The sequence below is a fragment of the Paracandidimonas soli genome, from assembly GCF_004342005.1.
In the GTDB taxonomy this organism is placed as follows: domain Bacteria; phylum Pseudomonadota; class Gammaproteobacteria; order Burkholderiales; family Burkholderiaceae_B; genus Paracandidimonas; species Paracandidimonas soli.
This window is the reverse complement of record NZ_SMBX01000001.1, coordinates 742940-797749: the sequence shown is the minus strand read 5'-3', so window position 1 is coordinate 797749 and position 54810 is coordinate 742940. Positions and strand designations below refer to the sequence as shown.

The 54810-nt window shown below is 62.8% G+C and carries 50 protein-coding genes and 1 pseudogene (1 of these 51 running past the window's edge); 26 read left to right on the top strand and 25 right to left on the bottom strand.

Translation table 11 applies throughout. The features are described from left to right. The first annotated feature begins 249 nt into the window (after nucleotides 1-249). Together EV686_RS03705 and EV686_RS03700 are read left to right on the top strand one after the other, a co-directional pair. Entirely contained in the window at nucleotides 250-582 is a 333-nt protein-coding gene (locus tag EV686_RS03705) for a helix-turn-helix domain-containing protein (RefSeq protein ID WP_132473580.1), read from the top strand. After that, entirely contained in the window at nucleotides 572-1834 is a 1263-nt protein-coding gene (locus EV686_RS03700; protein WP_132473578.1) for a type II toxin-antitoxin system HipA family toxin, read from the top strand. The genes EV686_RS03705 and EV686_RS03700 overlap by 11 nt, the downstream gene beginning before the upstream one ends. A gap of 104 nt (nucleotides 1835-1938) precedes the next feature. Here the strand turns inward: EV686_RS03700 and EV686_RS03695 are convergent, their stop codons facing one another. The 5 genes from EV686_RS03695 to EV686_RS03675 form a co-directional block, all read right to left on the bottom strand. After that, nucleotides 1939-2658, bottom strand: coding sequence for a DUF2894 domain-containing protein (locus tag EV686_RS03695; RefSeq protein WP_132473576.1), 720 nt, complete (start codon nucleotides 2656-2658; stop codon nucleotides 1939-1941). Further along, a complete protein-coding gene (locus EV686_RS03690; RefSeq protein ID WP_132473574.1) occupies nucleotides 2648-3298 on the bottom strand; it encodes an OmpA family protein in 651 nt (216 codons plus the stop codon). Before EV686_RS03690 ends, EV686_RS03695 begins: the two co-directional genes overlap by 11 nt. After that, nucleotides 3295-5628 carry a DUF802 domain-containing protein gene (locus EV686_RS03685; protein WP_132473572.1) on the bottom strand — a complete coding sequence of 778 codons (2334 nt, stop codon included), beginning with the start codon at nucleotides 5626-5628 and terminating at the stop codon, nucleotides 3295-3297. Before EV686_RS03685 ends, EV686_RS03690 begins: the two co-directional genes overlap by 4 nt. A 56-nt stretch (nucleotides 5629-5684) precedes the next feature. Continuing rightward, complete coding sequence (locus EV686_RS03680) at nucleotides 5685-6404, bottom strand: DUF3348 domain-containing protein (RefSeq protein WP_132473570.1); 720 nt, start codon at nucleotides 6402-6404, stop codon at nucleotides 5685-5687. A 105-nt stretch (nucleotides 6405-6509) separates the two neighbouring features. Next, entirely contained in the window at nucleotides 6510-7445 is a 936-nt protein-coding gene (locus tag EV686_RS03675; protein WP_132473568.1) for a LysR family transcriptional regulator, read from the bottom strand. A gap of 183 nt (nucleotides 7446-7628) precedes the next feature. Between EV686_RS03675 and EV686_RS03670 the strand changes: the two genes are divergently transcribed. From EV686_RS03670 to gcvA, 16 genes are all read left to right on the top strand, one after another. After that, entirely contained in the window at nucleotides 7629-8669 is a 1041-nt protein-coding gene (locus EV686_RS03670) for a ketopantoate reductase family protein (RefSeq protein WP_132473566.1), read from the top strand. Further along, nucleotides 8663-9439 carry an SDR family NAD(P)-dependent oxidoreductase gene (locus EV686_RS03665; protein ID WP_132473564.1) on the top strand — a complete coding sequence of 259 codons (777 nt, stop codon included), beginning with the start codon at nucleotides 8663-8665 and terminating at the stop codon, nucleotides 9437-9439. The genes EV686_RS03670 and EV686_RS03665 overlap by 7 nt, the downstream gene beginning before the upstream one ends. Before the next feature lie 5 nt (nucleotides 9440-9444). Further along, complete coding sequence (locus EV686_RS03660; protein WP_132473562.1) at nucleotides 9445-10338, top strand: polysaccharide deacetylase family protein; 894 nt, start codon at nucleotides 9445-9447, stop codon at nucleotides 10336-10338. 77 nt (nucleotides 10339-10415) lie between these two features. After that, nucleotides 10416-11414: a Bug family tripartite tricarboxylate transporter substrate binding protein gene (locus tag EV686_RS03655; protein ID WP_132473560.1), complete on the top strand. Its 999-nt coding sequence runs from the start codon at nucleotides 10416-10418 to the stop codon at nucleotides 11412-11414. Between the two features lies 1 nt (nucleotide 11415). Beyond that, nucleotides 11416-12804: an MmgE/PrpD family protein gene (locus tag EV686_RS03650; RefSeq protein WP_132473558.1), complete on the top strand. Its 1389-nt coding sequence runs from the start codon at nucleotides 11416-11418 to the stop codon at nucleotides 12802-12804. A 77-nt stretch (nucleotides 12805-12881) separates the two neighbouring features. Then, entirely contained in the window at nucleotides 12882-13985 is a 1104-nt protein-coding gene (locus tag EV686_RS03645; protein ID WP_132473556.1) for an NADH:flavin oxidoreductase/NADH oxidase, read from the top strand. A 40-nt stretch (nucleotides 13986-14025) separates the two neighbouring features. After that, nucleotides 14026-15210 carry a M20 aminoacylase family protein gene (locus EV686_RS03640; RefSeq protein ID WP_132473554.1) on the top strand — a complete coding sequence of 395 codons (1185 nt, stop codon included), beginning with the start codon at nucleotides 14026-14028 and terminating at the stop codon, nucleotides 15208-15210. 215 nt (nucleotides 15211-15425) lie between these two features. Beyond that, entirely contained in the window at nucleotides 15426-16787 is a 1362-nt protein-coding gene (locus EV686_RS03635; protein WP_132473696.1) for a CmpA/NrtA family ABC transporter substrate-binding protein, read from the top strand. A gap of 3 nt (nucleotides 16788-16790) precedes the next feature. Then, nucleotides 16791-17633, top strand: a complete 843-nt coding sequence (gene ntrB, locus EV686_RS03630; protein WP_132473552.1) for a nitrate ABC transporter permease — start codon at nucleotides 16791-16793, stop codon at nucleotides 17631-17633. Between the two features lie 6 nt (nucleotides 17634-17639). Then, nucleotides 17640-18458: an ABC transporter ATP-binding protein gene (locus tag EV686_RS03625; RefSeq protein ID WP_132473550.1), complete on the top strand. Its 819-nt coding sequence runs from the start codon at nucleotides 17640-17642 to the stop codon at nucleotides 18456-18458. Between the two features lie 10 nt (nucleotides 18459-18468). Then, entirely contained in the window at nucleotides 18469-18912 is a 444-nt protein-coding gene (gene cynS, locus EV686_RS03620; RefSeq protein WP_132473548.1) for a cyanase, read from the top strand. A gap of 87 nt (nucleotides 18913-18999) precedes the next feature. Beyond that, nucleotides 19000-19902, top strand: coding sequence for an AEC family transporter (locus EV686_RS03615; protein ID WP_132473546.1), 903 nt, complete (start codon nucleotides 19000-19002; stop codon nucleotides 19900-19902). Between the two features lie 52 nt (nucleotides 19903-19954). Further along, entirely contained in the window at nucleotides 19955-20479 is a 525-nt protein-coding gene (gene tsaE / locus EV686_RS03610) for a tRNA (adenosine(37)-N6)-threonylcarbamoyltransferase complex ATPase subunit type 1 TsaE (RefSeq protein WP_132473544.1), read from the top strand. Beyond that, entirely contained in the window at nucleotides 20431-21807 is a 1377-nt protein-coding gene (locus EV686_RS03605) for an N-acetylmuramoyl-L-alanine amidase (protein ID WP_132473542.1), read from the top strand. The genes tsaE and EV686_RS03605 overlap by 49 nt, the downstream gene beginning before the upstream one ends. Nucleotides 21808-21965: 158 nt before the next feature. Beyond that, the gene (locus EV686_RS03600) at nucleotides 21966-22391 is read left to right on the top strand and encodes a PaaI family thioesterase (protein ID WP_132473540.1); all 426 of its coding nucleotides are present in this window, start codon (nucleotides 21966-21968) and stop codon (nucleotides 22389-22391) included. Between the two features lie 155 nt (nucleotides 22392-22546). Continuing rightward, entirely contained in the window at nucleotides 22547-23428 is an 882-nt protein-coding gene (gene gcvA, locus EV686_RS03595; RefSeq protein ID WP_132473538.1) for a transcriptional regulator GcvA, read from the top strand. A 29-nt stretch (nucleotides 23429-23457) separates the two neighbouring features. Here gcvA and EV686_RS03590 read toward each other — a convergent pair whose 3' ends face one another. From EV686_RS03590 to EV686_RS03560, 7 genes are read right to left on the bottom strand one after another with little or no spacing between them, the layout of a single operon-like run. Continuing rightward, nucleotides 23458-24492: a Bug family tripartite tricarboxylate transporter substrate binding protein gene (locus EV686_RS03590; RefSeq protein ID WP_132473536.1), complete on the bottom strand. Its 1035-nt coding sequence runs from the start codon at nucleotides 24490-24492 to the stop codon at nucleotides 23458-23460. Nucleotides 24493-24532: 40 nt separating this feature from the next. Further along, nucleotides 24533-25258, bottom strand: coding sequence for a nitroreductase (locus EV686_RS03585; protein ID WP_132473534.1), 726 nt, complete (start codon nucleotides 25256-25258; stop codon nucleotides 24533-24535). A 7-nt stretch (nucleotides 25259-25265) separates the two neighbouring features. Then, entirely contained in the window at nucleotides 25266-26495 is a 1230-nt protein-coding gene (locus tag EV686_RS03580; RefSeq protein WP_132473532.1) for a CaiB/BaiF CoA transferase family protein, read from the bottom strand. Between the two features lie 32 nt (nucleotides 26496-26527). Next, on the bottom strand, nucleotides 26528-27331 hold the full coding sequence (locus EV686_RS03575) for an enoyl-CoA hydratase/isomerase family protein (RefSeq protein WP_132473530.1): 804 nt from the start codon (nucleotides 27329-27331) through the stop codon (nucleotides 26528-26530). Nucleotides 27332-27341: 10 nt separating this feature from the next. Continuing rightward, nucleotides 27342-28133, bottom strand: a complete 792-nt coding sequence (locus tag EV686_RS03570; RefSeq protein WP_243650723.1) for an SDR family oxidoreductase — start codon at nucleotides 28131-28133, stop codon at nucleotides 27342-27344. Beyond that, on the bottom strand, nucleotides 28099-29244 hold the full coding sequence (locus EV686_RS03565) for a thiolase family protein (RefSeq protein ID WP_132473692.1): 1146 nt from the start codon (nucleotides 29242-29244) through the stop codon (nucleotides 28099-28101). The genes EV686_RS03570 and EV686_RS03565 overlap by 35 nt, the downstream gene beginning before the upstream one ends. An 11-nt stretch (nucleotides 29245-29255) precedes the next feature. Then, nucleotides 29256-29609 carry a Zn-ribbon domain-containing OB-fold protein gene (locus tag EV686_RS03560; protein ID WP_132473528.1) on the bottom strand — a complete coding sequence of 118 codons (354 nt, stop codon included), beginning with the start codon at nucleotides 29607-29609 and terminating at the stop codon, nucleotides 29256-29258. Nucleotides 29610-29828: 219 nt separating this feature from the next. On the opposite strand from EV686_RS03560, the gene mutL reads away from it, so the two are divergent. The 3 genes from mutL to EV686_RS03545 are packed head-to-tail and all read left to right on the top strand — an operon-like array spanning nucleotide 29829 to nucleotide 33600. Then, on the top strand, nucleotides 29829-31754 hold the full coding sequence (mutL, locus tag EV686_RS03555; protein ID WP_132473526.1) for a DNA mismatch repair endonuclease MutL: 1926 nt from the start codon (nucleotides 29829-29831) through the stop codon (nucleotides 31752-31754). Next, on the top strand, nucleotides 31751-32689 hold the full coding sequence (gene miaA, locus EV686_RS03550; protein WP_132473524.1) for a tRNA (adenosine(37)-N6)-dimethylallyltransferase MiaA: 939 nt from the start codon (nucleotides 31751-31753) through the stop codon (nucleotides 32687-32689). Before mutL ends, miaA begins: the two co-directional genes overlap by 4 nt. A gap of 38 nt (nucleotides 32690-32727) precedes the next feature. Beyond that, nucleotides 32728-33600 carry an NAD-dependent epimerase/dehydratase family protein gene (locus EV686_RS03545; RefSeq protein WP_243650722.1) on the top strand — a complete coding sequence of 291 codons (873 nt, stop codon included), beginning with the start codon at nucleotides 32728-32730 and terminating at the stop codon, nucleotides 33598-33600. Here the strand turns inward: EV686_RS03545 and EV686_RS03540 are convergent. From EV686_RS03540 to tkt, 4 genes are all read right to left on the bottom strand, one after another. Further along, a complete protein-coding gene (locus EV686_RS03540) occupies nucleotides 33567-34076 on the bottom strand; it encodes an acyl-CoA thioesterase (RefSeq protein WP_132473522.1) in 510 nt (169 codons plus the stop codon). The two genes, EV686_RS03545 and EV686_RS03540, sit on opposite strands and share 34 nt — an antisense overlap. A 74-nt stretch (nucleotides 34077-34150) precedes the next feature. After that, nucleotides 34151-35344, bottom strand: coding sequence for a phosphoglycerate kinase (locus EV686_RS03535; RefSeq protein ID WP_132473519.1), 1194 nt, complete (start codon nucleotides 35342-35344; stop codon nucleotides 34151-34153). A gap of 4 nt (nucleotides 35345-35348) precedes the next feature. Next, nucleotides 35349-36359 carry a type I glyceraldehyde-3-phosphate dehydrogenase gene (gap, locus tag EV686_RS03530; protein ID WP_132473517.1) on the bottom strand — a complete coding sequence of 337 codons (1011 nt, stop codon included), beginning with the start codon at nucleotides 36357-36359 and terminating at the stop codon, nucleotides 35349-35351. 22 nt (nucleotides 36360-36381) lie between these two features. After that, nucleotides 36382-38430, bottom strand: a complete 2049-nt coding sequence (gene tkt / locus EV686_RS03525) for a transketolase (RefSeq protein ID WP_132473515.1) — start codon at nucleotides 38428-38430, stop codon at nucleotides 36382-36384. A 299-nt stretch (nucleotides 38431-38729) separates the two neighbouring features. Here tkt and EV686_RS03520 point away from each other — a divergent pair, with 299 nt between their 5' ends. After that, nucleotides 38730-40121 carry a phosphomannomutase/phosphoglucomutase gene (locus tag EV686_RS03520; RefSeq protein WP_243650721.1) on the top strand — a complete coding sequence of 464 codons (1392 nt, stop codon included), beginning with the start codon at nucleotides 38730-38732 and terminating at the stop codon, nucleotides 40119-40121. Nucleotides 40122-40128: 7 nt separating this feature from the next. Here the strand turns inward: EV686_RS03520 and EV686_RS19045 are convergent, their stop codons facing one another. The 8 genes and pseudogenes from EV686_RS19045 to EV686_RS03485 form a co-directional block, all read right to left on the bottom strand. Continuing rightward, nucleotides 40129-41235 carry a glycosyltransferase family 4 protein gene (locus EV686_RS19045; protein WP_341539326.1) on the bottom strand — a complete coding sequence of 369 codons (1107 nt, stop codon included), beginning with the start codon at nucleotides 41233-41235 and terminating at the stop codon, nucleotides 40129-40131. A gap of 276 nt (nucleotides 41236-41511) precedes the next feature. Further along, nucleotides 41512-42585 (bottom strand): annotated as a pseudogene (locus tag EV686_RS19040) (glycosyltransferase); the annotation flags it as partial. Continuing rightward, nucleotides 42582-43703 carry a glycosyltransferase family 4 protein gene (locus EV686_RS03510; RefSeq protein WP_132473509.1) on the bottom strand — a complete coding sequence of 374 codons (1122 nt, stop codon included), beginning with the start codon at nucleotides 43701-43703 and terminating at the stop codon, nucleotides 42582-42584. The gene EV686_RS03510 and the pseudogene EV686_RS19040, both read right to left, overlap by 4 nt. A gap of 50 nt (nucleotides 43704-43753) precedes the next feature. Then, entirely contained in the window at nucleotides 43754-44887 is a 1134-nt protein-coding gene (locus tag EV686_RS03505; RefSeq protein WP_132473507.1) for a glycosyltransferase family 4 protein, read from the bottom strand. Nucleotides 44888-44891: 4 nt separating this feature from the next. Next, nucleotides 44892-46235, bottom strand: coding sequence for a murein biosynthesis integral membrane protein MurJ (gene murJ / locus EV686_RS03500; protein ID WP_132473688.1), 1344 nt, complete (start codon nucleotides 46233-46235; stop codon nucleotides 44892-44894). A 145-nt stretch (nucleotides 46236-46380) separates the two neighbouring features. Next, nucleotides 46381-47406 (bottom strand): SDR family oxidoreductase, encoded by a 1026-nt coding sequence (locus EV686_RS03495; RefSeq protein WP_132473505.1) that lies wholly within the window; start codon nucleotides 47404-47406, stop codon nucleotides 46381-46383. Nucleotides 47407-47428: 22 nt separating this feature from the next. Beyond that, nucleotides 47429-48703 (bottom strand): Vi polysaccharide biosynthesis UDP-N-acetylglucosamine C-6 dehydrogenase TviB, encoded by a 1275-nt coding sequence (gene tviB / locus EV686_RS03490; protein ID WP_132473503.1) that lies wholly within the window; start codon nucleotides 48701-48703, stop codon nucleotides 47429-47431. A gap of 37 nt (nucleotides 48704-48740) precedes the next feature. After that, nucleotides 48741-49877, bottom strand: a complete 1137-nt coding sequence (locus EV686_RS03485; protein ID WP_377748282.1) for an MraY family glycosyltransferase — start codon at nucleotides 49875-49877, stop codon at nucleotides 48741-48743. 847 nt (nucleotides 49878-50724) lie between these two features. Here EV686_RS03485 and pyk point away from each other — a divergent pair. Continuing rightward, the gene (gene pyk / locus EV686_RS03480) at nucleotides 50725-52137 is read left to right on the top strand and encodes a pyruvate kinase (RefSeq protein WP_132473499.1); all 1413 of its coding nucleotides are present in this window, start codon (nucleotides 50725-50727) and stop codon (nucleotides 52135-52137) included. A 109-nt stretch (nucleotides 52138-52246) separates the two neighbouring features. Here pyk and coq7 read toward each other — a convergent pair whose 3' ends face one another. Then, entirely contained in the window at nucleotides 52247-52927 is a 681-nt protein-coding gene (gene coq7, locus EV686_RS03475; RefSeq protein WP_132473497.1) for a 2-polyprenyl-3-methyl-6-methoxy-1,4-benzoquinone monooxygenase, read from the bottom strand. A 156-nt stretch (nucleotides 52928-53083) separates the two neighbouring features. Between coq7 and EV686_RS03470 the strand changes: the two genes are divergently transcribed. The 3 genes in view from EV686_RS03470 to EV686_RS03460 are tightly spaced (at most 9 nt apart) and all read left to right on the top strand, a layout consistent with a single transcriptional unit that may run on beyond the window. After that, a complete protein-coding gene (locus EV686_RS03470) occupies nucleotides 53084-53506 on the top strand; it encodes an OsmC family protein (protein ID WP_132473495.1) in 423 nt (140 codons plus the stop codon). A 3-nt stretch (nucleotides 53507-53509) separates the two neighbouring features. After that, nucleotides 53510-54304 carry a thymidylate synthase gene (locus EV686_RS03465; protein ID WP_132473493.1) on the top strand — a complete coding sequence of 265 codons (795 nt, stop codon included), beginning with the start codon at nucleotides 53510-53512 and terminating at the stop codon, nucleotides 54302-54304. Nucleotides 54305-54313: 9 nt separating this feature from the next. Then, nucleotides 54314-54810: the 5' portion of a dihydrofolate reductase gene (locus EV686_RS03460; protein WP_132473491.1), read on the top strand. Its footprint extends 40 nt past the window's final position; the window shows 497 of its 537 coding nt (coding positions 1-497); its start codon is at nucleotides 54314-54316; its stop codon lies off the right edge, out of view.

The window sequence follows — 54810 nt, the reverse complement described above, 5'->3', positions numbered from 1 at the left end:
GCGTTCACGGACTTCGGGGGAAAACTTGTTCTGCTTGCTCATAGTGGCTCCATTCTCTCAAAGGTTGGAGCCTCCGCAAAACCCGGGGCGATTCAGTGAATCTATCGACATGCCTGCGTTTTAGCATGTCGAGCACAGACCTGGCCGCAAGGCGGATGAGACGCACTTTGACATGCCGTCAAAACCATTTGTAAAGCCCAACTTATTAGCCTAATATATTAGGCATTAAATATTTAAATAACTATTTAAATGGGCAAATTTGACACCCCCACCCAAGTCGTTGAGCAGGTAGCGCAACTCGGCCAGCGAATTCGGATCGCACGCATCCGGCGCGGCTGGTCCGTGGCCGATCTGGCGAGCAAGGCGGGCATCAATCGCAACACACTGACCGCGCTGGAACTTGGCCGACCAGGCACGGCGGTCGGAGTGTGCTTCACCGTTCTGTGGGCGCTGGGATTGGAACAGACGCTGAATAGCATAGCCGATCCTGATTCCGATCTGCACGGCAAATCACTGGAAGCCGCGCGACGCCCAATGCGAGCCAGCAAGCCGCGCAAGACTGCTGAAGACTATGACTTCTGAACGAGAAGCCTACATTTACATTCAGTTGCCCGGCTTGCTGGAGACGGTTCCAGCGGCGTTGCTGCGCGTGCAGACCTTGCCGGACGGCACTCAGATCGGACGCTTCCGATACGGCGATCGTTATCTGGCGAGACCTGAAGCGGTAGCGCTCGATCCGTTCCGGCTGCCGCTGGCCAGGCAGGTCTTCGAGTTCACGCAACTCAAAGGTATCCCGGGCTCAGTTCGCGACGCCGCGCCGGATGCCTGGGGCCGTAGAGTAATCGAGCACAAACTGGAGCGAAGTCCGTCGGATCTTCAGGAAATCGACTATCTGCTTCATGGCCCGCAAGACGGAGCCGGGCACCTGAGCTTTGGCCTGAAGGTTGAACCGCCCGCCCCCAAACGCAACTATAACCGGACGCATCAACTGCACGAGCTGATTGCCGCCTCGCAGGCCATCGAGGAAGGCAAGCGCGTAGCCACGCATCTGCTGGAACGGCTCGACCCTGGAACCAGCATGGGTGGCGCGCGTCCAAAGGCGACAATCGAAGACGGCCACTGCCTGTGGCTTGGCAAGTTCCCGGCCAAGGACGACCGTTTCAATCTCCAGCGCGTGGAGTTTGCGACACTCGATCTGGCACGACGCTGCGGCCTGAACGTCACCCAGGCTCGGCTGCAATCCGTTGGCAACAGCGATGTATTGATGCTGCAGCGTTTCGACCGGGAATACACAGAGGGTGGATACCTGCGATATGGTCTGGTCAGCGGCCTGACCGTACTCGACTGCGGTGACAGCCATTTGGACAGAGGCCATTGGTCTTATCCTCTGCTGGCGGACAACTTGCGGAGATGGTCCGACAAACCCGAGGCGGATTGCGCCGAGTTGTTCCGTCGGATGGTCTTCAATGCAGCGGTAACCAATAACGACGATCACCCGCGCAATCATGCCTTGCTGCGCCGGCAGAAAGGCTGGCGGCTTTCACCTGCCTACGATCTGGTCCCTGCCCCCATGCTCAGCCTCGAACGACGCGATCTCGCGTTGACCGTGGGTAGCTACGGGCGCACCGCCAGCATCTACAACCTCTTGTCCCAGGCTGCGCGATTCGGTCTGTCCACAGAAGAAGCTCGTCATGAGATTGACCGGATCATCGAAATCGTTCTGCAGTGGCGGAACAGTTTTATCGCTTGTGGCGTATCTGCAAAAGACATTGAATATATTGCACCGGCTATCTTGCCGGAGTGTTTTTTCCTGGAGCAGAGGCCAGGCTACTGATGCAGTCGAACGTCACACCGGTTACGCTTCAGCCTTGTCGACAGGCCTGAAATTTCAACAGGGAGAACGCAAGCCTGGTGCCAAAGCAAGCCGAAATCCCATCTTCAGCGCTTGCGGCCGCGACCTGGCTTCTTCTGGGTGCCCGCGCGCGGCGCGGCCTCCGGCGATGCGGCATTGCCGTCCGTCATCTGCTCCATCCAGGCCAGCGCATTCACATAGGAAAGGAATTGCCTCAAGTATTCGGGCGACATTTCTTTCATCAACATCAGGGCGCGATGCACCAGTTGGCTGGAATTCAGCGGCCCGGCGTTGTCGGGAATGCGCTTTTCCGAATCCCGCAACTGCCGGTCCGTGCTAAGCCGCAGCCAGGTCGCCTGGGCGGCGTCCAGCATGCCGAGCTCGGGATAATCCGCTCGCGGCGCCAGGCCTGCGGCGATTCTGGCATCTTCCCGCCCCGCATGCCGCTCTGACAGGAAAGCCAGCAGCATGGCCAGCGGTCCCTGTCCAGACACATTGGCATCAGACGCGGAAGGCATCTCCGGATCCCGCGATGCATCGCGGGATGTCTCCTGCGGCGTGCACGGCTCCGGATGTGATCGGGACTCGCCAGCCTGTCCTGTCCCGCGCTCCTGCAGCACCTGCTCGTAGGCGTCCAGCAAAGCGCCCATCTTCGCATCCAGCACCCGGCGAGCCTCGCCGTCATAGCCTTCCGCCCTGCGGGCCATCGCCTGCAGAAAACGGAAACGCACAGGATCCGCACGGCCGGCATCCCGCTCGGCCAAAGCCTGCAGCCTCACGAACGCCGATTGCGCCTCAAGCTCCATCCGTGCCTTCCGTTTCCGCCGAAGGACGCGGGACCGTGGTAATTTCCACGCGCCGGTTGCGCGCGCGGCCGGCCTCGTCCTCATTCGACGCCACCGGCTGCTCCGAGCCGAATGCCGCGGCAAACACGGAAGACGAAGGTATGCCCGCCTGGATGAGCGTGCGCGTCACTGTCAGGGCGCGCTTGGCCGACAGATCCCAATTGTCCTCGAACTTCAGATTGCCTTCCCAGATGGGACGATCATCGGTAAAGCCGCTGACCATCAGGATCTCATCGTGAGTCCGCAGGTATGCCGTCAGGGGTTCGACCAGGCTTTGCAGCACATCCAGGCCTTCGGGCTGCAGCTCGTCGGAGTTCAAGGCGAACAGCACGCTGCCGCTGATGCCGATGCGACCATTGACCAGCGTGACCCTGCCGGCCGCTAGCGGCCCCGCCAGGGCCTGTTCCAGTTCCTGCCTGCGCTGCGTTTCCTGCTGGTGCTGCTCGACCTCGTCCTCCAGCATGGAGGAAAGCTCGAGCTGCATGCCGATGACGCCCATCAGGACCAGCACGAACGCCCCCAACAGGACCGACATCAGGTCTCCGAATACGGCCCATGGCGTAGACATGGGCTCGAGGCCGGTATCCTGATCCGTGCTCATGACTGCGCGGCCTCTGTCTCTTCGCTGCCGGACGCGACGCGCTGCAGTTCATCCAGGATCTGCTTCTGCGACATCAGCGTGAGGTCGACGACCTCGCGCGCCTGGGCAACGTAATAGGCCAGTTGCTCGTCGCTGCGCGTCCCGGCCTTCTCCAGCGCCGCTTCGATACGCTGCAGGCTCGCTCCCAGGGCTTCGTTGGAATCGCTGAAGCGCTGCACCGCGGTACCCAGCGCTTCGCCGAGGCTGGCGACTTCCACCGCGCTGCCCGTCACCTGCGACGCCACGTGCACCAGCTTGCCGGCTTCTTCGTCCACTTTCTGCGCGAACTGCGTTCCGACGCGCTCGAGCAGCTCCGATGAGGTCGTCACCAGCGCATCGATGGCCGAGCGCTGCTGCGTGGATGCGTGGTTGACCGAATCCAGCAGCGTCTCGAGTGTTTCCAGCATGCGGCTGCGCTCTTCCAGCATGGCATTGTCCCGCGCCATCCCGTCGGATATCTGGGCGCGCAATTGCCCGATGACGTCCGCCGCGGCCTTGGGCGCTTCCGCCGCAGCCTGCACCAGTTGCCGGATCTCGGCCATGGTCTGCTGCGACTGCTCCGCCGCATGCGTGGATATATCCGTGGCGACCTGCTCCAGCGTGGCGCATATCTGCTGCTGGCGCGCCTCCGATGCCGCCGCAGCCTGCTCCCACTGCGCCTGCAGCGAGGCCGTGATGCTTCCCGTCTGCTCGCTCCATGCCGCCAGCCGCGCTTCGTCGCCGGACTGCAATGCCTCGCGCAACTCCGCATTTGCCTGTCCGACGGTATCGACGAGCTTCATGGCATGCTGCTCGAATGCCTCGGCCGCCTGCGCCAGCGCCTTGCGATTATCCTCGGCCAGCGCCTGGCTGGTGCTCGCATGGCTGGACAGGGCGCTGTCCCAGGCCTGGGATACCGTCGCGCTGACATTGTCCAGACGCTGCGAGACCGAGGCCAGCAGCTCGGACACCTGCTGTCCCGCCGCCTGCGCAAATTGCGCCTGCGACGCCTGCAGGGCCTGCACGCTCTCCTGGCTTGCCGCCCTGTGCTCTTCCAGAGCCCGGTTCCAGATGCCGGATACGGCATCGGCGGAAGAATCCAGCTTGCCCGCAACGTCCGCCAGCTGCTGGCGCACCGCGGCCGACAAGGCATCCTGCCAGGCGCTGGTTTCGCGGGCCAGGGCCGCCATGGCTGCTTCGACCGCAGGCTGGATGGCCTCGCCCGCCGCCTGGGCGCTTTCCGCTGCGCCGGCCTTGAGCTGACGCTCCAGCGATTCCGCCAGACGCGTTTGCAGCGCCTCCGTCCTTGCGTGGAAATCATCCTGTCCGGACTGTAATTGCTGCCGGTATTCCTGGCCCTGGCGCTCCAGCGCCGCCATCATTTCCGCCAGCCGATCCGTGAGCGCCGGCATTGCCGCAGTCTGCCCCTGCAAGGCCTCGACCGCCGGCGCAATAGCGGCTCCGGCCGCCTTGGCGCTATCTTCCAGGCCCGTACGCAGGGACTGTTCCACGGAGGCGGTCAACTGCGCATAAGCGGCTTCCGTCCTGGCATGGAATGTCTGCTGGCTGTCAACCAGCCGCTGGCCGGTTTCCTGCCCATGACGATCCAGGGACTGCGCCACATCCTGAAGGCGATCCACCAGCGCAGGCATCATGGAGGCCTGCTGCTGAAGCAGCCGGAAGGCTTCTTCGCGCTGCCATGCCTGCGAATAAGGGCGCAGCACCGTGGCGGCGGCCGCGTCCAGGCCTTGCGAGGCCAATTGCCGTTCGCGCCTGCACAGGGCCGAGAGCAGGCCCAGCATGGCGGATGCCGCCACGCCGGCGATGGACGTGCCGAATGCGAAGCCCAGGCCCTGGACCGGCGCGGCCAGCGATGCCCTGATGGCCTGCAGATCGGTCGCATGTTCCAGCGCGACACCCGTGCCCCGCAGCGTGACGACCATGCCCAGGAACGTCCCCAGCATGCCGAGCAGCACCAGCAATCCAGCCAGATAAGGCGTCAGGGCCGGCCCGGGCAATCCGGCCCGCTCGCCCTCGATCCGCAGCCGGACCGCCTGGCGCAAGGAGACGGGAACCTGGCCGAGCCAATCTCCCAGGCTCTCCGGCGTTTCAGTCTGACCGTCCAGCAGGCGCCGCATCGCAATGGTGTCCTGATGGTAGCGATACAGCTCCCACGCCCCCAGCAGGTAAAACGCGCCGATCAGCAGCGTCATGGAAAGCGCCAGCGGATTGCTGCCGACATATCCCGCGCCTATCCAGCCAATGGCGGCAAGCCCGGCCAGGAAAACGACAATATGAATAAATCTGTTCATCTCATGTTCTGTTCAAAATTTTCCAGGCGGCCGATGTCATGACCACCCCTGTGATTTCATTCCCGCAGCGCAGCCTGCAGTCCCTCCGCAGGCTGCATGCGGATATCCAGTTCAGCCAAGAGCACGCGCTGCATGTCCTTGCGGAAACTATCCAGCCATGCACGGGCTTGCTGAGTCGCCGTCCGAGGCGCATCCTCCCTGGACGCCTCGCCCGCCTGCGCGTTCTCGCGCAACTGCTTGAAATGCGCTTCCAGCCGGGAGGGAATCGGCAGCAAAAGGATGTACTCCTTCTCTGCCAGCGCCTGCTCCATGACCGCATCCACCGACGCCAGCTTCGCCATTTCCGGCGATCCGGCGGCAAGCCTGGCCCGCAGGTTCGCACGCAAAGCGCCGATGGCCGTTTCCATACGCTGCTGCAGCGCCAGGTAGCACTGCCGGTACAGCACATAATCAGGATCGTCGTTGCGCGCGACCGCACGCCGCGCCAGCATCCTGCCCTTGGGCGGCGGCCTTACTGCCAGCAGTTCGTCGTCCAGTATCGCTTGCGTCAGTTCGGCACGCACTTCGGTGCACGACACGCTCCCGTCCACAGGCGCGGGCGCGACGGCGCGCTTGCCGCCCTTCAGCGCGGCGGCAAGCGCGATAGCGTCGGCCCAGCCCAGCCATTGGCTCAGTCTGTCCGGCAATGACTGCTCAGACTCGCGAACCTCGGCATTCGCCAGACGCGCAAGAAGGCGCACCAGGGGCGGTCCACCCAAGCCAGTATGTCCCGGCATCTCTCCTTATCCCAGCGTACAAAAACCCTGAAGTTTACACTCTGCAGCCGTCCTACCGCCCCGTGCGATGCAACCAAATGCACCAATGCCGTCCGCTGCGGACGACTACACTTCCCGCGGCGCCTGCTGCATGCGCAGCGCCTCGTTCAATGCCGCCAGTTTTTCCTTCAGCACCTGCCTGATCACGCCCTCGAAAAACAGGCTGGTTTCACTGCGGTCCTGGGTGACCGGAAAGGCCAGTCCGTAGTTCAGCGGGATGCGCGGCAGGAAGCGGCGAATGACAAGTCCGCGATGACGGTGCGCCAGCGCAGCCAGGGGGTCCGCCACCGCTACGCCGCAACCGCCCGCCACCAGATGGCAGGTCATGGAAGCGAACGAAGCTTCGAACTTGTAGTAGGGCCGGTTGCGAAGAATATTGAGCGCCTGGTCCGAGCGGCCCCGCAGCAGGCTGCGCGGCGGCAGGGACACATAGGGTTCCGACTCGAAATCGGCGGCTTCGACAGCATCCATTCCGGCGAAGCGGTGATCCGCCGGCGCGATGGCCACCATGTCCAGCGTCAGCAGCTCCACCGTGTCCAGCGAGGGGTGATCGATCGGCAACTGGGCAAGCACCACGTCGAAGGCTTCTCCACCCAATGTGGACTGAGGCATCAGCGGCATGCGCGCATTGATGCTGACCGACAGTTCCGGGCGCTGCGCATGCGCGCGAATGATCGCATCCAGAAGGAACGCCTCCACCATGTGATTGGCTGCCATGATGTGCAAGCGGTGCGCCCGCTTCAGGCGGATATTCTCCGAAAACACCTGCAAGGCGTCCTTATGCTCCAGCAGCCCCATCATGCGCCGATAGAATTCCGACCCATCCTGGGTCAGGATCAGGCGCCTGCCTTCCTTGCGCAGCAGAGGAAATCCGACATCATCCTCCAATTGCGCCAGTATGCGGCTGACCTGCGGCTGCGTGCGGTGCACCTGCTTGGCCGCCGCTGCGATACCTCCGCCCTGCACCAGTGCGTGCAAGGCCTCGAGCCCGCGGATATTCATCTTTTTCCCCTTCAGCAAACGCCCTGTTCCGGCGCAATTTTCGTGCACCGCAATGGTTCTCTATTGCTTGCATTTTATGCAAGTGTTTAACCTATTTTCGAAATTGACATATATATACAGGAATTCCATCATAGAAAACAACAGGCGCAAGCCAACCGCTGTTTTGCAAGGAATGACTGCACAATGAACACATCGGTCCGTGAAACGATCATCTGGGGAGGCGGCGCCATCGGCGGCGTCATTGCATGCGAGCTGGCCCGCGCAGGTCAGCAGGTAACGCTGGTCGATATCGTCGAGGCGCATGTGGCGCGCATACGCGAGTCAGGCCTGGAACTGGTGGCGCCCGACGGATCCTCCCGCGCCACGGCGATCAGCGCCTGCACGCCTCAAGAGCTGAGCGGACAATATGCACGCATCATCCTGTGCGTGAAGGGGCAGCACACCACGGCGGCAACGCAAATGCTGACGCCTCACCTGCGCGAGGACGGCTGGGTGCTTTCCATGCAGAACGGACTGACCGAACACCGTGTCGCCGCTCTCGCGGGCGCGAGCCGCACAGTCGGCGCACACGTCAATTTTGCCGCGGATTATCTGGAACCGGGCCGCATCCAGTACGGCGGCAAAGGCAGCATGCTGATCGGCGCATTCGCGCCCGATGCCTCCCGCCATGCCATGGATGCAACCGCATTGCTGTCCACCGCATTCCAGGACGTACGCCTCACAGACAACCTGCAAGGCTACAAGTGGAGCAAAGTCTGCCTGGGCGCCATGCTGTTCGTCACTGCCATGAGCAATGAAACCATGGCGGAGCAGTTTGAAAACCCTGCACTCGAACCCTTGTGGCACGCTCTTGCCGCCGAGGTCCTGCGCGTCGCCGATGCTGCAGGCGTTCAACCGGAGCCGTTCGATGGCTTCGAGCCAGCCTGCCTGACGGCAACCGCCAATCCCGCGCAAGTCCGCCACGCGCTGGACGGCATCGCCCACCACTGCCGCACGGCCTGGGTCGCCAAGCCGCGCAGCGGCATCTGGCGCGACCTGCACGTGCGCCATCGTCCGACAGAGGTCGATCCGCAAATCACCGATGTCGTCCTGCATGCGCAGCGCTTGGGCCTGCAGGCCCCCATCGTCCAGCAACTGGTCGGCCTGATCCGGGAAATAGAAAACGGAAAACGCGCAGCCAGTCCCGACAACGCGCTTGAACTGCTGGGAGCCCTTGCATGCTGAACACATCCTTCGCGGGAAAACGCGTTTTCGTCACCGGCGCCACCGGACTGCTGGGCATGGAAATTTCCCAGGCGTTCGCACACGCCGGCGCTACGCTCATGCTGACTGACTGCGTCGCCATGACGGACAGGCTCAAGGCTTTGCTGCCTGAAAGCGCCGCCGTCTCCTTCCACGTCATGGATCTGTCGGACAGCGCAGCCATCCATCGCTGGGTCGAGTCGCTGTCAGATGCCGCTCTGCCCGACGTTGTCGTCAACAACGCAGGCATCTATCCGTTCCACGATCTGCTGACGTCAGAGCCCGGGCAATGCGCGCGCATCTTCGACATCAATACGATGGCGCCCCTGTCATTCATGCAGGCTTTCGGCAAGCGCTGGATTGACGCAGGCAAGCAGGGCAGCATTGTCAACGTTTCCTCGGCCTCGTCCGAGGTCGCCCGCACCAATGGATCGGTCTACGGCGCATCCAAGGCAGCGCTGGAACAACTGACGCGCATGTTCGCCATCCGCCTCGGGCGCCATGGCATCCGCGTGAACGCAGTGCGCCCCGGCATCGCCCAGGACGCCGACAAGGGACAACTGCCGGCAGACCATCTGCAAACCATATCCCAGAGGATTCCGCTGGGGCGCACGCTTGCGCCGGGCGAGCTTTCCGACAGCATTCTTTTCCTGGCCAGCCAGCACGCGAGCTTCGTCACTGGCCAGGTCATTTCCGTCGATGGCGGCGGCAGCATCAACCGCCGCCTGGAACTCATCGCAAATCAAGGTTGACCGCAATGCTTACGATGAATCCGGACACCCGGACCCAATTCCCCTCCTATGAATGGCCTGACGGCAAGCGCTGCGCCGTCATTTTTTCCGTCGACGTCGATGCCGAATCGCCCTATCTGTGGCGCAACCGCATGGAGCCGAAAAACGGCGTCAGCGAAATCGAGCAACGCCGCTATGGCCCGCGGCAAGGCATGTCCCGCATCATGGGCCTGCTGGAAAAACATGCGATCAAGGGCAGCTTCTACGTGCCCGGCATCGTCGCCCAGACGTATCCCGACCTGCTGCCGCGCCTGCTCGAACAGGGGCACGAGGTCGCCTACCACGGTTATCTGCACGAACGCCTGGACGCGCTCGCCCCCGAGACCAGCGAGGCCTTCCTCTCGCAGACCATGGAAATCTTCGAGCGCCAGACCGGACTGCGCAACCTTGGCTACCGTTCGCCGTCATTCGAGCATACGCCGCAGAGCCTGGCCCTGCTCAAGCGCATGGGCGTTTCCTATGACAGTACGCTCATGGGATTCGATCATCCCTACGAAATCGATGGCTTGACGGAGATTCCGACGCAATGGACCCTCGATGACATCCTGTACTTCGCCTATACGGAGAACCGTCGCGACAAGCTGCATCCCGCCAACCCCATTGCCGTGCTCGAAACCTGGCAGGAAGAGTTCGAAGGCACGCGCGAAGCCGGCGGCCTGATGATCATTACCGTGCACGACTGGGTATCCGGAAGGCCGCCGCGTATCCGCCTGCTGGACCGCCTGCTCGACCATATCCGCCAGCATGACGATGTCTGGCTCGCAACCAGCGCGGAGCTTGCCCGCTACCACGAAGGCTCCGTCAACAAAGGGCGTTTTTCCGTCACGACCGAAAAGGGGCAATTCCCGACCACAGTCTGACCCCCGTGGGGCATGAAAGGATAGTTGTTCTTATCCTGGAACTGCCACATTTGATTATCCTTCAGGAGAATATTGAGATGCAGTTGAGCCGTAGAAAATTCCTGGGCGGCATTGCCGGCGCTTCCCTGGCCAGCCTGCCTTCGTTGCAGGCCTTCGCCAAATCGGGCGGCAACTATCCCGACACCACGATCAAGATGACCGTGCCCTTCTCTCCCGGCAGCAATACCGACATCGCAGGCCGGATCTGGGCCGAGATCATCGGTGGACAGCTTGGACAGTCGGTCGTGATCGAGAACCGCCCGGGGGCCGGCGGCAACATCGGCGCCAGCGCCGTTGCACGCGCCACCGCCGACGGCTACAACCTGCTGTACAGCACCGCCACGACCTACGCCATCAACCCGTTCATCTACCCCTCGCTCACCTACGAGCCCATCAAGGACTTCACTACCGTCGGCGTGACCATCAGCGTGCCTGTCGTTCTTGTCGTCTCAGGCCAGAGCGACATCAAGAACTACGAGGATCTCAAGCGCAGCATCAACGAAAATCCCCAGAAGCACAGCTACGGCTCGAATGGCGCAGGCACGTCCAGCCATATCGCATGCAAAGTCATCGCTGACCTGCTGGGCCAGAGCGAGCTTCTGCATGTCCCTTACCGCTCCGGCTCGCAACAGGTCATGTCCGATGTCATCAGCGGCGTCTTGACCTATGCCGTCGATGCCTGGTCCGTCGTCGGCCCGCTGGTCAAGGCCGGACGTTTGCGCGCCATCGCAGTCACCAGCGGTGAACGCCTTTCCGTGGCGCCCGACACCCCTACGCTGTCGGAGCTTTCCGGCAAGGATGCCGTGATCGTGACATGGAATGCGCTCTGGGCGCCTACCGGCACGCCGGACGCCATCCTCGACAAGCTGCACAATGCGCTGTCCGAGGGCCGCAAAGACCCAGCCTTGTCGCAACGCTTCGAATCGCAGGGAACGCCATTGCTGCCGGAGATGAGCCGCCAGGAATGCGAACAGTTCATGCACAGCGAGGTCCAGCGCTGGAAGGGATTCATCGATAGCGCAAACGTCAAGCTCTGATATGGAAAACACGCCGCAGCCATCCGGCGCGACATTCCGTCTTTCGGAATGGTGCGCGAACGTACCGGCGCAGTGGAGCAAGGCAGAGCTGGGCTCTGCCTCCATTGCTTTCATCGACACTATCGCCGTCATGCTGGCAGGCTCATCCCAGCCAGCGCAACAGGACTTCTCCGAGGCCGTACTCGCGCTGGATGGCGGCAACGGAAAAGCGACGGTGGCGGGGCGATCCCTCGCGGCATCGGTGCCATGGGCGGCCATGATCAATGGCTGCGCCGCACACCAACTCGATTTCGATGATGTTCTCGACCCATCGATGTCACATCCCAGCGCCGTGCTCGTTCCGGCCATTCTCGCGCTCGCGCAGAGCCGTGCGAACAGCGGCAAGGACTGTCTGGACGCCTATATCGTAGGCCTGGAAGTGCTCGCCCGGCTGGGAGAGGCCATGAACCTGGCGCATTACTCCAACGGCTGGCACGCGACATCCACGCTGGGCGCCATGGCCGCGGCAGCCGCATGCTCACGCCTGCTGCGCCTGGACGTCAGACGGACGCAAATGGCCATCTCGCTGGCAAGCAGCATGGCAGGCGGATCAAAGTGTCAATTCGGCACCTTCGCAAAGCCCATGCATGCCGGCATGGCGGCAAAGAACGGCATTATCTCCGCACATCTGTCCAGCATGGGAACAGATGCCATCGAAGAGCCGCTGGAAGGTCCCTGGGGCTATATCGCCCTGACCTGCGGCAGCGAAGCGCCAGGATTCGCGCGCGTGCTGCAGAAACTGGGGAAGCAAAGCGCCATGGAAGAACACGGTGTTTCCATCAAGCTGTACCCGTGCTGCAACTCCACCCATCGACCGATCGACGCATTGCTGGCCGTTCTGGCGCAGCACGCCTTCGCCATCGAAGACATCGCCCGCATAGAAGTCCACATTTCCGAAATCGCGGCCCGCAACCTGCGCTACAGCCGCCCGGAGACGCCAGCCCAGGCGCGTTTCAGCCTGGAATACTGCCTGGCGATCGCACTGCGCCAGCGCAACGGTCCTGGTCCCGCGGACTTTACCCCCCATGCCGTGCTGGATACGGAGGTACAGTCCCTGCTGCCGCTCATGGATATCCGCACAGACCCGGAACTTGCCATGCCCGGCTCCGCAGGCGAAGCACCGCATCGCATCCACCTGACCGTACACCTGAAGGATGGCCGGAAAATCGACCAGCGCATGGAGCATCCGCTGGGCCATCCGAAGAACCCGGTCGGGCAGGATACACTGCGTCGCAAGTTCGACGCCTGCGTCAAGGACGTCCTCGGCGAAGATAAGGCCGACAGCCTGTGGCGGCAATTGAGCGCGCTGGAGCAACAACAGGACATCAACACGCTGATGGCGCTGCTCTGAACCGCATCCCGCGTGGGACGAGACGGCGCAGGGCTGCGCCGGCAGCAGGCGATTCACCAGACAGAGAGACAGGAAACATGACGACGACATCCCGGCTTTTCCAACCCATGACACTGAACGGCCTGACACTGGCCAATCGCATCATCATCGCCCCCATGTGCCAGTATTCGGCCACGGAGGGCCTGGCCGGCGACTGGCACAGAATGCATCTCGGGAAACTGGGCAGCAACGGCGCAGGCCTGCTCATCATCGAAGCCACGGGCGTTTCTCCGGAAGGGCGCATCACGCCCGGCTGCCTTGGCCTATGGAACGATGGGCAGGCCGAAGCGCTGCGCGAGACCATTCGCGCAACACGGACCTTCGGGAAGACGTCATTCGGCATCCAGTTGTCGCATGCGGGCCGCAAGGGATCACATGACGCGCCCTTCAACGGCGGCCGTCGCCTGCCGACCGGCGCAGGCGGATGGGAAACGCCGGCGCCCAGCGCCATTGCATTCCAATCCTCGGACGCCAATCCTCCTTTCGCCATGAGCCGGGAGGACATGGACAAGGTCAAGGATGACTTTGCAAGCGCAGCCAGGCGCGCAGTCTCCATCGGCATCGAACTCATCGAACTGCACATGGCGCATGGCTACCTCTTGCATCAATTCCTGTCGCCGCTGGCCAATCAGCGCACCGACAGCTATGGCGGGACACTGGAGAACCGGATGCGCTTTCCACTGGAGGTTTTCCGGGCAGTGCGCGAGAACACGCCCGCCACGCTTCCCGTCGGCATCCGCATCTCTGCCACGGACTGGGTCGAGGGCGGCTGGAGCGAAAGCGATACGCTGGCGCTTTGCCGCCAGCTCAAGACAATGGGGTGCGATTTCTTCCATGTTTCCAGCGGAGGCCTTTCGCCCGACCAGAAAATCCCTGCTGCGCCCGGCTACCAGGTTGCCTTTGCGGCCAGCGTGAAGAAGGAAACCGGCGTTCCCACCATTGCGGTCGGGCTCATCACGGAACCGGCGCAGGCCGAACGCATCCTTGCCGAAGAAGACGCCGACCTGATCGCCGTGGGACGACGCATGCTTTCCGAACCACACTGGCCCTGGCGCGCTGCCGCTGAGCTGCAAGGAAAGATCCATGTCCCGGCGCAGTATCTGCGCGCCGTGCCGGGCGACCAGGACATTGCCATACGCTAGCGCCTGTCGACACCAGGCCGCGCCGACACTGAGGAATCCCATGCCCATACCAGCAAGCCCCATGACGATGCAGGAACTTGACGAACGGCTGCGCGCCGTGCGCCATCACCTGCACCAGAATCCCGAACTTGCCTTCCAGGAACATGAAACCGCCGACTATGTCGCCGGCATTCTGCGAACGCAAGGCTTTTCCGTCACCACAGGCATCGCCGGCACAGGCATCGTCGCCACCATGCGCTGCGGCAATGGCGTCGGCAGCATCGGCCTGCGCGCCGACATGGATGCCCTGCCCATCCACGAGGAAACAGGCTTGCCCTATGCCAGTTGCAAAGACGGGAAAATGCATGCCTGCGGCCATGACGGCCACACGTCCATGCTGTTGGGCGCGGCCCATCTCCTGTCGCGCAACCGGAATTTTTCTGGGACCGTCAACCTGATATTCCAGCCCGCCGAAGAGCGCGGCTTCGACAGCGGCGGCAAAGCCATGGTCGAGGCCGGCCTGTTCGAGCAATTCCCTTGCGACCGCATTTTCGCCATGCACAATCACCCAGGCCTGGCGCAAGGTCATTTCATGTCGCGCCCCGGCCCCTACATGGCCGCCGGCGACCGTGTCTTCATCACCATCAAGGGTTCGGGCGGGCATGCGGCAAGGCCGCATCTGGCACGCGATCCGCTGGTGGCGGCAGCGGCAACCGTCATGGCGCTGCAGACCGTCGTATCGCGCAACATTGATCCCCAGGAGTGCGCCGTGGTATCCGTCGGCAAGCTGCAGTCCGGCCTTGCCCTGAATGTGATTCCGGACACCGCCGACATCGGCATCAGTGTGCGTTCTTTCAGTACGGACGTGCGCCGGCGGCTGAAAGAACGCATCATCGATATCGTGGAATCGACAGCCAGAAGCTACGACACACGCGCCGTCATCGACTACCGGGAAGGCTACCCTGTCCTGGTCAACGACGAAATCCAGACCCAGGCCGCGCTGGATGCGGCCTCTGCGCTGGTCGGAGAAGAACGCGTCATACGGCATGGAGAGCGGCAGGTGGGCAGCGAGGATTTCGGCTATATGCTGCAACAGCGCCCGGGAGCGCTGATACGCATCGGCAACGGCCCGGCCGAATCCGATGCCAGACTGCACAATCCCAAATACGACTTCAACGACGACAACCTTCTGCTGGGAGCCCGCTTCTGGGAACGGCTGGTGAGCCACTGCCTGCCCGTGTCCTGATCCCAGGATCCCCAGGGGCGGAGTGACGAAGCGCCCGCCCCTATCCCCGCACGCAATCCCCTCCTCCTCATCCGACGGCGCACCAATACTGTGCACCATCATCTTGCATGGCACGCCGGCACCGCACCGAATGGATGCATGACGGCGCAACACGCTTGTACTCCTTCGCAACCATCATGGACACTGGCATCCAGTCACCTTCCTGGAGCCACATCATGTCCGCCTTCCGCAATCCGTTTGATCCCGACGTATCCCTACACCGCAATGGCTGCGCATGCGGACGGCATGCCAGCCAGGATGAACATGACAGAGCACAGACTGCGCAAATGCGTGAACTGCAGGATCGTGCCGTCGAAGGCGCCGTCATGCGCGCACTCTTTCCGCAGGACGGCATGCGCCGCCGTTTTCTGCAAGCCGTCGGTTCCGGCACTGCCTTGTCCGCCATCGCCAGCCTGTTCCCGCTCGGGATGGCGAAAGAAGCGTTCGCGCAAGGCGCGGGCGCGCTGGAAAAAACGAAACTGAAAGTCGGCTTCATCCCCATCACCTGCGCGACCCCCATCATCATGGCGCATCCGCTGGGCTTTTATGCTCGCCATGGACTGGACGTGGAAGTCGTCAAGACCGCCGGCTGGGCAGTGATCCGCGACAAGGCCCTCTCGCGCGAATATGACGCCGCCCATATGCTCTCGCCCATGCCGCTGGCCATTTCCACCGGCACCGGCTCCAACCCGATCCCGTGGACGGCGCCCGCCATCGAGAACATCAACGGCCAGGCCATCACCCTGGCCATGCAGCACAAGGACAAGCGCGATCCCAAGGACTGGAAGGGATTTCGCTTCGCCGTGCCGTTCGACTACTCCATGCACAACTACCTGCTGCGCTACTACCTGGCGGAGCACGGCATCGATCCGGATACCGACGTGCAGATCCGTTCGGTGCCGCCGCCCGACATGGTCGCCAACCTGCGCGCCGGCAACATCGACGGCTTCCTTGCGCCCGATCCCGTCAACCAACGGGCCGTCTACGACGGCGTAGGCTTCATCCACCTGCTGTCCAGGGAGATCTGGGACGGTCACCCTTGCTGCGCATTCGCTGCCAGCAAGGAGTTTGTGGACCAGAATCCGAATACCTATCATGCGCTGCTCAAGGCCATCCTGGACGCCACAGCCTATGCCCGCAAGGCGGAGAACCGCAAGGAGATCGCCGCCGCCATCGCACCGGCCAACTATCTCAACCAGCCGCTGACCGTCGTCGAGCAAGTGCTGACGGGAACCTACGCCGACGGCCTGGGCAATGTGAAGCAGGACGCCAGGCGCATCGATTTCGATCCCTTCCCCTACGATTCGTTCGCGATCTGGATCCTGACGCAGATGAAGCGCTGGGGCCAGATAAAGGGCGAGGTCGACTATGCCGCCGTCGCGCGCGAGGTCTTCCTGGCCACCGACGCGGCGCGCCTGATGCGGGAGCTGGACATGCCGCCGGCCGACGCCAGCAAGCCCGTCGTTGTCATGGGCAAGGCGTTCGACCCTTCGCAACCTGCTGCGTATGTCGACAGCTTCGCCATCCGCAGGAGCTGAGCCATGAGAACCTACAGACCCTGGCTGGCGCCCCTGCTGTCCCTGGTGTTCCTGTGCGTCTTCATCGGCATATGGCACCTGGCGACGCAACAGAAAACCGCGGAAATCACGGTCGATCCTGCCTATGCCGCACTGGTGGGCCAGGCCGCAGCCACCGGCACGAAATCAGCCATGCCGACTCCCTCGGACGTAGGCGCCAAGCTGTGGGATCACCTGTCCGATCCGTTCTACGACCGGGGCACGAACGACAAGGGTATCGGCACGCAACTGCTGTCCTCGATCGGCCGCGTGCTGCTCGGCTTCGGACTGGCCGCGCTCGTGGCCATCCCCCTGGGCTTCCTGATCGGCATGTCGCCGCTGGTCTACCGCGCGCTCGATCCGTTCATCCAGGTGCTCAAGCCCATCTCCCCGCTGGCGTGGATGCCGCTCGCGCTCTACACCATACAGGATGCCGACATCTCCGCGATCTTCGTCATTTTCATCTGCTCGCTATGGCCCATGCTGGCCAATACCGCCTTCGGCGTGGCCAATGTCAGGCGCGACTGGCTGAACGTGGCGCGCACGCTGGAAGTCTCCCAGTTGCGCACCGCGTTCAAGGTGATCCTGCCGGCGGCGGCGCCCACTATCATGACAGGCATGCGCATTTCCATCGGCATTGCCTGGCTGGTGATCGTCGCCGCGGAAATGCTGGTGGGCGGCACGGGCATCGGCTACTTCGTGTGGAACGAGTGGAACAACCTGTCCATCGCAAACATCATCAGCGCCATCCTGTTCATCGGTCTGATCGGCATGCTGCTCGACGCCATCCTGGCGCGGCTGGCCAGGGCCGTTGCCTACAAGGAGTAAGAACGCATGTCCCAGCCATTCCTCAAGATAGAAGGCCTTTCGCGCCACTACCCCGATGCCTCGGGCAAGCCGCAGACCCCCGTATTCGAAAACGTGCATTTCGGCATCGAGAGGGGAGAGTTCGTCTGCATCATCGGCCACTCGGGATGCGGCAAGACCACCATCCTCAATGTGCTGGCGGGCCTGGACGAAGCCAGCAGCGGCGTCGTGATCATGGACGGCCGCGAAGTGCGCGGCCCATCGCTGGATCGCGGCGTCGTGTTCCAGAGCCACGCGCTGCTGCCCTGGCTGACCGCATTGAAGAACGTCGAGTTCGGCGTGCGTTCGCGCTGGCCGGACTGGAGCCGCGAACAGGTGGAACAGCACAGCGCCAAGTACCTGGAAATGGTCGGCCTGAAGCATGCGCTGCACCGCCTGCCATCCGAGCTTTCGGGCGGAATGAAGCAGCGCGTCGGCATCGCCCGCGCATTCGCCATCCAGCCCAAGATGCTGCTGCTGGACGAACCCTTCGGCGCGCTGGACGCGCTGACGCGGGGCACCATTCAGGACGAACTCCTGTCCATCGTGCAGGCCACCGGCCAGACCGTCTTCATGATCACGCACGACGTGGACGAAGCCATCCTGCTGGCCGACAAAATACTGCTGATGAGCAACGGCCCTCAGGCCCGCATCGCGGAAATCGTGGAAATCACGCTCCCGCGCAACCGCGCCAGGGCCACCATGCACCACGACCCGCAGTACTACGGCATACGCAATCATCTGGTGGACTTCCTGGTCAACCGGTCCCACGACTATGTCCCCCTACCCGAACCTGAACCCGTTTGAAGGAGCCCGCATGAAACGCACCGAAGTCACTACCCTGATCCTGGAATCCAAGCAGAAACTGGGCATTTCCTGGTCGCAGCTGGCCGCCATCATCGGCCAGAGCAAAGAATGGTCCACCGCCGCGCTGCTGGGACAGATGACGCTCACCAAGGCCCAGGCCGAAGCCGTGGGCTCCGCGCTGGAACTGCCGGAAGACGCCGTATTGCAATTGCAGGTCGTTCCCTACAAAGGCTCGCTGCCGACTTCCGTTCCCACCGATCCGCTCATCTATCGCTTCTACGAGCTGATCAGTGTCTACGGCACTACCTTCAAGGAATTGATCCACGAAGAATTCGGCGACGGCATCATGAGCGCCATCGATTTCCGCATGGACCTGCAGCGCGAACCCGATCCGGCGGGCGATCGCGTCAGCATCGTCATGAGCGGGAAATTCCTGCCGTACAAGACCTACTGATCCACGCAAAGACATGAGACCCGGGGGTGTCCCGGCCTCGCCCGCTTTGCGGGCCGAGACCGGACACCCCCTATAATCGCGTCCATCATGTCTCTCTTCCCGCTCATTCTTCCCGACTTCCTGTTGATCGCGATCGGCTGCCTGCTGCTGCGCGCGAACATCCTGTCGCGCGACTTCTTCAATGGCGCGGAAAGACTCGTCTACTACATTCTCTTCCCGGCCCTGCTGTTCCATTCGCTGGCCCAGGCGCCGCTCGACCTGTCCAGCTCTATCACCCTCATCACCGCCGCGGCCTGCCTGACGCTCTCGGGCATCGCGCTTTCCTGGCTGATGGTTCCCCTGTTCCGCCCCGACCCGCTGGTGCATGCCTCCATTGCGCAGTGCGCCTACCGCTACAACACCTACATCGGCCTGTCGCTGGCCGGCAGCCTGGGGGGAGCCGAAGGCCAGGGCCTGATGGCGATCATCGTCGGCATTACCGTGCCGATGGTGAACTTTGCCGCCGTGCACGCCTTGTCGCGGCACCAGGGCAGCAACCTGCTGCGCGAATCGCTGCGCAATCCATTGATCCTGGCGACATTCGCCGGGCTGCTGTTCAATATGTCGGGACTCGATCTGCCGACGCCTGTCGCAACGGCGCTGTCGCGCCTGGGCGCCTGCGCAATCGCCGTGGGCCTGCTGTGCGTCGGCGCCAGCCTGACCCTGTCGTTCGAGCCGCGCAGGGGAACGCTGGGCATCGGCATTTCCACCATCGTCATACGCCTGATGATCATGCCCCTGTGCGCCCTGGCAATCGCGCAAGTGTTGCATTTACCCATCGCCGAACGCCAGATGCTGCTGCTGTTCGGCGCCTTGCCCACCGCTTCGGCGGCCTATGTCCTGGCAACCCGGATGGGAGGAGACGGCCGCCTGGTCGCGCTGGTCATGACAAGCACCACCATGCTGTCGGCCATCACCCTGCCGTTCTGGCTCAGCATTGGTTCTCCGTGAGCGCCCGCCATCGCACCGCCCACCGGAAAAACCGCCAAGCCTTGATTTATCTATGAAAAACCCTTCGCAAACTACGGATATACGCTTTCACCTTTCCTCGGAAAGCGACACCGAGCGGCTGGCGCAATGGCTGGCTCCGCTGCTGACCGACGCCGCGGGCGACGACGGCCCGGGCGGACGAATCCATCTTCATGGAGACCTCGGCGCGGGAAAAACCAGCTTCGCGCGCGCCTTCCTCCGGGCCTGCGGCGTTACAGGTCGTATCAAAAGTCCCAGCTACGCGCTCCTTGAAACCTATAAAGTTTCTAACTTATACTTCTATCACCTTGATTTTTATAGATTTGGCGACTCACAAGAATGGCTGGACGCTGGATTCCGGGATATTCTGCAGAAAAACGCGGTAGTTTTGATCGAATGGCCTGAGCAGGCCGGGGCGCTTTTACCCCCTCCCGATCTCGACTTTTTCCTCGAACATGCGGATACCGGGCGAGCGGCTCGACTGACTGCGCACAGCAAACGAGGAACCCTATGGCTGAATACACTCGCTCCCCGATTGCAGACACTTCCGCACGCATAACCCGTCGCCAACTGCTGGCTTCCGCCGGCGCGTTGCTGATCCTGCCCATCATCCCCCGCCTTGCCCGCGCCGCCACCATCGTGGCAGTGCGCACATGGCCCGCCGACGAATACACGCGTGTCACGCTCGAAATGGACACCGAGCTCAAGGCCGAACACTTCCTGCTCGAGAATCCGAACCGCCTGGTCGTCGACATCAATGGACTGACACTGAGCCAGGCCATCAACGACATCGTCTCCAAGATCCAGCCCAACGATCCCTATATCTCATCGGTGCGCGTCGGCCAGAACCGCCCCGATGTCGTGCGCCTGGTGCTGGACCTGAAGCAGCCGATCGCGCCGCAGGTCTTCACGCTGAAGCCTATCGGCGAATACAAGTACCGCCTGGTGCTGGATCTGTATCCCCAGGTAGCGCAAGACCCTCTGCTGGCCCTGATGGACAATATGCAGGACGAGGATCCGCTGGCCGAGATCCTGGAAAATCTGGCGGCGAACTCTCCGACCCAGGCGCCTATCCCCTCCGTAGAGGGCCAGCGCTTGCCGCCGCCGTCCAAGGTAACGCCTCCGCCCGTCGCCTCGATTCCCTCGACGCCCAAGCCATCGTCGCCGGCACCGGCGCGCCGCGACCAGCCCCTCCTGATCGCGCTCGATCCTGGACACGGCGGCGAGGATCCCGGCGCCATCGGCCCCGGCGGCACGCGTGAAAAAGATGTCGTTCTGGCCATCGCGCGCAAACTGAAGAAACTGATCGACGCCCAGCCCAACATGCGCGCCTATCTGACGCGCGACAACGACTTCTTCGTGCCTTTGCACGTGCGCGTGCAAAAGGCCAGGCGCGTCAAGGCCGATCTGTTCATCTCCGTGCATGCGGACGCGTGGACCAAGCCCAGCGCCCGAGGATCCTCGGTCTACGCCCTGTCGCAGCGCGGCGCCACCAGCGCGGCCGCACGGATACTCGCGCAGAAAGAAAACCAGGCCGACCTGGTGGGTGGCCTGAACCTCGGTTCGCACAACAAGCAGGTGGCCGAAGTGCTGCTCGATCTTTCCACCGCGGCCCAGATCAACGACGCCATGCGCATCGGCTCCCAGGTGCTGGAGGCGATCGGCAAGATCAACCGCCTGCACAAGCGCCAGGTGGAGCGCGCCAACTTCGCCGTGCTGAGGGCGCCCGACATTCCGTCCATCCTCGTGGAAACCGCCTTCATCAGCAACCCCGAAGAAGAGCGCCTGCTGCGCAGCCCCAAGCACCAGGACCGTATCGCGGAAGCCATGATGGCCGGCATCGGCAATTACTTCTCCGAGAGTCCGGGGCTCGCGCGACGCTCCTGAGGCCATGCCTGACAGCGCTGGGAATGGGCTTTTGGCTTGAGTTTTCTTGAATCGTGCAAATGCAAATATGGGTTGAACAATACCCGGGCCAAGCGGAGACTCATGCTTGCCGCCACAACTGGCGGCATATCTTGCGGAAATGATCAAAAGGTATCAGTATGAGCGAGTCCATCTTCGCCGATGCTCCAGGCGGCCCCGACAACCCTTTGCTATCTCACCTGGGTATTGAGCTAATAGATGTTGAAGCGGGCCGCGCCATTTTTGAGATGGAGATTGGTCCCCAGCATCTCAATCGCCAGGGCAGCCTTCAAGGAGGAGTGGTTGCAACTTTACTGGACGCGGCTTGTGGATACGCGGGGCTCGCCGTCAGTGATAAAGAATCACTGGGAAATGCGGTGACTGTAATGCTGACCATCAGCTATCTGGACAAAGCGTGCTCAGGCCGAGTGCGCGCCACCGGCACAGTCACGCGATCAGGACGCTCAATCTACTTCTCGTCAGGAGAGCTCACGACTCCGGCAGGAGATCTCATCGCGACAGCTCAGGGGTCGTTCAAGCGCTCTGCCGGCACCGGTAGCGCTTGACCAGGCCGTGCGGTCTGCGCACTCCCGCGAGCCACAAAAACCCATTGTGCAATTTGCGGGTGGCAACGGCCCTTTCTCTACGTTCCAGCGTATCATTCAGGCTGCCGCCAGGAAATTCTCAAATTCATTTTGAATTGATTTTTCAGCATCTTGCCATGCAACATCCACTCCCTCCCCTCAATGCCTTGCGCGCCTTCGAGGCCGCCGCACGCAGACTGAGCATCATGGCTGCAGCGGAGGAATTGCATGTCACTCCCGGAGCAGTCAGCCGGCAAGTCCAGATGCTCGAGGAAACCCTTGGGCGCGAGTTATTCATCAGGGGCCACAGGCAAATTTCGTTGACCCCCTGGGGCATGGAGTATTACAAAACAATATCCAAAGCCATGATGGACATACGCGAGGCAACCGCCCGGCTCACCATGCATGACGGCCGGGAGGAATTGAAAGTAAGGGCATACACGACATTTGCCATGCGATGGCTGATCCCACGCCTATCCAGTTTTCACGAATCCAATACCGGGGTACAAGTCTCGCTGATGGCCTCGCTCGACCCCGTGGATTTCGATAAAGAAGATATCCACGCGGCAATCAGACTAGGCTCGGGATCCTGGCCCAACGCAACATCTTACCGGCTGGTCACCAATATACTGGTGCCGGTTTGTTCGCCCAAGCTGGCAAAATCCGTTCGCAAACCCGCCGACTTGAGCAAGCAAGTTTTGCTGCATTCGATCGCCCGCCCTGACGACTGGGCCATCTGGCTCGAACAGGGAGCCGGGATTAAAACCGTAGATCCCCATCGCGGCATGACATACCAGAGCTCTGCCATGGCTTATGCCGCCGCGCTGGAAGGCCAGGGATTCGCCATCGCCCAGAAATTCCTGGTGGAAGACGAACTGGCCTGCGGCAAGCTGGCAACCCCATTTCACCAGACGGTGGACATGGGAGACTTTACCTATTACTTGCTTGTCCCCAAGTCCCGCAAGGAAAGCAAGAGTCTGGCACTCTTCCGGAAGTGGCTGTTGGCCGAACTTGCCTAGGCTCTTCCGGAAGGCTATTGCAGGCAATACTATTCGATGGAGATATTTGCCTTGGTAACGACTTCCTTCCAGCGCGCTATATCCGCTACCATCAGTTGCTCCAGCTCCTTATCCATCACCTTGCCGGGCTCCGCCCCCTGAGCCTTCAGCTTTTCCTGAAACTCCGGATCTTGCACCATGCTTCCGAGGGCTTGCAGCAACTTTTCCTTGACATCATCCTGCAGCCCGGCAGGACCAAGCACTGCAAACCAATTGTCGATCACAACCTCCGGGTAGCCCTCTTCGACAGCCGTCGGCAAATCAGGAAACAGTGAGGAACGCTCTTGTCCAGTCACGGCAATTGCCTTCAGCCGGCCAGCCTGAATGAATGGAAGCGCTCCCGGAATAGTGGCAAACATTACCTGAATATTATCTGCAATCGTATCGGTCAAGGCGGGGTTGGCGCCCCGATAGGCGACGTGAGTCATTTCTATGCCCGCGCTCTGGCTAAAGATCTCTCCGGCAAGGTGAAAGATGCTGCCGACCCCTACTGATCCATAATTAATGCTATTGGGCTTGGCCCGGGCAAGCTCCGCAAACTCCTTCAGTGAATCAGCCTTGATCGACGGAGACACCACAACCACATTGTCGACACGCGCCACCATTGCCAGCGGCGTGAAGTCCTTGATGGGATCCCAGTTCAAATTGTCATACAGTGATGGATTGATGACATTGGTTCCCGCATTTGCCATCAACAGCGTATAGCCATCCGGAGCCGCTTTGGCTGCCAATGCTGTCCCAATATTGCCGTTTGCACCGCTACGGTTATCAACGACAACTGATTGTCCAAGACGGCTGCGAAGTTCATCGGCAACCAGGCGGCCCAGGATATCTGTCGATCCGCCTGGGGCAAAAGGCACAATCAGCGTAACAGGCTTATTGGGATAGTCTGCCGCATGCGCGGTAGATAGCCCAAACATCATTGCGGCGGAAACCAGAAGCGATTTCGATAACGCAGAGGCAAATGCAAATTTGCCTGCACCCGATTGACAATGGGGAATTCGAGATAGGAATGTAGTTTTCACTTTGTCTCCTTATTGATAGTCATAGATAAGCAGGAACAACTCAGCTGTCTTCGCCTTGCCGGGCATCCCGGTCAACAGACGAAAACCCTGAAAACGTTGTGAAGGCATCGATCGGATCGCGCTCGGTCACGAGCTGGTTGGCGGGATGGGCAGTATCCGCGTATCCCATGGACATGCCGCAAACAAGAATCTCCTGTTCACCAATAGGCAGATGCCAGCGAATGATCTTGTGGTATCTGGCAAAGGCCTGCTGGGCGCAAGTATCCAGGCCATAATGGCGTGCGGCCAGCATGATGCCGTGCATGAACGAACCCAGATCCGTCCAGACGGCATGGCCACTGGTCAGTCTGCGATCCACCGTAAAAAACAGGCCGACCGGCGCATCGAAGAAAGCGTAGTTGCGCGCATACTGCCGCTGCATGCCTTGCACGTCGCCTTTGGGAATACCCAGCAAGCCATAAAGACTCTTGCCAACCGTTCGACGCCTGTCTATGTATGGACTGAACCATTCACCGGGATAATAGGGAACCTCCTCGACATGCCCGGCACCGTCGGCATAGTGGGTGCGCACCAGCTCCTCACTCAGGGTGTGCAGCGTATCGCCGGCGCAGGCATGGACTTTCCAAGGCTGTATGTTTGAAGCACTCGGACTGCGCGACGCATAGTGCAGGATCTTTTCTATGACTTTCCGATCAACGGGGTCTGAAAGAAAAGCTCTCACGCTGCGCCGGGACTTCAACGCTTCGATCACCGAAAGATGGCTCATTACCGTCTCACTCATGGCAATCGACCGCGCTGGGTAAGCCCGATGAGCAAAAAACCGCACCTCCAGCCCGCATACGAGCGATCTTTTCCTCGGAATAACCCAGCTCGGCCAGGATGGCTTCGGTATGTTCTCCAAGATCCGGTGCGCGCAAATACGACGCGGCATTGGCCTGGCAGCTATTGAGCGGAAACCCGGGGACGCGCAGCGATCCTCGCTCGCCAAGATCCAGATCCACAAGCATGCGGTTGGCTCTGATCTGCGGATGGCGATCCAGGTCTGCATAGTCGGCGACTTTGGTGCACAGGATATCGGCTTGCTCAAGCTCGACAAGCCAATCGGCACATGATCGTGTCCGGAACGTTTCCGTCAACGTTGCAGTCAGCGCCCCCAGATTCTTGACACGCAAAGGAGAAGTCTGAAAGCGAGGGTCATCAAGCAGGTCCGGGCGCTTGAGCACCTGACACAAATTATTCCAGCGCTCCGGCATATAAGCCGCCACCATGATCCAGCCATCTGCTGTATGGAATGCCTGATTGGGCGCCGAATACGGCGCGGCGCTGCCTATGGGTGAAGGCACTACCCCGTCAGCAAAGTAGCTGCTGATCGATGGCTGCTGCAAAGCCAGAGCCGAATTCAGCAGGCTTGCATCCACATACTCTCCATGGCCTGTGCGGTCCCGTTGCGACAATGATGCCAACACGCCCATGCAGGCAACATAGCCTGTCATCACATCCACCACCGGCGCTTGCACCTTGCACGGCTCTCCGTTCGGCATACCGATCAGGCTCATCAGACCGGAGTCCGCCTGCAGGACTCCATCGACCCCCGCACGGCCGGCATAAGGGCCTTGCTGTCCGTATGCGGAAATCGAACAGTAGACAAGTCTGGGAAATTTTCCCCTCAACTGCTCATAGCCCAATCCGGCACGAGCCATTGCTCCCGGACGCATGCTTTCGACAACGACATCCGCCCTGCCGATCAAAGCCAAGGCAACCTCACGGCCTTCTTCGCTTTTGATATTCAAGGCGATACCTTGCTTGCCACGATTGAATCCATGAAATAACGCTGCATCTTTTCCAACCCAGGCCGGTCCGAGGCTGCGTCCGATTTCTCCACCGAGCGGCTCTACCTTGATGACACGTGCCCCCATGTCGCTCAACAGCATCGTGCAAGTAGGACCAGCTCCGATCTGGGTGAAATCAACGACCGTTATGCCTTTCAGTACTTCCCGAATCATTGCTGTAATCTTCCTGTTCCTGAATGCAGTTTTCAGCGTCCGACGTAGACGGGAGCGCGCTTCTCGGAAAACGCCTGCCGGCCTTCGCGCCGGTCTTCGCTATCCCGAAGAACCCCCCAGTAAAGCTCCGTCAATTGCTGCGCGTCGGCATGACTCAGATGCGCTGTTTGCGAGCCCAGCTTCTTGACTGCCTGAACAGCCAGGGGCGCATTGGCCGCTATCCTTCGTGCAATTTCCATCGCACGACCAAGTAATGCATCAGGGCCAACCACTTCGGTAATCAGGCCCCACTCCAGCACCCGATCCGCCTGGATACGCTCGCCGGTCAGCACCATTTGCATGGCCGCCGCGGAAGGAATAGCGCGCAACAGCCTGTGCAGGCCCGACACTGCCGGAACCGAGCCCACCACCACTTCTGGAAGTCCGAAGGTCGCGCCCTGCGAAGCAATGCGGATATCGCACTGAAGCGCCATCTCAAGTCCGCCGCCCAGGCAATGCCCGTTGATTGCCGCGATCATGGGCTTGCATAAATCAAGATCGGACAGATCCATGAGCCGGATATACAGCCCTGAATCGGCAGCCGGTTCCTTTGCCCGGAAGAATGCCTCGGCATAGGTCGCAGGCGAGGATGCCGTACCTTTCAGGTCGGCTCCAACACAGAATGCCCGGCTACCGCCGCCGGTCAGCACAACGACCCGGATCTCCGGATTGTCACGCGCCTCGACCAAGTGTTGCCGCAGGCTGCGCAAAGTGTCGATATCCAGCGCATTCAGCGCTTCCTGCCGATCCATGACGAGCGTAGCGACATGTCCTTCAATACGTCGGGATACTGTCATGCCTGTCTCCTCAAACGCTGGGCGATGACAGACTTCTGCCGCCGCACACATACAGCACCTGGCCAGTCACATATGAAGACCGGGGATCCAGGAAGAAGCTCACCGCGTTGGCAACGTCCTGCGCCGTACCGATCCGCTTCGCTGGAACCGACTTCATCAGGCGCGCCTGCACATCATCCGAGAAATTGCGAAAGAGCGGAGTATCCACAATGCCTGGCGCAATGGCGTTGACGGTAATGCCTTTGGAAGCGAACTCGATGGCCAGCGACCGTGTCAGGCTGACCACGCCACCTTTGGAAGCGGAATAGTTTGCCTGGCCGAAGCCGCCCAGCCACGCACGGGATGAGATGTTCACTATCCTGCCCTGCCCTCTTTCGACCATGCCTGGCAATGCAACGCGACAGCATAGGAACTGTGACCGCAGATTGACGCTGATCACCATATCCCAATCATCGTCGGTCATATTCAGGAAGCGCATGCTGCGCTCAATGCCCGCATTGTTGATCAAGTAATCGACTGGCCCCAGCTCGGAGGCAATCCGATTGAAAGCAGCGGCAACATCCTGAGAGTCGGTAAGGTTTGCTGCACAACCGATGGCCTCATATCCATCTGCCAGGAGTTTCGCAACGGCATCTTCCAGCGCAGCCACATCACGATCAATCAAGGCAACGGCTGCGCCATCCTGGGCAAGACGCTCTGCGATGCCCAGTCCGATACCGCGAGCCGCTCCCGTCACAACTGCAATGGGTCTGTTTTCAACGCGCATTTCAAACCCCCAGAAGGTGGACGGAAGATGCGGCATGATCGACCCCTGCAATGCCGCCGCCCGTACACTGCGTCAAACCAACGCGGGCCCGGGCGACCTGACGCTGCCCGGCCCGTCCTTGAAGGTGCCACATGATTTCCACCATTTGGGCGACTCCGGTGGCGCCCAGCGGATGGCCTTTGGCCAGTAGGCCGCCACTAGGGTTGACCGGCACCCGTCCGCCCAGACGAGTCGCCCCGGAATGGAGCAGCGAAATCGCCTCTCCATGAGGAGCCAGGCCAAGCGCCTCGTAATACAACAGTTCGGCAATCGTGAAGGCATCATGAAGTTCGACGACATCGACATCGCCAGGTCCCATTCCAGCCTGCTCATAAGCCTGTCGAGCAGCTCGGGCGGTGATCTCGGCATCCAGGATGTCATCATCAGCCTGCTCACGCAGCCCGCTGACCACTACGGATGACAGAATTTTCACAGGCCGGCCGCCGGCAGGTCTCTGACGCGATAAAACCACTGCGGCCGCGCCATCTACCTGGGACGGGCAGCATTGCATCAGAGTGAGAGGGTCAGCGATCATGCGCGATGCCAGGACCTCGTCCACAGTCGTTTCCGTGCGCTGCTGGGCCAGATCATTCAGGGATCCGTGGTAGCGGTTCTTTACCGCGACAGCCGCCAGATCCCGGGGGGAGGCCTGCCGCTCATGCAAGAGACGTGTGGCGCGCATGGCATAGACCGCGGGCAGCACCATGCCTGAAGTCGCGTAGAGATCCGTCTTGCTGTCGTTGCGCTGCATAGGAATCGTGCCGCCACCCAGCGCGGTAAGCTGCTCAATACCGAAAACCAGCACAGTGTCATACTGTTGGGCCAACAGAGCATGGCGTGCCAGATGCACGCCGGTGGCGCCGCTGGCGCAGGCATTCTCGATGTTGTAAACGGGAATGCCGCGCATGCCGAGATCGCGAATCACCAACTGGCCCAGAATCATGCCGCCAAACACATTGGCGCAATACACCGCCTGGATCTTGTCGATTGTCGTTCCGGCGTCTTCCAATGCGCGCAAGATTGCCTGCTGCGCCAGTTCCGGAGCCAGTACTCCAGCATGACGCCCGAAAGCAGTCATTGCTCCGCCTGTGATATAGATGTCTTGCATAAGAATGCCCATTAACCTTGAACAAGATTGAAAACGTAGCCAAACGCCTCATCCGGCACAGGCACATAGCGGCTACCGATCTCCGGCCTGTCGGTACCGGCCAGACGCCCGAAGATCCGTACTGGGCCATCAAAGTCGACATATCCCAGCGCGTAAGGAGCTTGTCCGGACTTCGGACTGGGGTGAATGATCGTGAAGCTGTACAACACACCTGCGTTCTTGACGGGAACAGCATCGAAGTCTGCCGCCCTAGGCGAGTTTTCGGGTACGACGGGGAAGTCCCATTCCCCATTCTTGCGATTGCGCGAAGCCAGAAGCGCACGCTGCGGATCGGAGGTCCACAACCTGTCGAGCGCGATTGCCATTACAGTCTCCAGTCAATTGAATGCTTGTATGGCCGCCATGATGGCGTCATGGCGTTACGCTGACAAACGAGTTTTTTCCGTCTTCGGTTGACTTTTTATCAACTTAAAATCGCGGGATTCAAAGTCAGAGCACACATGAGCCTGCGCCGACTAGATAGAGCAACAAAAGACCCCGGTCCATACGGTAAGATACGCATTAGGCCTTATCACCATCCAGCAATGAACGACACAGCCTCCAGCCCTCCCAAGACAGCACGCCGCGCCATCGCCCAGTTGCCGGATCTGCTCATCAGCCAGATCGCAGCGGGCGAAGTCATCGAACGGCCCGCGTCCGTCCTGAAGGAGATCCTGGAAAACGCCATCGACGCCGGCGCGCGATCCATCGAAATCCGGCTCGACGGCGGCGGCATCCGGCGCATCGCTGTCACGGACGACGGCTGCGGCATTCCCCGCGAAGAACTGCCGCTGGCGCTGACCCGTCACGCCACCAGCAAAATCCGCTCCCTGGAAGAACTGGAATCCGTCGCCTCGCTGGGCTTTCGCGGCGAGGCGCTGGCCTCCATTGCTTCCGTCGCACAGCTCAGCATCATCTCGCGCACAGAAGCGGCCGAACATGCCTGGCAGATCGAAGCCGGCATCAACGACATCTCCCCGGCTTCGGGCGCATACGGCACCACGATAGACATCCGCCACCTGTTCAACGACGTACCGGCAAGGCGGAAATTCCTGCGCACTGAAAACACCGAATTCGGCCACTGCGTCGAAGCGCTCAGCCGCATCGCGCTGGCCCACCCTCACATCGCATTTCGTCTTTTCCACAACGACAAGCCCTCGCGCCAATGGCGCGCCGGCGACATGGTGCAGCGCGTACGCGACGTGTTGGGCGGCGAATTCGCCGAGCAGTCGCTGCCCGTTTCGCTGGACCAGGGACTGATCGCGCTGCAGGGCATGGTGATCCGCCCCACCCACGCCCGTTCGCGCGCGGACCAGCAATACCTTTACGTCAACGGCCGCTACGTCAAGGACAAAACCGTATCGCACGCCATCCGGCAGGCCTACTCCGACGTTCTGCACGGCGACCGCCAGCCCGCCTATGTGCTGTTCCTGTCCATCGATCCGGCGACGGTCGACGTCAACGTGCACCCCGCCAAGCACGAAATCCGCTTCCGCGACAGCGGCGCCGTGCACCAGTTCGTCTCCAGAACGATCGGCCAGACCCTGGCCGCGACCAGCGCGGCCGCGCCGCAAGCCGCCCCCGCGCAGGACGGCGCCCCGGCGGAAAACCCCTCCTTCCAATCGCAGCCTGTGGCATATGCCTCGCCGCAAAGCCCGCCTCTGCAGACATCAATACCAGCTGCCGCCCAGCAACGGCCGCATCCTTCCTATCCAGCCTACTCACAGCAATCCTTTCCGCTGCGCGACCGCGATACCGCAAACGCTGCGAACAGGAACTGGCAGGACCTGTATCGTCCTTCCGCGACGACGCCAATGGCAGCAACGGCGCCAGCCACTCCCGCTCCCGCTCCCACCCCGACGCCGGACAGCGCAGATGCCGCCGACGAATTCCCGCTGGGCATGGCGCTGGGACAGTTGCACGGCATCTACATCCTGGCCCAGAACCGCACAGGCCTGATCCTGGTGGACATGCATGCCGCCCATGAGCGCGTCGTCTACGAGAAGCTCAAGCAGGCCATGGACCAGCAGAACCTGCCGCGCCAGGAGCTGCTGGTGCCTGTCGTCCTGCGCGCTTCCGAAAAGGAAACCGGCCTGGCGGAGGAATTCAGCGAAACCCTGGAAGAACTGGGTCTGGTCATCCGCCCCGCAGGTCCGACGGCGCTGGCGGTGCGCGCCGTGCCCGCACTGCTGGCCGGCGGCGATATCGAAGCCCTGGTACGCAACGTCCTGCAGGATCTGGCCAGCGTCGGCAGTTCTCCACGCTTGACTGAACAGCGCAACGCCCTGCTCTCCACCATGGCCTGCCACGGCTCCGTACGCGCCAACCGCCGGCTGACTCTGGAAGAAATGAACGGACTGCTGCGCCAGATGGAAAACACCGAACGCAGCGACCAATGCAATCATGGCCGCCCGACCTGGATCCACTGGACCGTCGGCGACCTCGACAAGTTTTTCCTGCGCGGCCAATGATCGCTCCCATCCTCTGCATCGCCGGCCCTACCGCCGCCGGGAAAAGCGCTTCCATCATGGCGCTGGCCGAGCGCTGGCCGATCGAGATCATCACGGTGGATTCCGCCACCATCTATCGCGGCATGGACATCGGCACAGCCAAGCCCTCGGCCGAAGAGCGCGCACGCATACCGCACCATCTGCTGGACATCCGCGATCCCGCCGAATCCTACTCGGCCGCCGAATTCCGCACGGACGCCCTGTCGCTGATCGCGACCATCGAAGCGCGCGGCAATCGCCCTGTGCTGTGCGGCGGCACCATGCTCTATTACAAGGCCCTGCGCGAAGGACTGGACGACCTGCCTCCGGCGGACCCGGCCATCCGTGCTGAACTGGATGAGCAGGCGGCAGCCATCGGATGGCCGGCCATGCACGCCAGGCTGGCGAAAATCGACCCGAAAACCGCCTCCCGCCTGGCGCCCAACGACAGCCAGCGCATACAGCGGGCGCTGGAGATCCACCGCATCTCCGGCAAACCCATGTCGTCCCTGCTGGGCAAGCACCAGGCAGCCAACGAAAGCAGCCAATACGTTACCGTCAGCCTGGAACCTTCCGACCGCCTGGCTCTGCATGCCCGCATTGCGCAACGCTATCGCCAGATGCTGGACCAGGGGCTGCTGGACGAAGTCCGCAGGCTCAAGCAGCGTCCCGACCTGCACACCGGCTTGCCATCCATCCGCTGCGTGGGCTACCGGCAGCTATGGGACCATCTGGACGGCAAGTGCAGCCTGGCTCAGGCGACCGAGCAGGCCATCGCCGCCACGCGGCAACTGGCAAAACGACAGCTGACCTGGCTGCGCTCCCAGCCCGGCCGCATCGCCATCGACTGCCTGCGCCCGGATCTTGCCGGGCAGGTCATCGCGAGCGCGGCAAGAGTCTGGGAAGAGCGCGCCTGATTCCCTCCGACCACAGGCATGACAGAGATCAGCGGCATATGCAAGCAGGCGCCTGCTATCATGCCTCGATGATGCAAACGCCCACACTTCTGCTGGCCGGCGCCGGCGATCTCGGCATGCGCACCGCCCGGCTGTTCCTGGAGAAGGGCGGCCAGGTCATCGGACTGCGCCGCAACCCCCCGGCCGGTCATCACGAGATCCGCTGGCTGGCTGCCGACCTGACGCAGACGGACAGCCTGGACAGGCTGCCCGATGGCATCAGCCACGTGCTCTACGCCCCCGCGCCGGGCGAACGCTCCGAGCAGGCCTATTCCGCATTATTCCTGCACGGCCTGCAAAACCTGATCGCCGCGCTGCCCCGGCCGCCCCTGCGGCTGGTGTTCGTGTCATCGTCTGCCGTTTACGGGCCCGGAGACACGGCCGCGGATGAGAACACAGTCCCGCAACCTACGCACTTCAACGGCAGGATACTGTTGCAGGCCGAGCAGCTTCTGTACCAGATGCTGCCCACCCAGGCCGTCGTCCTGCGCCTGTCCGGCATCTACGGACCGGGCCGCGCCGCATTGCTCGACAGGATACGTCAAGGACAGGCAAAGGTGCCGGCGCAAGGCACGCACTGGGCCAACCGCATTCATATCGAAGACGCCGCCCGCGCCTGCCTGCACCTGCTGGCGTCGCCTGATCCGGCGCCGTGCTATATCGGCACCGACGACCATCCCTATCCCATCGACATGCTCTACGACGGCCTGGCCGAGCTGATAGGTGCGCCCCGCCCTGCCCGCAGCGCGATATCGCCGCCATCCTCCGGCCGCAGGCTGGACAACAAACGGCTGCGGGAATCCGGGTTCAGTTTTCTCTGGCCCGACTCCCTGCAAGGCTATGCCCGGCTGACCGAATCGGAAGCGCCATAAGACGTCGGCATCTCTTGCTGACGCTGCTCTATCTCGCGACGCAGCGCACGCCTCACTTGCGCAGCGGCAAAGCGGCGCTTCTCGTCTTCCGTTGACGGCTCCAGCACAGGCACTGCAGCCGGCTTGCGGTCGTCGTCCACTGCCACCATCGTGAAAAAGCAACTATTGACGTGTCTCACGACCCGACTGCGGATATCTTCGGCTATCACCTTGATGCCAATCTCCATGGATGACGTGCCAGTGTGGTTGACGCTTGCCAGGAAAGTCACCAGCTCGCCGACATAGATGGGCTGCCGGAAAGTCACCTGATCCACGCTGAGCGTGACTACGTAGCGGTTGGCGTACCTGCTGGCACAGGCATAAGCGACCTGGTCGAGCAGCTTGAGAATCGCGCCCCCGTGAACATTTCCGGAAAAATTCGCAGTGTCGGGAGTCATCAACACTGTCATCGTCAATTGGTGAGCAGGCAAGTCCATGTTTTTCTCCATCGGACGCAGACAACGATGGCCGGACGCTTATCGTCCGGCCATCGCCAAGCAACAAACTGAAATCAGTCCTGGCTGCGCTCCTGCAATACGCCTACCGCAGGCAGCGTCTTGCCTTCCAGGAACTCCAGGAAAGCGCCGCCGCCGGTGGAGATATAGCCAACCTGGCTGCCGATGCCGAACTTGGCGATGGCGGCCAGCGTATCTCCACCGCCCGCAATGGAAAAGCCCTTGGAGTCGGCGATGGCCTGGGCGATGACCTTGGTGCCGCCGGCAAAGGCTTCGTATTCGAACACGCCGACCGGGCCGTTCCAGACGATGGTGCCGGCCTTGGCCATGATGTCCGCCAGGCGCTGTGCGGTCTCGGGGCCGATATCCAGGATCAGGTCTTCCGGGCCGACCTGGTCGGCCTGTTTGACCACGGCCGCGGCCTCGGCGCTGAGCTCGGACGCCACGACGACATCAGTAGGGATAGGCACATCGGCGCCGCGCTTCTTCATCAGCTCGATGACGGCGCGCGCCTGGTCGACCTGATCGGGCTCGGCCAAAGACTTGCCGATGGAGAAGCCCTGGGCCAGCAGGAAGGTGTTGGCGATGCCGCCGCCAACCACCAGCTGGTCCACGCGTTCGGCCAGCGCCAGCAGGATGGAAAGCTTGGTGGAAACCTTGGAACCGCCGACAATGGCCACCAGCGGGCGCGCCGGATTGTCCAGCGCCTTGCCCAGCGCATCGAGCTCGGCTTCCAGCAGCGGGCCGGCACAGGCCACGGGCGCATATTTCGCCATGCCGTGCGTGGTCGCCTCGGCGCGGTGCGCCGTGCCGAAGGCGTCGTTGACGTAGACATCACACAGCGCCGCCAGCTTGCGCGACAGATCGGGATCGTTTTTCTTTTCGCCGACATTGCAGCGGCTGTTTTCCAGGAAAACGATCTGGCCGGGCGCGACATTGACGCCATCGACCCAGTCCCTGACCAGGGGCACCGGCATGCCCAGGATCTGCGACAGGCGCTGCGCCACAGGCTCGAGCGAATCGCACAGGCGCACGGTTCCTTCGACCGGACGGCCGAGGTGGGAGCTGACCATGACGGCCGCGCCCGCTTCGAGCGCCATGCGGATAGCGGGAACCGAAGCGCGGATACGCGTATCTTCAGCGACTTCGCTGCCATTGAGCGGCACATTCATATCGACGCGGATGAACACACGCTTGCCGGACAGCTGGCCGTCGCGGGCCAGAGCGCTTAGTGTCTTGACGCCTGCCATAGTGTCAGCCCGCTTCCATCATGGCAACGGCGGTATCCAGCATGCGGCAGGAGAAGCCCCACTCGTTGTCGTACCATGCCGAAACCTTCACCAGCGAGCCCTTGACCCGGGTCAGCGTGGAATCGTACGTGGAGGAAACCGTCGTATGGTTGAAATCGCTGGATACCAGGGGATCTTCGTTGTAGGCAAGAATGCCCTTGAGCGGACCATCGGAAGCCTCGCGCAGGATGCCGTTGACTTCCTCGACCGTGGTTTCGCGCGCGGCCGTGAACGTCAGGTCGACCAGCGATACGTTGATCGTGGGAACGCGAATGGCATAGCCATCCAGCTTGCCGGCCAAGTCCGGCAGCACCAGGCCGACGGCCGAAGCGGCGCCGGTCTTGGTGGGAATCATGTTCTGCGTGGCCGAGCGCGCGCGGCGCAGGTCGGAGTGATAGACATCCGTCAGCACCTGATCGTTGGTGTAGGAGTGGATGGTCGTCATCAGGCCGTTGACCACGCCCAGCTTCTGGTGCAGGGGGTGGACCAGCGGCGCCAGGCAGTTCGTCGTGCAGGATGCGTTGGACACCACGGTGTCCGTCGCCTTCAGTATCTGGTGGTTGACGCCGTATACGATCGTGGCATCGACATCCTTGCCGCCGGGCGCGGAGATCAGTACCTTCTTGGCGCCGCTCTGCAGGTGGATGCTGGCCTTTTCCTTGGACGTGAAATGGCCTGTGCACTCCATGACGACGTCGACGTTCAGTTCCTTCCACGGCAGTTCGGCCGGATTGCGCGTAGCGAACAGGCGGATGCGGTCGCCATTGACCACCAGGTAGTCGCCGTCGAGCGAGACGTCGGCATTGAAGCGGCCGTGCACCGTATCGTACTGCGTCAGGTGCCGGATGACCTTGTGGTCGCCGGGCGCATTGATCGCCACGATTTCGATGCCGTGCTTCTTGCCGTTTTCGTAGACGGCACGGAGGGCGGTACGGCCGATACGCCCGTATCCATTGATCGCAACACGTATGGTCATGGAAGTTCTCCTATCCTGTTCATCAATTCAGTACTTGTTCGACGGACTGTGCCACGCGCTCCGCCGTCAGGCCGAAGTGCTTGAACAGTACGCCCGCGGGCGCGGACTCGCCATAGGTATCGATACCCACCACGGCGCCGTCCAGGCCGACATATTTGTACCAGCCGGCGGTCGTGCCTGCCTCGACCGCCACGCGCGGCAGCCCCTTGGGCAGCACGGATTCGCGCCATGCGGCGTCCTGGCGGTCGAATACGTCGGTGCTGGGCATGGAAACGACGCGCACGGGGATTCCCTTCTGTTGCAGCGCTTCCTGCGCCTTCAGCGCCAGTTCCACTTCCGAGCCCGTGGCGATGATGATGGCGCGGGCATCGGGTGCGTCGCGCAGCACGTAGCCGCCTCGGGCGACTGATGCCTGCGTCTGCGCATCGCGGCTGACGAACGGCAGGTTCTGGCGCGACAGCAGCAGCGCCGTCGGGCCGCCATCCAGCACGTTCATGCCCAGGCTGGCCGGGCGCTGCACCGCATGCAGCCAGGCGACCGCGGTTTCGAATGTGTCGCAAGGACGCCAGACGTCCAGGTTGGGAATCAGGCGCAGGCTGGCGGCATGCTCGATGGATTGGTGCGTCGGGCCGTCTTCGCCCAGGCCGATGGAGTCGTGCGTGAACACGTGCACGACGCGCTGTTTCATGAGCGCGGCCATGCGCAGCGCATTGCGCGAGTAATCGGAGAATGTCAGGAATGTGCCGCCGAAAGGCAGGTAGCCGCCATGCAGCGCAACACCGTTCATGATGGCCGCCATGCCGAACTCGCGCACGCCGTAGTTGATGTGGCGGCCGAATGCAATGCCGTTCTCGCCGGCGCGCACAGGTGCGACGCCCTTCCAGTCGGTGTAGTTGGAGCCGGTCAGATCGGCCGAGCCGCCCAGCATTTCCGGCAGCAGGTCCGTCAGGCCGGCGATGGCGATCTGGGACGCCTTGCGGCTGGCGACGGTTTCCGCCCTGGCATTGGTAGCTTCGAGCAACTCGATGGCTTTCTGCGCGAAATCGGCGGGCAGCTCGCCCGCCATGCGGCGATGGAATTCCGCCGCCTCTGCGGGAAACGCCTGGGCATAGGCGTCGAAACGCGCCTGCCAGTCGGCCTGCAGCTCGCCGCCTTTCTTGCGGGCATCCCAGGCCTGGTAGATATCCTGAGGAATCTCGAAGGGGCCGTGCTCCCAGCCGATAGCCTTGCGCGTGGCGGCGATTTCATCGGCGCCCAGCGGAGCGCCGTGCACTTTTTCCGTGCCGGCCATGTTGGGTGCGCCCTTGCCGATGACGGTGCGGCAGCAGATCAGCGTCGGCCCATTGCCCCGGGCGGCCAGTTCCTTGGCCTTGATGATGGCGGCGTTCAACGCCGGCGCATCATGGCCGTCGACGCCGCGGATGACGTTCCAGCCATAGGCCTCGAAACGGGCAGGCGTATCGTCGCCGAACCAGTGCTGCACATTGCCGTCGATGGAAATGCCGTTGTCGTCGTAGAACACGACGAGCTTGGACAGCTTGAGCGTGCCCGCCAGCGAGCAGGCTTCGTGTGAAATGCCTTCCATCAGGCAGCCGTCACCGACAAACGCATAGGTCATGTGATCGACAATGGCGTGGCCTTCGCGATTGAACTCCGCAGCCAGCAGGGCCTCGGCCAGCGCCATGCCGACGGCGTTGGTCACACCCTGGCCCAACGGGCCGGTAGTTGTCTCGACGCCGGCGGTGATGCCGACTTCCGGGTGGCCTGGCGTGCGCGAATGCAACTGACGGAAATTGCGCAGTTCTTCGATGGGCAGATCGTAGCCGCTGAGATGCAGCAGCGCATAGATCAGCATGGAGCCATGTCCGTTGGACAGCACGAAACGGTCGCGGTCGGCCCAGGCGGGATCGGCGGGATTGTGCCGGAGATGGCGTGTCCATAGGACGGTGGCGATATCGGCCATGCCCATAGGTGCGCCGGGATGACCCGAATTGGCCTGCTGGACGGCATCCATTGCAAGCGCGCGAATGGCATTGGCAAGAGATGTCGGTGAAGTTGTCGGTTGACTCATGACGTGCTCGAGAGGCGATTCCGGCGGAATCCGGGACAGCCAGGACAGGGAGAGGTGGCAAAGCCCATCATTTTACCATCTGGGAGGACCGGTTTATCCGGCACGCGTGGCTGCGCCGCAACCAGCAGACTCCTACCGCTCACGTTGCCGCACAGGCTGCCGGATAAATGCATGTTTACTGGTAATGACTCGTAGCAATTTGCATGCATATCCATGCCCCAGGGAACCTCTGCATAAGCCTGGCGGCAAAATGGGCAATAATCCAGTATTCGCTCCAAATACGCATACAGGAAACCAACGTGCCGACTTCCGCATTGCCAGATGCCGTTTTCAAGGCTTACGACATCCGGGGCATCGTGCCCTCCCAGCTCAACACTGCTTTCGCCTACCGCCTCGGCCTGGCGCTGGCGCAACGCGCCGTCGAACAGGGCGTGGATACGCTGGTCGTGGGATGCGACGGACGGCACAGCAGCCCCGATCTTTCCAACGCGCTGCAAAGCGGCCTGAACGCCGGCGGCATCCATACGCTGGATATCGGCGTGGTGCCAACGCCTCTCGTCTATTTTGGCGCGAACGTGCGCGATACGGGATCGGGCGTCGCCATCACAGGCAGCCACAATCCGCCCGACTACAACGGCTTCAAGATGATGCTGGCCGGCAAGACATTGCACGGCGAGCATATCCAGGAACTCAAGGCCATCATGGCGCAGACCACTGCCGCTCCGGCAGGCGTCGAGCCCGGCCGACGCCAGTCGCTAGACTTGCTCGACGCCTATGTGCAAAGAATCGCGCAAGACGTGAAACCGGCGCGCCCCATGCATATCGCCATCGACTGCGGCAACGGCGTGGGCGGCGTCATCGCGCAGCGGCTGTTCGAGGCGCTGGGCTGCAAAGTGGATGCGCTGTACTGCGACGTCGACGGCGACTTCCCCAACCACCACCCCGACCCTGCCGATCCAGCCAACCTGCAGGACCTGATCGCCCATGTAAAGAATACGGACTGCGAGCTCGGCCTGGCGTTCGACGGCGACGCAGACCGCCTGGGCGTGGTGACGAAATCCGGCGAGATTATCTGGCCCGACCGGCAGCTCATCCTGTACGCACGTGACATCCTTCAGCGCCAGCCCGGCTCCGCCATCATCTTCGACGTGAAATGCAGCCGCCACGTGGCCAGCGCCGTCGCCGCCGCCGGCGGCGAGCCCCTCATGTGGCAGACCGGCCACTCCATGATCAAGGCCAAGCTGGCCGAAACCGGCGCGCCGCTGGCCGGGGAAATGAGCGGCCACACCTTCTTCAAGGAGCGCTGGTTCGGCTTCGACGACGGTCTCTACACCGGTGCGCGGCTGCTGGAGATCGTGTCGCGCGAAGCGGATCCGTCCGCAGTGCTGGAAAGCCTGCCAAAGGACATTTCCACGCCGGAGCTGAAGCTGGAAATGCGCGAAGGCGAGCCGCATGCGCTGATCCGCCTCCTGCAGCAGGAGGCCGTCTTCCCTTCATCCACGCAACTGCACACCATCGACGGCGTGCGCGCCGAATACCTCGACGGCTTCGGCCTGGCGCGGGCATCGAACACCACGCCAGTCGTCGTGCTGCGCTTCGAAGGCGATACGGCCGAGGCGCTGGAGCGCATCCAGCACGAATTCCGCGACGCGCTGCTGTCGCTGAACCCGGGGCTGAAGCTGCCGTTCTGAACCCAGCTCAACCCAACGCGGCGTAGACATCCAGGTGGCGCCGCACCACCTGCCGGATATCGAACGCAGTTTCCGCGAGCTGCCTGCCCGCCTCCCCCATCCTGCGGCGCAGATCGCCGTCCTCTACCAGCCGGATGACGGCATCCGCCAGCGCCCTGGCATCCTTCACCGGCACCAGCAATCCCGTCACATCCGCCTCGATGGCGTCTCGGCATCCCGGCACATCGGTCGTCACGACGGCGCGGCCGCAGGCCGCCGCCTCGACCAGTCCCTTGGGCAGGCCTTCGCGATATGAGGGCAAGGCCACGATGTGCGCGCGCGCATACAGCGCCGGGATATCTTTCTGCTCGCCCAGTAGCTCTATCACGCCCTCGCCCTGCCAGCGCTTCAATTCTCCGGCATCGACGCTGGCGGGATTGCCCGCATCGGCGCTGCCCGCCAGCAGCCAGCGCACGCCGGACGGATGGCCCTTCGTCAAGCGCGCAGCCTGTACATACTCGCGCACGCCCTTGTCCACCAGCAGGCGCGACGCCATCGCCACCACCGGCGCGCCTTCGGGCTCGGGCTCGGGACGATAGACATCCAGGTCCACGCCGGAGCCGCGGATCATCACAACCTGTTCCTCCCTGACAGCACCCGCCTCACGCAAGGTATCGCAGTCATTGGCATTCTGGAAGATGACCCGGCTGTTCGGATGCCCCAGCGCCAGCCGGTACAGCCTGATCGCCACCTGGCGCACCAGCCTGCCCACGGGATCGTCGCGCATGAAGACGAAACCCAGCCCCGACACCGCGGCCACATAGCCGGGCACGCGCGCCAAACGCGCGGCGATGCCGCCGTACAGCACAGGCTTGATCGTGACGGCATGCACGATATCCGGACGCACGCTGCGGAACAGACGCCACAAGGTGTACAGAGTCGTCAATTCCTGCAAGGGGTTCTTGCCGCTGCGCGACATGGATACGGGATGATGCATGAATCCTTGCGCGGTGATGTCCGCCACGCTGGGCGCGAACGGCGTGGCAACGTGCACCTCGTAGCCTTCGCGCTGCGCCGCCTGCGCGATCGGCAGGCGATGCGACAGGAAGAATGCCGGATTGTTGACGACGAACATCAGTCTTCCAGGCGATGCGCGATGCTCCCGATGTTCCTGGTGAGGCTGGCATGCCTGATGCGCTTGATGAGTCTGATGCGGCCGGGACGTCTGGGCCGCCTGGACTCCAGCCGCCGCTGCGGCGGACTGCGATCCCTGCGGCCGCCTGCCCGCCGCCAGCGCGCGCCATGCGCGATCGTAGGCCCTTACCATCACATCCAGGCCGAACCGGGCGGCAACCGACTGCCGTCCCGCCGTCACCCGCACCTGCAAAGCGGCATTGCCGCGCAGGGACAGCACCTCGGCGATGGCCTCGGCCAGCGCCTGGGGATTGCGGGGCGACACGATCCAGCCGGTTTCCTGTGCGATCAGCGCGGCATCTCCCACATCCGTGGCGACGCAGGGAATGCCGCAAGCCATGGCCTCGGCCAGCACATTGGGGAAGCCTTCGGCGCGGCTGGGCAATACATGCACGTCCAGCGCGTTCATGCAGGACGGGGCATCGTCGCGCGCGCCCATCAGGATGACCTTGTTCTGTACACCGTGTTCGCGTATCAGCTGCATGAGCGCCGTGTTGCCGGGCTCCATGCCGGGCCCGATCAGCATGCAGCGCACTGCACCGTGGCCGCGCTGCGGCAGGATGGCAAGCGCGGCCAGCAGATTGGCATGATCCTTGAGCGGATTCCAGCGTGCCACGCAGCCGATCAGCGGTGTCTGCAGGTCCAGCCCCAGTTCCTGCCGTATTTTCTTTCCGGCCTGGAAATCGGGCTGCCAGCGTCCCAGGTCATAGCCGTTGGCGATGACCTGCATGCGGTCTTCGCGATAGCCCCATGCCGCATGGCGCTGCCGGGCGTTCTCCGCGCAGGCGATGATGGTTGCGGGAACCACGCCGGACAGGCGTGCGGACATCCAGGCAAGCGCCCGCGCCGAACGGCTGGATTTTTCCAGGTCGGCGCCCGAATTGCGGATCCCCCAGGCGACGGCCTTGATGCCGGCCAGCCGCGCGGCGATGCCGCCGAGCACATCTGCGTGATACATCCAGGTCTGAACCACGTCGGGCTTCAGCTTCCGCAGAAAACGCCACAGGCGGAACGGCCCCGTCAATGTCCGCTGCGCGCCCTGCATGCCCAGCGCATGCACCTCGATGCCGCGCGCGCGCAGCAGGCCTCCATAGACGCCTTCATCCCCCAGGGAAATCACGATATTGCGGTTCGGCTGCTCCGGCGCGGTCACCAGGCGGAACAGCACCGCCTCCGCGCCGCCCTGCCCCAGGCCGGAAATGATGTGTACCACGCGCAGCGGCGCGGTTTCGCCGGATACGACGGCATGGCTATCCGCCACGGCATGCTTCGGCTCGTGTTCCAGGTTCATCTCTGTCGTTCCTTCATTCCGCCCACGGCATCGAATGCTCCATCCCACTGCGCCAGCACGGACGGCAGGCCATAGCGCGCCCGGACAGAGGCGGCCGCCTTCATGCCCAGGGATTGGCGCAACTGCGCATCCTCCATCAGCCGCCCCAGGTTCGCGGCCAGGGCGCCGTCGTCGTCCATCGGCGTCAGCAAGGCATATTCGCCATCCTGCGAAAGCTCGCGCGGACCGCTGGGGCAATCGACAGCCACGCAGGGCAGCCCCAGCGCCATGGCCTCCAGCATCGCATTCGGAAAGCCCTCGGCACGCGATGTCAGCGCAAACACATCGGCCTGCTGCAATGCCTGCCACGGCGTATCCGTGCGTCCGGGCAGCAGGACTCGCGACTGCAGGCCCAGGTGCTCGATCTGGGCCTGCAGCGCCGCACGCATCGGGCCTTCGCCCCAGATGCGCAGGTCCCATTGCGGATGGCGCCCGGCAAGCGAAGCGAACGCTTCGATCAGACGGTCGAAACGCTTGACGTCCGCCAGCCGCCCGAGCGCCACGACGCTGCGGCGCTCGCCCTGCCCGCCAGGCCCAGCCGCTTCGGGCAGGCCGGACGGCAATGGATTCGGGATGACCGCCAGCCGCCGCATGCCCGGCGCGCGCTCGCGCAAGGCCGCTCCGGCATCCTCCGTCTGCACGACGGCCATGTCCGACCATCGATAGACCATGCGGCGCAGCCAGCGCAGCAACCGGCCCGCGCTGCTGCCCACCGCGGGGTTGGTGCGCTCGGATACGATGACGGGCACGCCCAGGCCGCGCGACACCAGCAGCACGGAGACGTTCACATTGGTCAGGAAGGAAACGATGACATCGGGCGCCTCCTGGCGCAATACGTGGCGCAGCAACAGCGGCTTGCGCAGCGTGCGCACCATCCGGCCCGCCCGCATTCCGGGCTCATCGGCCAGCCAGCGGACCTTGACGGCCGAATGCAGCGGATAGACGCAGTCCCCGCGGCCACTGTAGGTCGCCAGCAGCGTCACCTCCCATCCCCGCTCCGCCCAGGCGGACGACAGCGTGGCGGCCACCCGCTCGGCGCCGCCGCCATGCATGGAACTGACGCAGAAAAGAATCTTCATCGTTTTTTCATCTCCATCGTCCGACGCGCCTGGGGCCAATGAATACGCACTCAGGACTCGAACAACTGGCGCCACAGGCCCATGACGCGCACCGTGCAGAAACGGTCGCGCACGTCCACCGCCCTGCGGGCATAGGCTTCGCGCTCCTCGGGATTCGCCATCAGGTGCGACAGGTGCGCGGCCAGCGCCTCCGGATCTCCCGCAGGCTCGACCAGGATGCCATCGATGCCCTGGCGGATGATTTCCCTGGGACCGGTATCACAGTCGAAAGCGACCGCCGGCAGACCCGACGCCATGGCCTCCAGCAACGTATTCGACAGCCCTTCGGTGCGCGAGCTCAGGACATACATATCCGCACTTTCATACCACTGTCCGATATTGCCCGCCCTGCCGGGCAGCGCAACGCGCTCCCGCAATCCGAGTTCATCGACCTGCTGCTCCAGCGCTTCGCGCTCCGGCCCCTCGCCCACGATGGCCAGGTCCCAGTCGGGAAAATACGAGGCGATGCGCGCAAACGCCTGCAGCAGCAGGTCGAAGCCCTTGACCTGGTGCAAGCGGCCCACGGCCAGCAGGCGCTTGCGTCCAGGCGCGCGGCCGGCGTCGAGCACGGGCTCTGTTTCCGGCAGCGGCCAGCGTACCGCGTTCGGGATGATGGACACGTTGACGCCGGGCACATGCTGTTCCAGCCACTGCGCCGTTCCGGCCGTCAGGGCAACCACTGCGCGCGCGCGCGGATAAGCTTTCTCGCGCAGACGCTGCCACGACGCCGACAGTTTCTGTACGGGCGGATGGGTATGTTCGCTGGCGATGACCTTGCACGACAGGCCTCGCGCCGCCAGAACGGACAGAATGGATGCCGTCGTCATCATGCCCAGCACGATGTCCGGGCGAATGCGGCGGATCAGCCTGCGCAGGCGCCAGACACGCACGGCATTGGCCGCCAGGCCGCGAATCCCGCCGCCAGATTCCGCGGCTCCGCCCAGCACGACACGCTCGACGTCCGGATCCAGCGCATAGGCGTCCTGCCCCGCATCGGCCTGGGTCGCGAGCGTGACGCGATATCCCTGGTGCGTCCAGTAGGCGGCCAGGTCGACGGCCACGCGCTCCGCTCCGCCGCCGCGCAGCGAATGAATGACGATCAGCAGATGGCGCTTCGATGCGCGTTGATTCGCCCTCTCAGGCATGGATTCATTCCTCGGTTTTTGCGGACGTTGCGGCGGGCGGCACATGCCGCAGCGACACCAGCAGATAGCATACATAGGATGAGGCATACATGATGCCGGTTGCCAGCATGATGCCTTCGACCCCCATCACGGGAGCCAGCAATGGATTGAGCACGAACTTGACGGCAAAATTGCACAGGGCGATCAGCGCCATCACGCGATAGCGGTTCTGGCTGGCCAGCAACTGAACGAGGATGAGGACGCCGAAATAGAACGGCAGCTGCACCAGCCCCCAGCGCAATACGCCCGCCACCGCCTGCGTATCCTGCGCGGTGAAGGCGCCGCGTTCGAACAGCAAGGCCACGCCCCAGGGCGCCAGCAGCCATCCGATCAGCGCGGCCACGCCTCCAGCCGCGACCATGCCCAGCGACCATTTCAAGGCCATGCGCCGTCCGTGATGCGCATCGCCCCTGGCGTGGATGTCCGCCAGCACAGGCAGTGCGGCCCTTCCAACGGAAGCTGCGCCGACGCCCAGCAGCAAAGAGATCAACCGGGCGGCATAGCCCAGAGTCGCGTTGGCATTGGCGCCGAGATTGGCCGCCGTATACTGGTCCAGCGGTCCAACAAAGCTCATGGCTACCTGGCCGACCAGCATGATGCCCGCCGCCTTGACCAGTTCCGGCCATTGCTGCGCCTGGAAGCCCCAATAGGGGCGGGCCCAGATGCCGTCGGCGCGCGACGCCAGCCACAGCAGCCAGACCGACTGCAGCGTATAGCCGACCAGCGTTCCCCACAGCAGCGGCCCCACCTGCGGGCCGCTGGCCGCCAGCATGACCCAGGCCAGGATCACCAGCGCGGGCACGCTGTCGAGCAGCGTATTCACATGGCGCTCATGCGCGCGCAGGCGCGCCGCGCTGATGCCGGTCAACAGTGTCAACATGGCCGCCGGCGCGAACGCCAGCGTCAGCTCCCTGCTCATGGCGCGAGTCTGCTCGTCCAGCCCCATGCCTGCCCAGGACAACACCAGCGGCCAGGCGGCATAAGTCAGCGCAGCCAGCGCAATGCCGGCAGTCAGCGTCCAGGCCTGCAGCTCGCCTAGAAACCGCGCCCTCTGCCGCGCATCCTGCCGGCGCAGGCGCACCAGCACCGGAATCAGCACGACGGACAACGTCCCCACCATGGTGACCGGCAACCAGTTCGCCAGCGTCATGGTGAACTGGTAGGCATCGACGACCGCACTGACCCCGTAGCGGTACGCGACCGCCATTTCCTTGAAAGCGCCCACCGCCTTGCCCAGCAGCAGGAACAGCGCGACGCGCATCGCACCGCTTGCGATGCGGCGATGGTCGCTGCCCAGACGGGATAGCATGCTCGTGCGCTTGCTCAAGTGAAGAACTCCGGCCGTATCGGCCGGAGCATCTCCGCCACAATACGGGGGCACCTACGGTGCCGTATTTAAAATTTGCCTCGCTTGACCTCGCCCTGAAGGGCGAGGCTTGCGCATAGGCGCGTGGTCAGCTCAGGAAACGGAGATACCAGGGCATGGCGGCTTCCAGGCCGCTGACGATGTCGAACTGCGGCGCATACCCCAGCAGGCGCCTGGCCTTGCCGATATCGGCCTGCGAGTGCAGTACGTCGCCCGCGCGGAAATCGCCGTAGACCGGCGGACGGTCGCAATCGACACCGTTCTGCTTCAGGATGCGCACCAGATGGGCATGCAGCTGCTTCAGGTCCGTGCGCGCATTGAAGGCCACGTTGTAGACCTGGTTCAGTCCCTCACCATCGGCCAGCGCCGCCAGCAGATTGGCCTGGATCACATTGTCGATGTAGCAGAAGTCGCGGCTGGTGCTGCCGTCGCCATTGATGCGCACCTCCTCGCCGCGGATCATGCCGGAGATCCATTTGGGGATCACCGCCGCATAGGCGCCGTTGGGATCCTGGCGACGGCCGAACACATTGAAGTAGCGCAGGCCGACGCTGCGCGTGCCGTAGGCGCGGGCAAAGACGTCGGCGTACAGCTCGTTGACGTACTTGGTCACCGCATAAGGAGACAAGGGCTTGCCGATGGTGTCCTCGACCTTGGGCAGGCCGGGATGGTCTCCGTAGGTGGAGCTGGACGCGGCATAGACGAAGGAACGCACATCGGCGTCCCGCGCCGCCACCAGCATGTTCAGGAAGCCGCTGATGTTTACGTCGTTCGTGGTGACGGGATCATTCAGCGAACGCGGCACCGAGCCCAGCGCCGCCTGGTGCAGCACATGGTGGGCGCCTTCCGCAACGGCCGCGCATGTCTGCGGATCGCGGATGTCGCCCTCGGTAAAATGGAAGTTCTCCCACTGCGCTTCGGTGACGTTGTCGCGCACTTCGTCCAGATTGTGCTGGTGGCCTGTGGCGAAGTTGTCCAGCCCGCGCACGGTCTGGTCCAGGCTCAGCAGCGCCTCGACCAGGTTGGAGCCGATGAAGCCGGCGCAGCCGGTCACCAGCCATGTCCGGGGGTTGCGCCGCAGTTCGGCGCAGAGTTCGTCGAATCGTGTCGTCATGCTTGCATCCTTATGTCGCGCATCAAAGACGCAGATCCGCCTGGTCGGCGTCGAGCACGTACTTCAGGTCGTACAGCACATGCTCGGCCTTGCCCAGGGCGCGGATGCCGTCGGCGCCCAGCACCTTGAACTGGTCGTGCGCCACAGCCAGGATGACGGCATCGTAGGCGCCCTGCTCCGGCTGACCGGCCATGGTGATGCCGTATTCGCGCACGGCCTCCTCCGCATCCACCCAGGGATCATGCACGTCCACCGCGATGTTGTATTCCTTCAGCTCGTTGACGATATCGACAACGCGCGTATTGCGCAGGTCCGGGCAGTTTTCCTTGAACGTCAGGCCCATGACGAGCACGCGCGCGCCCTGCACCTGCATGCCCCGCTTGGTCATGCTCTTGACCAGTTGCGACACTACGTATTCTCCCATGCCGTCGTTCAGCCGGCGGCCCGCCAGGATGATCTCGGGGTGGTAGCCGATGGCCTGCGCCTTGTGCGTCAGGTAGTAGGGATCGACGCCGATGCAGTGGCCGCCCACCAGGCCCGGACGGAACGGCAGGAAATTCCACTTGGTGCCGGCGGCCTCCAGCACGGCCTGCGTATCAATGCCGAGCCGGTTGAAAATGATGGCCAACTCGTTGATCAACGCGATGTTCACGTCGCGCTGCGTGTTCTCGATGACCTTGGCCGCCTCGGCCACGCGGATGGAGGACGCCTTGTGCGTGCCGGCCGTGATGATCTCGCCGTACAGCGCATCAACCAGATCCGCCACCTCGGGCGTCGAGCCGGATGTCACCTTGCGGATATTGGGAACGCGGTGTGTCTTGTCGCCGGGATTGATGCGCTCGGGGCTGTAGCCCGCAAAGAAGTCCTCGTTGAAGCGCAGGCCCGACACCGCCTCAAGAACGGGAACGCAATCTTCTTCAGTCGCGCCGGGATACACCGTGGATTCATAGATGACGATATCGCCGCGCTTGAGCACCTTGCCGATGGTTTCGCTGGCGCGAATCAACGGCGTCAGGTCCGGGCGCTTGTACTGGTCGATGGGCGTGGGGACCGTCACGATGAACACATTGGCCTGCGCCAGCTCTTCGGCATTGCTGATGAACGACAGCTGGCTGGCCTGCGCCAATTCGTCGCTGTCGACCTCCAGCGTGTGGTCCCGTCCGGCCTTGAGCTCGGCGATACGTTTTTCGTTGATGTCGAAACCCAGGACGGAGCGGCGCTTGCCGAACTCTACAGCCAGGGGAAGGCCGACATATCCCAGCCCTACAACAGCCAATTTCACTTGATCAATCTGCAATTGAGCCTCCTGCTCTTGCCAAGAATTCTTCAATAATTTACGAGCCGTCGCGGTTGCGCCTGCCGATGGAAGGCAGCAGCAGCCACGACGGACGCCGCCAGGACACCAGCCGGGAATACAGCCAGATATAGGCGGCGGAAAACGCGCCGATGCTGGCGCAGAGAGCCCAGGCGTTGTCCCACCAGATGGTGGCGGGCACCAGCCCGATCAGCGCCAGCACCCACAGATAGGGCGACGTCATGGCATTGCTCAAGGCCGGCAGGGCATGACGGCTGTCGCGGCTGAACGTGGAGCGCACCAGACGGCGAAATACCAGCTGGTGCAGATGCAGCGCGTCCGGCTGGTCAACGGGAACGCCGCGCTTGAAGCGCCGCCGCCAGATCGAGAACATGGTCTCGAATACCGGATAGAACAGCACGGCCAGTGCATAGAACGGCGAAACGTTGGGATTGCGCACGACGAGCTGCACGGCAAGCTCGGCCAGCATGAACCCCAGGAAGTAGGCGCCGCCGTCTCCCAGGAATACGCGGCCGAACGGAAAATTCCATACCAGGAAGCCCAGCGTGGCCGATGCCAGCGCCGCCGCGATCAGGAAGATGGGAATATCCTGTACCTGCAGCGCCACCAGCGCCAGCGACAACGCCATCAGCGTGGCGATCATGCCCGCCAGGCCGTTCATGCCATCAACGATATTCAATGCATGCGTACAGCCGCCGACCGCCACCATGGTGAACAGCAGGGATACCGGCCAGAAGGACAGTACCCAGTCGGCCCATTCCCAGCCTACGCGCGATACGCCCCCCAGCAGCCACCACGCGATGGCCGCCGATGCGAACGCCGCCATCAGGCGCTTGCCCGAGCCGATGTCCTTGGTGATGTCTTCCAGCAGGCCGGCGACAAATACCGGCATGGCCGCGATGAACAGCACGGGCCAAAGCCAGGTCAGCGTCATATTGCTGGGGCCCAGGACCAGCAGGCCGGCCAGACTGCCCGCCACGACGGCAATGCCGCCCACGCGCGGCGTGGAGCGCGTATGCGAGGCCTGCGGCTTGCTCATGTCGCTGTCGCCGGTGAATACGCCATGCCAGCGCTCGGAGGCGACGATCAGCCCCCCCACCAGAAACGCGACAATACAGATATAGAGCCAGGTGAACGAGTCCCAGACCTGAGCCAGTGTCACACGACCTCCATATAAAAATGTATCAATCCCCATTATCGGCCGCTTTTCCAAGCCCAAAAAGAAAACACCCGGTACGAAGTGCAACCGAAAATGATACTGCGATTCATGGAAACACCCCAGTGATCCGGCCGCAAGCCGGCGCGGCCGGCCTGGCGAAACACCGCCTGGATCCGGGGAAAACGCCTGCATGACGGGGAAACAGGAAAAAAAAAGCCCGAGATCTTGAGATCTCGGGCTAAATCCACCAAAGGAGGAGGGTGGAGGAGACAACCTTGGCATGCCGGGCTGCTAGAATCATGGATTCGAGCCTTTGTGACTTAGGGGTTTCCCTTCCAATCACGTTGCGACATCCGATAAGTGAATTATATCGCTATTTTTTTGTGCAATGCAAGAAAAATTGGCGCGCGTCCGGATTTTTCCAGTGCCTGTTGTTTTTTTATCAATACGCACTCGTAAAAGACCGTTTTTGGCAAGTTGGCGTTATCCCTTAGGCACATTGCGTTACATATTCACAACACTTTATCCTGCCGTATCGGCGAGGCAACAGATAGGGTCCCGGCGATATGCCCCATGCATCGGGGATCGAATTTCTGTCCGGCCTTCTGTGATAGTCTCGACAAGGCGCGCTGGCATGCAATGCGCCCGGCTCCCCGCCGGCGCAGGAGCCAGGACACGCATTCAGCGGCACGGGCGGAAAAAATGCCCCCACGCTGCGCCTGACCGCTTGCTCCCCCAAGGGAGGCTTTTCGCTCAGGGGCGGCCTGGCGGCAAAAAACACGCCCGCTGCCATCGGTTCAATCGCCGCTCCCCTGTCAAGGGACGGCACATCCTGGACAACACGATGAAACGCAGCAGAAAAACCAAGATCGTTGCCACCATTGGCCCCGCCAGCGGCTCGCCGGAACAGCTGGAAACACTGTTCCTTGCCGGTGTGGACGTGTTCCGCCTGAATTGCAGCCACGGGGATCATGCGGTGTACCGGGAGCAGTATGGGCACATCCGCGCACTGGAACAGCGCCATGGCCGGCCCACCACGATATTGCTCGACCTGCAGGGCCCCAAGCTGCGCGTGGGCCGCTTCGCGGACGGCAAGGTGCAGTTGGAAGCCGGACAGTCGTTCACGCTGGATCGCCAGGATATTCCGGGAACCAGGGATCGCGTGCTTCTGCCCCACCCCGAGTTTTTCTCCGGCGCCCTCAAGCCCGGCGACGACCTGCTGCTGGATGACGGCCGCATCCGCCTGCGCGTGGAATCCAGCAGCGAAACCGCCATCGCGACCAGGGTCATCCACGGAGGACAACTGTCCGACCGCAAGGGCGTGAATGTTCCAACCGCGGTGCTGCCGCTGTCTCCCATGACGGAAAAGGATCACGTCGACCTGGAGTTCGGGCTGTCGCTGGGCGTGGACTGGGTCGCACTGTCGTTCGTGCAGCGGCCCGAAGACCTGCACGCCCTGCGCAAGCTGATCGGCGACAAGGCATGGCTGATGGCGAAGATCGAAAAACCGGCCGCATTGAACAGTCTTTCCCAGATCGTTGCGGCGGCCGACGGCATCATGGTGGCGCGCGGCGACCTAGGCGTGGAACTGCCGGCGGAAAAAGTGCCCGCCGCACAGCGGCGCATCGTGCGCGAAGCCCGACAGCAAGGCAAGCCCGTGATCGTCGCTACCCAGATGCTGGAATCCATGGTCAACGCCCCCGTGCCCACACGCGCGGAAGCCTCGGACGTGGCCACCGCCGTCGTCGAGGGCGCCGACGCCGTCATGCTGTCCGCCGAAACGGCAACCGGCAGCTACCCGCGCGAAGCCGTCACCATCATGGACCGCATCATCAAGGAGACCGAAAGCGACCACGATACTTTCGAGCATACGCAGCTTTTCTGCGAACGGGCGATCAGCGTCCCGGACGCCATCTGCCTGGCGCTGCGCCAGACTTCGCAGGCGTTGAACATCCCCTGCGCCGTCACCTACACTACGTCCGGCGCCACCTGCCTGCGCGCGGCGCGCGAGCGCATGCCGTCCTCGCTGCTGGCGCTTACGCCCAGCCACACCACCGCCCGCCGCCTTGGGCTGGTGTGGGGCGTGCATGCAGTGCACTCACCCGACGTGACCGATATCGAAGAGATGGTCGACACAGCGGTGCGCTCCGCCGTGAAGGAAGACCTGGCTCAGCCTGGCGATCTGCTGTCCGTGGTGGCGGGCATGCCGTTCGGCACGCCGGGCATGACCAACCTGCTGCGCCTGACGAAGGTTTAATCCCACTGGCAGATCGAACGTGCACCTTGTCGGCTTCGCTTGCCTTACGCTTGTAATGTCTGCGCTTCGCCTTCGCGTTCACGCTCGATCTGCCAATGGAATGAATTGCTCAGATGCGATAAGCCAGGGTTGTCATGACCTTGGACATGCCGCGCATGGCCAGCTTCACCGGCCACGACAGAGGCGCCGCGCCATGCGTTTCCGCAGTGGTCCGGTGGGCGATCTCGTCGGTCCGCATCTGCGACACGATGTCCCTGGAGCGGCTGTCCTGGTTCGGCAACTGGGCAAGATGCTTGTCGAGATGCTGTTCCACCTGGCGCTCGGTTTCGGCCATGAAGCCAAGGTTGCGGGGCACGCCCGCCTTGGCCGCCATGACGCCGAGCAGGAACGAGCCGCCGTACCACAGCGGATTCAGCAGGCTGGGCCGGCTGCCGAGTTCGTTCAGGCGCTGCTGGCACCATGCCAGATGATCGACCTCTTCCTGCGCGGCGGCATGCAGCAGGCGCTTCGTTCCCTCGTCTTCGCAAAACAGCGCCTGGCCCCGGTACAGGGCCTGCGCGCAAACCTCGCCTACATGATTGACCCGCATCAGGCCCGCCGCATGCGTCTTGTCCGCCGGCGACAAGGCGTCCTCTCCCGCCTTGAAGCCACCGGCGGGATTCGGACGCGAGGCGTGCGCGGCTCCGCCCAGGATCTGCAGCGAGCGCCCGACCTCGGCCAGCAAGGCGTCCATGCCGGTTTCCGTCCGGACGTCGGAGCGCACGGGAGCAAGGGCTTGTTGATTGGACATGGCGATTTCTCCATGAAGAACCCGTCCTGAGACAGGCTTTCCGCGCACCTCCCGGCACAAGGGCAGGTGCGGTTATGATTACAGACTGGATCGCGCGAGGCGTACGATCACACGATACAAACAGCTGTCACTGAACGCAAGCACAAAGGCAGAACTATGGAATGCACAATCGACTGGGGCGGCCGCGACGGCATGCTCTTCGTTGCCCGCACAGGCAGCGGCCACGTCACCGCCATGGACGGCGCGCCCGAGGGCGGCGGCAACAACCTGGCGCCGCGCCCGATGGAAATGCTGCTGGCCGGCGCCGGCGGCTGCGCCGCCTACGATGTCGTCCTGATCCTGAAGCGCGGCCGCCACGACATCAGTGGCTGCCGCGCCGAGCTCAAGGCCGAGCGCGCGGAAACAGATCCGAAGGTGTTCACCAGGATCCATTTCCACTTCACCGTCACCGGCAAGAACCTGCCTGCGGCGGCCGTGGAGCGAGCCGTCCAACTGTCGCACGACAAATACTGCTCGGCCAGCGCCATGCTGGGCCGCACGGCGGAAATCACGCATTCGATCTCAATCGAGGAAGCCTGAGGCATGCGTCAATACGAAGACCTGATGCGCCATGTATACGAGCATGGGCAGGACAAGACAGACCGTACCGGCACCGGCACGCGCTCGGTGTTCGGCCACCAGATGCGCTTCGACCTGTCCCAGGGATTTCCGCTGGTCACCACGAAGAAGCTGCACACCAAAAGCATTTTCATCGAACTGCTCTGGTTCCTGCGCGGCGACTCGAACGTGCGCTGGCTGCAGGAGCGCGGCGTTTCCATCTGGAACGAATGGGCCGATGAAAACGGCAACCTCGGACCGGTCTATGGCGTGCAGTGGCGATCGTGGCCCACACCCGACGGAGGGTACGTCGACCAGATTTCCCAGCTGATCGAACAGATACGCAGCAATCCCGATTCCCGCCGCCTGATCGTCTCGGCCTGGAACGTGGGCGAGATACGGAACATGGCGCTGCCTCCGTGCCACGCCTTCTTCCAGTTCTACGTGGCCGACGGCAAGCTGTCCTGCCAGTTGTACCAGCGCAGCGCGGACATCTTCCTGGGCGTGCCCTTCAACATCGCCAGCTATGCCCTGCTGACGCACATGGTGGCGCAGCAATGCGACCTGGATGTGGGCGACTTCATCTGGACCGGCGGCGACTGCCACCTGTACGCCAATCACATGGAACAGGTGGAGATGCAGTTGTCGCGCGAGCCCTACCCCTATCCCAGGCTGAACATACGACGCAAGCCCGCGTCCATCTTCGAGTACGAATACGAAGATTTCGAAATCCTGGACTATCAGTGCCACCCGCACATCAAGGCGCCCGTTGCCGTCTGAGGACCCCGCATGACACTGGATGAAACACGGCGCCCGGCCGCCACCGTGCGGCTGGTAGTCGCCTATGCCGACAACCGCACCATTGGCCGGGACAATGACCTTCCCTGGCGCCTTCGCGGCGATCTGGCGCACTTCAAGGCCACCACGATGGGCCGTCCCATCATCATGGGCCGCAAGACGTGGGAGTCCCTCGGGCGTCCACTGCCCGGCAGACAGAACATCGTGATCACGCGCAACCCAGGTTTCCAGGCGGAGGGCGCCACCGTCGTTCCATCGCTGGAAGCCGCGCTGCAGGCCAGCGCTCCCGCGCCCGAAGTGTGCGTCATCGGCGGCGCGCAGATCTATGCCCAGGCGCTGCCGCTGGCCGACATCATTTCCGCCACCGAAGTGCACGCGGATGTCGAGGGGGACGCCCATTTCCCGGCGCTGGACGCCAGCCAGTGGCAGGAGCGGTCCCGCCTGCCGCAACCCGAGGAAAACGGCTATCGCTACGACTTCGTGGAATA

Coding starts and splice junctions, on each gene's coding strand:
- EV686_RS03505 (WP_132473507.1), bottom strand. CDS start 44,887: ATGCCTGAGAGGGCGAATCAACGCGCATCGAAGCGCCATCTGCTGATC.
- EV686_RS03675 (WP_132473568.1), bottom strand. CDS start 7,445: ATGAATATCCGCGGGCTCGAGGCCTTGCACGCACTGGTGCAGGGCGGA.
- pyk (WP_132473499.1), top strand. CDS start 50,725: ATGAAACGCAGCAGAAAAACCAAGATCGTTGCCACCATTGGCCCCGCC.
- cynS (WP_132473548.1), top strand. CDS start 18,469: ATGAAACGCACCGAAGTCACTACCCTGATCCTGGAATCCAAGCAGAAA.
- EV686_RS03635 (WP_132473696.1), top strand. CDS start 15,426: ATGTCCGCCTTCCGCAATCCGTTTGATCCCGACGTATCCCTACACCGC.
- EV686_RS03645 (WP_132473556.1), top strand. CDS start 12,882: ATGACGACGACATCCCGGCTTTTCCAACCCATGACACTGAACGGCCTG.
- EV686_RS03510 (WP_132473509.1), bottom strand. CDS start 43,703: ATGAAGATTCTTTTCTGCGTCAGTTCCATGCATGGCGGCGGCGCCGAG.
- EV686_RS03680 (WP_132473570.1), bottom strand. CDS start 6,404: ATGCCGGGACATACTGGCTTGGGTGGACCGCCCCTGGTGCGCCTTCTT.
- EV686_RS03640 (WP_132473554.1), top strand. CDS start 14,026: ATGCCCATACCAGCAAGCCCCATGACGATGCAGGAACTTGACGAACGG.
- EV686_RS03605 (WP_132473542.1), top strand. CDS start 20,431: ATGGCTGAATACACTCGCTCCCCGATTGCAGACACTTCCGCACGCATA.
- EV686_RS19045 (WP_341539326.1), bottom strand. CDS start 41,235: ATGTTCGTCGTCAACAATCCGGCATTCTTCCTGTCGCATCGCCTGCCG.
- EV686_RS03685 (WP_132473572.1), bottom strand. CDS start 5,628: ATGAACAGATTTATTCATATTGTCGTTTTCCTGGCCGGGCTTGCCGCC.
- tsaE (WP_132473544.1), top strand. CDS start 19,955: ATGAAAAACCCTTCGCAAACTACGGATATACGCTTTCACCTTTCCTCG.
- EV686_RS03540 (WP_132473522.1), bottom strand. CDS start 34,076: ATGGACTTGCCTGCTCACCAATTGACGATGACAGTGTTGATGACTCCC.
- EV686_RS03700 (WP_132473578.1), top strand. CDS start 572: ATGACTTCTGAACGAGAAGCCTACATTTACATTCAGTTGCCCGGCTTG.
- EV686_RS03695 (WP_132473576.1), bottom strand. CDS start 2,658: ATGGAGCTTGAGGCGCAATCGGCGTTCGTGAGGCTGCAGGCTTTGGCC.
- ntrB (WP_132473552.1), top strand. CDS start 16,791: ATGAGAACCTACAGACCCTGGCTGGCGCCCCTGCTGTCCCTGGTGTTC.
- EV686_RS03665 (WP_132473564.1), top strand. CDS start 8,663: ATGCTGAACACATCCTTCGCGGGAAAACGCGTTTTCGTCACCGGCGCC.
- EV686_RS03470 (WP_132473495.1), top strand. CDS start 53,084: ATGGAATGCACAATCGACTGGGGCGGCCGCGACGGCATGCTCTTCGTT.
- EV686_RS03600 (WP_132473540.1), top strand. CDS start 21,966: ATGAGCGAGTCCATCTTCGCCGATGCTCCAGGCGGCCCCGACAACCCT.
- EV686_RS03565 (WP_132473692.1), bottom strand. CDS start 29,244: ATGCAAGACATCTATATCACAGGCGGAGCAATGACTGCTTTCGGGCGT.
- EV686_RS03625 (WP_132473550.1), top strand. CDS start 17,640: ATGTCCCAGCCATTCCTCAAGATAGAAGGCCTTTCGCGCCACTACCCC.
- EV686_RS03570 (WP_243650723.1), bottom strand. CDS start 28,133: ATGCCGCATCTTCCGTCCACCTTCTGGGGGTTTGAAATGCGCGTTGAA.
- gap (WP_132473517.1), bottom strand. CDS start 36,359: ATGACCATACGTGTTGCGATCAATGGATACGGGCGTATCGGCCGTACC.
- mutL (WP_132473526.1), top strand. CDS start 29,829: ATGAACGACACAGCCTCCAGCCCTCCCAAGACAGCACGCCGCGCCATC.
- EV686_RS03705 (WP_132473580.1), top strand. CDS start 250: ATGGGCAAATTTGACACCCCCACCCAAGTCGTTGAGCAGGTAGCGCAA.
- gcvA (WP_132473538.1), top strand. CDS start 22,547: ATGCAACATCCACTCCCTCCCCTCAATGCCTTGCGCGCCTTCGAGGCC.
- EV686_RS03575 (WP_132473530.1), bottom strand. CDS start 27,331: ATGACAGTATCCCGACGTATTGAAGGACATGTCGCTACGCTCGTCATG.
- EV686_RS03690 (WP_132473574.1), bottom strand. CDS start 3,298: ATGAGCACGGATCAGGATACCGGCCTCGAGCCCATGTCTACGCCATGG.
- EV686_RS03495 (WP_132473505.1), bottom strand. CDS start 47,406: ATGACGACACGATTCGACGAACTCTGCGCCGAACTGCGGCGCAACCCC.
- EV686_RS03535 (WP_132473519.1), bottom strand. CDS start 35,344: ATGGCAGGCGTCAAGACACTAAGCGCTCTGGCCCGCGACGGCCAGCTG.
- EV686_RS03650 (WP_132473558.1), top strand. CDS start 11,416: ATGGAAAACACGCCGCAGCCATCCGGCGCGACATTCCGTCTTTCGGAA.
- EV686_RS03660 (WP_132473562.1), top strand. CDS start 9,445: ATGCTTACGATGAATCCGGACACCCGGACCCAATTCCCCTCCTATGAA.
- EV686_RS03580 (WP_132473532.1), bottom strand. CDS start 26,495: ATGATTCGGGAAGTACTGAAAGGCATAACGGTCGTTGATTTCACCCAG.
- EV686_RS03655 (WP_132473560.1), top strand. CDS start 10,416: ATGCAGTTGAGCCGTAGAAAATTCCTGGGCGGCATTGCCGGCGCTTCC.
- EV686_RS03670 (WP_132473566.1), top strand. CDS start 7,629: ATGAACACATCGGTCCGTGAAACGATCATCTGGGGAGGCGGCGCCATC.
- tkt (WP_132473515.1), bottom strand. CDS start 38,430: ATGAGTCAACCGACAACTTCACCGACATCTCTTGCCAATGCCATTCGC.
- miaA (WP_132473524.1), top strand. CDS start 31,751: ATGATCGCTCCCATCCTCTGCATCGCCGGCCCTACCGCCGCCGGGAAA.
- coq7 (WP_132473497.1), bottom strand. CDS start 52,927: ATGTCCAATCAACAAGCCCTTGCTCCCGTGCGCTCCGACGTCCGGACG.
- EV686_RS03560 (WP_132473528.1), bottom strand. CDS start 29,609: ATGGCAATCGCGCTCGACAGGTTGTGGACCTCCGATCCGCAGCGTGCG.
- EV686_RS03465 (WP_132473493.1), top strand. CDS start 53,510: ATGCGTCAATACGAAGACCTGATGCGCCATGTATACGAGCATGGGCAG.
- EV686_RS03545 (WP_243650722.1), top strand. CDS start 32,728: ATGCAAGCAGGCGCCTGCTATCATGCCTCGATGATGCAAACGCCCACA.
- EV686_RS03585 (WP_132473534.1), bottom strand. CDS start 25,258: ATGAGCCATCTTTCGGTGATCGAAGCGTTGAAGTCCCGGCGCAGCGTG.
- murJ (WP_132473688.1), bottom strand. CDS start 46,235: ATGCTATCCCGTCTGGGCAGCGACCATCGCCGCATCGCAAGCGGTGCG.
- EV686_RS03615 (WP_132473546.1), top strand. CDS start 19,000: ATGTCTCTCTTCCCGCTCATTCTTCCCGACTTCCTGTTGATCGCGATC.